The sequence below is a fragment of the Kaistia sp. SLG-1 genome (genome assembly GCF_059699055.1).
The window spans coordinates 5,193,738-5,249,658 of sequence record NZ_AP048544.1; the positions used below are offsets into that span (position 1 = coordinate 5,193,738).

A 55,921-nucleotide genomic window follows, 5' to 3' on the forward strand; every position below is an offset into this window, starting at 1 on the left:
GCAGGTTTACAATTACATGGCCATCGGCCTGATGATCACCGGCGCCGCGGCGCTGGGGATGTTCAAGCTGGCCGTCACGAGTGATCCGTCGCAGGCCGTGGGCCAGATGGCGAACGGCCTGATGCTCACCAGCGTCGGCGCCGCCATCTATTCCGGCCCGCTGATGTGGATCCTCGTCTTCGCGCCCGTCGCGCTCGTGTTCTTCCTGTCGTTCAGCATCCAGCGGATGCAGACCTCGACGGCACAGCTCGTGTTCTGGGGCTATGCGGCGCTGATGGGCGTCTCGCTGTCCTCGATCTTCGCCGTCTACACGGCGCAGTCGATCACGCAGGTGTTCTTCATCACCGCCGCCACCTTCGGCGCGATGAGCCTCTACGGCTACACGACGAAGCGCGACCTGACCGGCATGGGCTCGTTCCTGTTCATGGGCCTGATCGGCATCATCATCGCCTCGATCGTCAACATCTTCGTTGGCTCGTCGGCGATGGGCTTCGCGATCTCGGTCCTCGGCGTGCTGATCTTTACGGGCCTCACCGCCTATGACACGCAGAAGATCAAGGAAATGTACTATGTCGGCGATGACGGTACCGTCGCCGGCCGGAAGGCGATCATGGGCGCGCTGACGCTCTATCTCGACTTCATCAACCTGTTCCTGATGCTGCTGCGCCTGTTCGGCGACCGTCGCTAAGACGGGCATCAACACGGAAACGAAGGGCGCGGCCGAGGCCGCGCCCTTTTTTTGTCGCCCACCCTTTCTATCGACTGGTCCCGACGAGACTGCCGATGCCCGCTGCCGCCGACGACCTCCGGATCCGCCCCGTCGCTCCCGACGATCTCGCCGCCATCACGGCGATCTATCGCCACGCGGTCCTCCACGGCACCGCCAGCTTCGAGATCGAGCCGCCGTCGGAAGCGGAAATGCGCCGCCGGTGCGATGCGCTGCTTGAGGGCGGCCATCCCTATCTGGTCGCAACCGCTGGCGACGAACTGCTCGGCTATGCCTATGCCGGCCCCTATCGCCCCCGCGCCGCCTACCGCTCGACCGTCGAGGATTCGATCTATCTCGCCCCTGGCGCGCAGGGACGCGGCCTTGGCCGCCGCCTGCTGCAGGCGCTGATCGAGGCGGCGACCGAGGCCGGCTTTCGCCAGATGATCGGCGTCATCGGCGATTCCCAGCATCAGGCGTCGATCCGGCTGCACGCCTCGCTCGGCTTCCGCCCGGTCGGCATCTTCGAGAAGGTCGGCTGGAAGCACGGTCGCTGGATCGACAGCGTGCTGATGCAGCGCCCGCTCGGCGACGGCATGAGCACGCCGCCGACGCTGTGAGGGGATTGGTTGTGAGGCTCCGGAGCGGGTTCTGAACCCTCCCCTTGAGGGAGGGTCAAGACCGCCCTTGGCGGTCTTGGGGAGGGGTGCTTCGTCGGACTTGCCGCAAACGGCTGGAAGTCCCCCCTCCCGAAAACGCGAAGGGCGTTTTCGACCTCCCCTCAAGGGGGAGGTTCAAGAAAGGAGGAAGGCCGTCCAACCGACTCCGCCATCCTCCCAAGTATCCTGCCCGATGCGAGCAGGTCCGAAATGCCCTTACTTCACCTCTCCCTGAGGGAGAGGTCGACGCACGCAGTGCGACGGGTGAGGGTTTACGGCCTTACCGGATGGTTCCCTAAACCCTCACCCGGAGCTTCGCTCCGACCTCTCCCTCAGGGAGAGGTAAAGGCAGCAGGCGTATGGCACCCGCCCCGCGCTCAGCCGTGCACGAGCTTGAGCTTGCCGTCGAGCACCGCCATCACCTGGCGCAGGTCATGGCCGCGCTTCATCACATAGCCGCCCGCCGCCACCACCGAATAGGCGCCCTGGCGGTTGCGCAGCTCCGGATCCTTGACGACGCGGAAGAGCGGAATCTCGGAGGAGCGGCGGAAGATGGAAAACACCGCCTTGTCGCGCAGATGGTCGATCGCATAGTCGCGCCACTCGCCGGCGGCCACCATGCGCCCGTACACGCGGAGGATTTCGTTCAGTTCCAGTCGGTTGAAGGCTACGAGGGAGACGGGCTTGGCCGTTTCCGGTGGGGTAAGCGCCAGAAGCGTGGCGCCGCCACCGGACGCCGCCTTATCTTCGCCATCGCTCACGGGCGCCTCCCGTTGCCAGTTGCACCGTCGTCGAAACGTCATGATCGCTCCGTTCCCTTGCGCTGGCAAGCGCACATCAAAGAGGCGATCCCTAGGTTTCGCGCGGTATAATTGCGTGCCGTTCCGGCACCTCACGAATCCGTGAAGTACCTTTCGAAAAATTCACTATTCCGCCCTTTTTCGGCCCGCCACCGGCCGCAAAGGACTGGCAAAAACTTACCATTGCTTCGAACGGTCCGGCTTGGCCCAGACTTCGGAATTTCTCAGCCCCCCAGCCCCCCGGGGTTCTTGGTTGAGCCGGACCACCTTCGACAGCGTGATTTGCATTCCCCTCCCAAAAAGCCCCTGAGGCCGGCATCCCTGCCCGGCCTTTTTCTTTGTCCGCATTTCTTGGCGCAAATGCCAGGCCGCGGGCGATGACTCGCGTCTGCCTTGAATCTCGGGCGCCAACCGGCGATATCACCCCCGCCCCGATGTCCGGGGCCTTGCCAATCACCCTCCCCGGCCCCGCCGGCCGGGACGATGCGTTGCCGGAGTGAAAAGCGTGTCCGAACAGAAGCCCGCCGCCGAGACCCGCTCGTTCGAAGCGGAAGTCTCGCGCCTGCTGCACATGATGGTGCATTCCGTCTATTCCAACCGCGACGTCTTCCTTCGCGAACTGGTCTCCAACGCCGCCGACGCCTGCGAGAAGCTGCGCACGCTGGCGCTCGCCGAGCCGGCGCTGATCGAGGGCGGCGACGCGTTCCAGATCGTCATCGAGGCCGACAAGGACGCGCCAAGCCTCGCCATCGCCGACAACGGCGTCGGCATGGACCGGCAGGAGCTGATCGACAATCTCGGCACCATCGCCCAGTCCGGCACCCGCGCCTTCCTGGAGCAGGCCGGCGACGGCGCCAAGGGCTCGGCGCTGATCGGCCAGTTCGGCGTCGGCTTCTACTCCGCCTTCATGGTCGCCGACAGCGTCACCGTCACCTCGCGCAAGGCGGGCACGGACGAAGCCTGGCGCTGGCATTCCGATGGCAAGGGCGCCTACGAGATCGAGCCGGTCGACTTGGCCGAGGCGCCGGCACGCGGCACCCGCATCGTGCTGCATCTGAACCCCGACAATGCGAGCTATGCCGAGACGGAGACGATCGAGCGCATCGTCACCGCCTACTCCGCCCATGTCCCCGTTCCGATCGTCCTGAAGCTCGCCGACGGCACCGAGGAGCAGCTCGCCGACGGCAGCGCGCTCTGGCGGAAGTCGAAATCCGCCGTGACCGAGGAAGAGTACAAGGAGTTCTACGGCCATGTCGGCGGCCGCTTCGACGAGCCCGCCGTCACCATCCACTATCGCGCCGAGGGGCGGACCGAATACTCGGTGCTGCTGTTCGTGCCGTCGTCGCGGCCGTTCGACCTGTTCGAGCCGGATCGGCGCGGCAAGGTGAAGCTGTACGTCCGCCGCGTCTTCATCACCGACGAGGCCGAGATCCTGCCGCCCTGGCTGCGCTTCGTGCGCGGCGTCATCGATTCGGAAGACCTGCCGCTCAACCTCTCGCGCGAGATGCTGCAGAAGAACCCGGTGATCGAGGCGATCGGCAAGGGCGTCACCAACCGCGTCCTCACCGATCTCGACAAGCTGGCCAATGACGATCCCGCCGCCTTCGCCAAGGTCTGGGAGGCGTTCGGCGCCGTGCTCAAGGAGGGCCTCTACGAGGCGCCCGACCGGCGCGACGCGCTGTTCAAGCTCGCCCGCTTCAAGACGACGACGGGCGGCGACAGCTGGCGCAGCCTCGCCGACGTCGTCGCCGGCTTCCGCCCCAACCAGACGTCGATCTACTACGCGCTCGGCGATGACGCGGCGACGATCGCGGCGAGCCCGCATCTCGAGGGCTATGCCAAGCGCGGCATCGAGGTGCTGGTTCTCGCCGATGCGGTCGACGCCTTCTGGGTGCGCACGGCGCTCGGCTTCGACGGCAAGCCGTTCCAGTCGGTGACGCAGGGCACCTCCAGCCTCGACCTGATCCCGGTGCTGGAAGCCGAGGCGGCGAAGGACGCCGCCAGCGGCGGGAAGCCGGCCTCGGAAGCCGCACTCGCCGCGCTGACCCAGCGGCTGAAGCAGGCGCTTGGCGACAAGGTGGTCGAGGTACGCGGATCGAACCGGCTGGCGACGAGCCCCGCCTGCCTCGTATCGCCGGAGTTCGGTCCCGACCGCCAGCTCGAGAAGATCCTGGCGAGCCGCGACGGCGCCGGCGGACGCTCCGCCTCGATCCTGGAGCTCAACCCCTCGCATCCGCTGATCGCCGGCCTCGCGGCCCAGGCGGCCGCCGGAGGGGCTGCGGAGAAGAAGGTCGACGAGGCGGCGGCGCTGATCTACGGCCTCGCCCGCATCCTCGACGGCGAGGCGCCGGACGAGCCGGCCGCCTTCGCCAAGGCGCTGGCGGGCCTCATGGAGAAGAATCTGGGCTGAATGCCTGGCCTATAGCGGCGGGTTCCAGCGAGCCCCTCACCCAGCCCTCTCCCGCCCGCGGGAGAGGGCTTTTGGACGGCGCCCTGCATCGATCTCGAAGCCGGGACGACAGGCACAGGCGATCTCCCTCGCCCGCTTGCGGGAGATGGTTGGGGTGAGGCTCGTTTTGGGGTCTGGCCCGTAATTCAACGCGAGCCGCGTTGTGCCCGAACCTCTCCCTCAGGAGACCTTCGCGCAACACCATTTTCATCGCGCTGATCGGATCGTGCCACCCTCCGCCGTCATCCCGGCGTAGGTCGGGATCCAGACACTCCGGCCTGTGGCCGATAGGCTGATCCAAGCTTTCCTGGCCAGTGTTCATGGGCCCCGGCCCCCGCCGGGGCGACGGTGCCCTGCCCATCGGCCGTGGGCTGCACGGCGACCATTCGGTGCTGTGCAAAGGTCTCCTCAGGGAGAGGTTAGGGCACAACACGGTTCGAGCGAGGAAATCGGACTCGCGTGCTGAAATACGGGCCAGACACCTAGGATCGGACGCCGAGGACGCTCCGAAGCGGCGCACTCACCATTCCGCGCCCTTTTCGATGAAGGCGGCGCCGAGCATCTCGCCCGGCTCGCCATCCACGGTCTCCGCCTGCAGCAGGATGGCGCAGCCGTCAGCCTCGGCCTGATTGTATTCGCTCATCGGCAGGTCGACCTTGGTCGGATCGCCGCGCCACATGGCGATCGGCCGGAGCTTGGTGACGACGTTGTAGTAGCTGAGCGTGCGGTCCTGGTTCTCGCCCTTGCGGATCGGCACGTCGACATGGCGCTTGTAGAGCGCCAGCCAGATCGTCCCCTTGCGCGATTTCGGCGCCGTCGGGTCGCCATTGCTGCCGATCGAAACCTGGAAGGAGTCGCCGGTGGTGCTGATCCCGATCGGCACGCTCAGCGGCTGCTCGGCCTTGAGCGCGGCCTCGATCGCCGTGCGATCGCTGCCGACGACATGGGTGCGGCCGTTGACGATCAGCTGCGGCGTATAGATCTGGCGATCGCCTCGGGCATTGGCATAGGCCTTCTGCCGCTGCGTGAATTCCTTGCGCGCCAGCGTGTCCTTCCAGCCGAGATAGTCCCAGTAATCGACCGGCAGCGACAGCGCCACGATGTCCGGACGCTTGGCGAAGTCCTCCAACACCTCATCGGCCGGCGGACAGGATGCACATCCCTGGCTGGTGAAGAGCTCAAGGACAGCCGTCACCGGATGCGTCGGAACCGGGACTGAGTCGGCCGAGGCCGAAAGGGCTGTCAGGATGCACGCGCCGATCGCCAGGGCGACCCAGCCGGATTTTCGAACAAACATGCCTTGCAACTTGTCCTGATCATCGCAGCGCCCGCCACTCGCGGCGCGTGTCGACGCAAACCTTAAATCCCAACCCCGTCCCAAGCCATTCAAATCGGGGTGACCTTCCGTGAGAACGGTGCCGTTCCCGCCCGGCGCACACAACAAAAAGCCGCGCCGCTGCTTCGATAAGCAGCGGCGCGGCCGATCACGAAAAAACGATCCAGGGGTGCCTGAAATCGCTTAGGCGACGAGGTTCCGGAGCACGTATTGCAGGATGCCGCCGTTCTTGAAGTAGTCGAGCTCGTCGAGCGTATCGATTCGGCAGAGCAGCGGCACAACCTTCTTCGAGCCATCGGCGAAGGTGATTTCCGCGTCCAGCATCTGGCGCGGCTTCAGATCGCCGGCGATGCCCTTGATCGTCACCGTCTCATCGCCCTTGAGGCCGAGCGTCTGCCAGGAGGTGCCTTCCTCGAAGACCAGCGGCACGACGCCCATGCCGACCAGGTTCGAGCGGTGGATGCGCTCGAAGGACTGGGCGACGACGGCGCGGACGCCGAGCAGGTTGGTGCCCTTGGCGGCCCAGTCGCGCGACGAGCCGGTGCCGTATTCCTTGCCGGCGAAGACGATCAGCGGCGTGCCCTCGGCCTTGTACTTCATGGCCGCGTCGTAGATCGGCATCTCGACGCCGTCCGGCTCGTGCAGCGTGAAGCCGCCTTCCTTGCCGCCCAGCATCTGGTTCTTGATGCGGATGTTGGCGAAGGTGCCGCGCATCATGACTTCATGATTGCCGCGACGCGTGCCGTACTGGTTGAAGTCGACCACGGCGACGCCGTTGTCGGAGAGGTACTTGCCCGCCGGCGAGGCCGGCTTGATCGAACCGGCCGGCGAGATGTGGTCGGTCGTGATCGAATCGAGGAACAGGCCGAGCACGCGGGCGTTCTCGATGTCGGTGATGGCGCGCGGCTTCTGCTGCATGCCGACGAAATAGGGCGGGTTCTGCACGTAGGTGGACTTGTTGTCCCAGGCGTAGGTCTCGCCCTGCGGAACGGCGATCTTCTGCCAGTTCTCGTCGCCCTTGAACACGTCGGCGTACTTCGCCTGGAACATCTTCTTGGTGACGTTCTCGCGGATGAAGGTCGCGATTTCCTGGTTCGAGGGCCAGATGTCCTTCAGGAAGACCGGCTGGCCGTCGGAACCGGTGCCGAGCGGCTCGGTCGCGAGGTCGATCTGCAGCGAGCCGGCGAGCGCATAGGCGACGACCAGCGGCGGCGAGGCGAGGTAGTTCGCCTTGACGTCCGGATTGACGCGGCCTTCGAAGTTGCGGTTGCCCGACAGCACGGCGGCGGCGACCAGGTCGCCCTGGTTGATCGCGGCGGAGATGTTCTCCGGCAGCGGACCGGAATTGCCGATGCAGGTGGTGCAGCCGAAGCCGACCAGGTTGAAGCCGAGCGCGTCGAGGTCCTTCTGCAGGTTGGCGGAGGCGAGATACTCCTCGACCACCTGCGATCCCGGCGCCAGCGACGTCTTCACCCACGGCTTCGACTTCAGGCCCTTGGCGACCGCGTTGCGGGCAAGCAGGCCGGCGGCGATCAGCACGCTCGGGTTCGAGGTGTTGGTGCAGGAGGTGATGGCGGCGATCGTCACGTCGCCATGGCCGACGGTGAAGTCAGAATCGGCGACGGCGACGCGCTTGTCGGCTTCGCCCGGCTTCTTGAACTCGCCCTCGAGCGAGGCGAGGAAGCCGGCCTTGGCGTCGGAAAGCAGCACGCGGTCCTGCGGGCGCTTCGGACCGGCGAGCGACGGCAGCACCGAGGAGATGTCGAGCTCGAGCACGTCGGTGAAGACCGGATCGGCGAGGCCGGGCTCGCGCCACATGCCCTGCGCCTTCGAATAGGCCTCGACCAGCGCGATGCGCTCGGCCTTGCGGCCGGTCTCGTCGAGATAGGCGATCGTCTCGCCGTCGACCGGGAAGAAGCCGCAGGTCGCGCCATATTCCGGCGCCATGTTGCCGATGGTGGCGCGGTCGGCGAGCGAGAGGTGCTCGAGGCCGGGGCCGAAGAACTCGACGAACTTGCCGACGACGCCCTTCTTGCGCAGCATCTGCGTCACGGTCAGCACGAGATCGGTGGCGGTGATGCCCTCGTTCAGCTTGCCGGTGAGCTTGAAGCCGATGACTTCCGGGATCAGCATGGAAACCGGCTGGCCGAGCATCGCGGCTTCGGCCTCGATGCCGCCGACGCCCCAGCCGAGCACGCCGAGGCCGTTCACCATGGTGGTGTGGCTGTCGGTGCCGACGCAGGTGTCGGGGTAAGCGACGGTCTCGCCGTTCTCGGTCTTGGTCCAGACGGTCTGGGCCAGATATTCGAGGTTGACCTGGTGGCAGATGCCGGTGCCGGGCGGCACAACGCGGAAATTGTCGAAGGCCGACTGGCCCCACTTCAGGAAGCGGTAGCGCTCCTGGTTCTGCTTGTACTCTTCCTCGACGTTCTTGCCGAAGGCCTGCGCGTTGCCGAAGAAGTTGACGATGACGGAATGGTCGATGACGAGGTCGACCGGGACCAGCGGGTTGATGCGCTTCGGGTCGCCGCCGAGATTGACCATCGCGTCGCGCATGGCGGCGAGATCGACCACGGCCGGAACGCCGGTGAAGTCCTGCATCAGAACGCGGGCCGGGCGATAGGCGATTTCACGCTCGTCCTTGCCGCGCGAGACCAGCCAGTCCTTGATCGCGACGATGTCGTTCTTGGTGACGGTACGGCCGTCCTCGTTGCGGAGCAGGTTCTCGAGCAGAACCTTCAACGAGAAAGGCAGGCTGGAGATGCCGGGAAGCCCGTTCTGCTCGGCGTCCTTCAAGCTGAAATAGACATAGCTTTCCGCGCCAACCGTCAGGATCTTGCGGGATTTGAAGCTATCGGGATGCTCGTTGCTCACGGTACGGTTCGTCCTCGTTTCAGTCGCGGAAACGCATGGCCGAAGTCGATGCACGAAGCGTGCCCGACGCGGTCAGGCGCACCCAAGGTGGCGGCGGAGTTTGGCTCGGCACGCGGTCCATCCCTGGGGTGGTGACGCAGGTCTTGGCCGCGGCGCGTCCGGCGCGCCGGGTTGCAGGCCTTATAATGAATTTCGTAAGGAGAAGCCAGATCAACGAAAGTCGCCGCGCTTGGAATCTTTCAAAGCTGCTCAACTGCAACCAAACCCGACGTCACCTCCGGGCCGGGGCCGCGCATGAATCCTGCGTCGCGCCAGCTGTCGGCGACCGAAATTGCCGTAAGTCGCGGTGGCCGCAGCATTTTCGCAAATTTGTCCTTCGCCGTGGGACAGAGCGAGCTGCTGGCGGTGACCGGCGCCAACGGGGCGGGCAAATCGACGCTGCTGCGCCTCATCGCCGGCCTCTTGCCGCTCGAGGCCGGATCGCTGCGCTTCGATGACGGTTCGGAAGGCGACCGGACGATCCAGGAGAGCGTCCATTATTTCGGCCATCTCGACGGCCTGAAACCGTCGCTCTCGGTGCGCGACAACCTGGCGCTGTGGACCCGAATCGCCGGCCGGCCCGGGCTGCCGCTGATCGAGGCGCTGGAAGAGGTCGAGCTCGACCATCTCGACGACCTGCCGGCCGGCTATCTCTCCGCCGGCCAGCGCCGGCGCGCCAGCCTGGCGCGGCTCCTCGTCGTCGAGCGCCCGATCTGGCTGCTCGACGAGCCGACCTCGGCGCTCGACGCCCGCTCGGAGGAGACGTTTGGCGCGCTGCTCGCCGCCCATCTCGATGCCGGTGGCCTGGCGATCGCCGCGACGCACCGCCCCCTCCCCGTCGCCGCGACGGCGACGCTCAGGCTCGGTGCGGCATGACGAACTTCTTCCTCGCGCTGATCGGACGGACGGTGCGGCTGTCGCTCGGCGCCGGCGGCGGCGCCTTCGTCGGGCTGATCTTCTTCCTGTCGGTGGTGGCGGTGGTGCCGTTCGGCGTCGGCCCGGACATGAAGCTGCTCGCCCGCATCGGCCCGGCCATGCTGTGGATCGCGGCCCTGCTCGCCACCCTGCTCGGCCTCGACCGCCTGTTCCAGGACGACCGCGACGACGGCAGCCTCGACCAGCTCGTCCTCTCCGGCCTGCCGCTGGAGCTGGTGGTGTTGGCGAAATCGATCGGCCACTGGCTGGCGACCGGCCTGCCGCTGGTGCTGGGCGCGCCGGTGTTCGGACTGATCCTCGGCCTCGACGCCACCGCGATCGGCCTCGTCACGCTGACGCTTCTGATCGGCACGCCGGCGCTGATCTTCATCGGCGCCATCGGCGCGGCGCTGATCACCGCGCTTCGCCGCGGCGGCCTGCTGGTCGCGATCCTGGTGCTGCCGTTCACCATTCCCGTGCTGATCTTCGGCGTCAGCACCATCTCCGCGGTGACGACGACCGGCCTGCCGGTGCTGCCGCCAATGTTGATTCTCACGGCACTGACGCTAGCCAGCGCCGTGATCGGCCCCGTCGCCGGCGCCGCGGCCCTGCGGGCCGGGATGGAGTAGTTCGCGTGGTCCGAGACGCGCCGAGGTGGGTTGAACGCCTGCAACTCCAGATTTGCAGGCGATAAGCGACTCAAGACACTCATTTTGTGCCCTAGATTGGGACACTCCGCCGATACGCTCGGAGCGCATACTCGCGCCGGCCCTGTGGATAAACAATGATACGCCGCGCCGTAACCGATTGATAAATAACGGCTATTCAGTCGACCAAAGATCAAAAGGGGAACAAAGATCGGGGGACGCTTGACTTGGCGGCATGTAGTCGGGCAAAGGCAATTAGGCACCCGAAATAGAAAAGCCATCTCGGTTGCACCCGAGATGGCTCCAAATTTCAGGCCCCGCAATGATTTTGAGCATCAAGCGGCGGGACATGAGCATTTCTAGCGGCTCTTTGTGAGTCAAATTATGCACGTGGTCAAGCTTGATGTCCGCTCGCAAGCGAAAGGACACTTCATGCGAGACCTGTTCGGAGCCCCGTCTCACGAGCTGACTTTCGAAGAAGCAGTAGAAGTACACCTGAAGCTGATGGAAGGCTGGCTGCAAAGCAGGATCGCAGCTTTCTATGATGTAAACGGTGGCCGCATTTCGGAAATCAACACCGGAAAGCGCCACCCGGGCAGTAAGGCAGAGGCGCTGAAACGGCGATGGCGTGCCGCCTGAAACTTGGCAAAAAGCCCAGAGAAGCCGTTAGTTGAGCTACTTCTCTTTAGCGTTGAGACGCGGCCTCCACGGCCGCGTCTCTCACCAAGCGTCCGCTCAGTGGCGGAAGTGGCGCATGCCGGTGAAGACCATGGCGAGGCCGGCTTCGTCGGCGGCGGCGATCACCTCGTCGTCGCGCATCGAGCCGCCCGGCTGGATGATCGCCGTCGCGCCGGCCTCGGCCGCGGCCAGAAGACCGTCGGCGAAGGGGAAGAACGCGTCGGAGGCGACGACAGAACCCTTGGCCAAAGTTTCCGGCAGACCGGCGGTGCGGGCGGCGTCGGCCGCCTTCTTGGCGGCGATGGTCGAGCTATCGACGCGGCTCATCTGGCCGGCGCCGACGCCGACCGTGGCGCCGTCCTTCACATAGACGATGGCGTTCGACTTGACGTGCTTGGCGACGCGGAAGGCGAAGAGGAGATCGTCGAGCTCGGCGTCAGAGGGCGCGCGCTTGGTCACGACCTTCAGATCCGACTTCTGGACGCGGCCGGCGTCGCGGTCCTGCACCAAGAGGCCGCCCGCCACCGTCTTGACCGTCGTGCCCTTCGCCGCCGGATCCGGCAGGCCACCGGTGACGAGCAGGCGGAGGTTCTTCTTGGCGGCGACGATCGCCACTGCCTCGTCCGTCGCATCCGGGGCGATGATCACCTCGGTGAAGATCTCGACGATCTTCTTCGCCGCCTCGGCATCGAGCGTGCGGTTCAGCGCGACGATGCCGCCGAAGGCCGAAACCGGATCGCAGCGCAGCGCCTTGTCATAGGCCTCGGCGAGCGTCGCGCCGGTGGCCACGCCGCAGGGATTGGCGTGCTTGATGATGGCGACGGCCGCCGTCTCGGCCGGATCGAACTCGGCGACCAGCTCGAACGCCGCGTCGGTGTCGTTGATGTTGTTGTAGGAGAGCTGCTTGCCCTGCAGCTGCTTCGCCGTCGAGACGCCGGGGCGGATTTCGCCGGAGGCGTAGAAAGCCGCCTGCTGATGCGGGTTCTCGCCGTAGCGCATGATCTCGCGCAACGAACCGCCGAACGAGCGCCAGGCCGGCGCCGGCTCTTCCAGCACGCGGGCAAACCAGCCGGAAACGGCCGCGTCGTAAGCCGCCGTGCGGGCAAAGGCCTTGGCGGCGAGGCGCTTGCGGAAGGCGAGCGGGGTCGAGCCGGCATTGGCGTCGAGCGTCTCCAGCACCGAGGCGTAGTCGGCCGGGTCGACGACGATCGAGACGAAGCCATGGTTCTTGGCTGCGGCGCGCGTCATGGCCGGGCCGCCAATGTCGATGTTCTCGACGGCGGTGGCGTAGTCCTCGGTCGAAGCGATCGTCTTCTCGAACGGGTAGAGGTTGACGGCGACGAGATCAAAACCCTCGATGCCGTGCTCTTCCATCTCGGCCGCGTGCTGGGGATCGTTGCGGATGCCGAGCAGGCCGCCATGGATCTTCGGATGCAGCGTCTTGACCCGGCCGCCGAGGATCTCCGGGAAGCCGATGACGTCGGCGACGTTGGTCGCGGGCAATCCGGCATCAAGCAGCGCCTTGCAGGTCGATCCGGTGGCGACGAGCGCGACGCCGCGCTCATGCAGCGCCCGGGCGAAGTCGATCAGGCCGGTGGAATCGGAGACCGAAAAGAGCGCGCGCTTCATCGGAACGAGTTCGGGAAGGGCGACCTTTGACGGCGGTACGGCCATGGCATCCTCGCGGGGGTTTGTCGATGAGGCCCGCGCGATAGCACGATTTTCCGCGCGATGCAGCCCGCTTCACGCCCCGAGCGGCAGATCGTCTTCCGGCTCGTCGTGATAGCGCGGATGTCCGCCCGGCTCGACGACGCAATGCAGGTACCAGTGCACCTCGGCCTGGTTCAGGGCACGGCCATAGACGACGATCTGCCCGGTGCGGCGGCTGCCGCGGATGTCGGAGAGGCGTATGCTCTCCTCCCAGACGACCTCCAGCCCCGGCGCGCCGAATTCCCAGGCCGAGCCGTCCGGCAGTCCCAGCAGCACCGCCTCGCCATTGCCGATGCGCTCGGCGCTGATGGCGGGATGCAGGTGGAAGCGGATGGCGAAGGCGTCGCGGCCGCCGCGCGCCACGCTGGTGAACGCATCGACGCCGTCGACGCGATCGCCATAGGGCGACAGCACGATGCGACGCTGATGGCGGATGCCGAAGCGGGAGACGTAGCCGTCATGGGTGGCGGTCACCGTCGTCTGGCCGCGATCTTCCTCGCGGGCGACGTCGACCCGGCCGGGGCCCCAGACGATCGCCTCGCCCAGCCGGTCGGCCAGGAAGCCGCCGGAGAGGAAGCGGCAGGAGGAGGAATCGTTCAGCGTCACGGTCGAATGCGCCGCCGTGGTGCGCGCCATCCGGCGCAGGGCGGCCGCGCCCGGACCCGGCACGCCGCAATTGACGATCAGCGGCTGGCGGCCGACGCTCATTTCGAAGGAGAGGCAGCCGGCATGCGCGTCGAGCGACAGCGCGGGCGGCGGCGGCGCGCCGGTATCCATCAGGATCACCGTGTCGCCGGCCTCGAGGCGCTGATAGCCGACGAAGGGCGCGTTGCGGCCGGCCGAGCCGCGCGCATCGTCATAGGCGAGCACGGTGGCGAGCAGGCCGAGCTGCGTCTCGCCCATGCCGTTGAAGCGGGCGAAGGAGCCGTCGCCGTGCCGGAAGAAGCGCAGCATCGGCATCATCCGGTCGATAGCGCCGAGCAGCACGGCGGACGGCTGCTGGCCGCGCGCAGTATAGGCCTGGCGGAGCGGCAGCAGGTCGACGAGGATTTCCAGCACGGTGCCGGGATTGCGGCCGACATGGCCGCCATCCGGCAGGATCTGCCTCTGCAGCTCCTGATCGAGCCAGCGCGAGACCTGGCGCACCATGCGGGGCTGGTCGGAGAGCGACAGTCCCGCCGCCGCCAGCGCCATCATGACGCGGAGGCGCGGCAGACCCGGCTGGACATCGCGCGCGACGCGCCGGAGATGCCGCACCTGCCGGGTCAGCGAGCGCATGAAGCGGCGATAGAAGCCGTGGTCACAGCCTTCGAGCACCAGCGGCGTCTGCGCCAGCCAGGACAGGATCCGCCGCGCCGTCACGTCCGGATCGCGCGCCGCGCGGTCGTGGTTCTTCTGGAAGCGGATCCATTCGTCGACCAGCGCCCGCGCATTCGAGCGCGACACGGCGAGGTCGGAGGCGCGCAGATGCCGCAGCCAGCCGAAGGAATGCAGCCGCTCGGCCCAGGCGCGCGACGGCGCCTCGATCTCGAACACCGAGAAGCCGGCGACGTCGACCACCTCGCCGGCGAAGACGAAGCGGCCGGCATAGATGTCGTTGGCGATGGTGGGATCGGCGGTGCGGAGATCGGTCGGCGCGATCAGCAGCCGCTCCGGCACCTGGCCGTAATACTTCCAGCGATAGAGCGGGCTCGCATGGAACGCATAGCGCGCGCGTCGCCAGGCGGAGGCGAGTGCGAAGCGGACGAGCCGACCCCGACCGGATCCTGCTCCGAACGCCATACCCTCTCGCTCCTTCATCTGCCGCTGATTGTCTTCTGAGCTGTCGATGCGACGCGGCGAACGAATCAGTCCGCCAGCCTTGCGCCCCATCTAATTGCGCCTTGATTCAAATGGAAACCGTTTCCGGCGGGCTGGACCCCGCTCCATCCCAAGGGAAAAGGGATGGAGCGCTCGGATTTCGCGTGTCGCCGCCATGCCGGCCAACGATAGGTTGCTTCGACGGCCCCGCCTCTAGAACCGCCGGAAGCGCGCGGCGAAGAAGCCGTCGAGGCCGGAGAGGCGCGGCTCCCCGTTCGGCAGGTCGGAGGGCAGCGTCCTCAGGAAGCCGTCGCGGCAGATCGCCTCGAGGCCTCCGACCTCCTCCGGCCGGATCGGCTCCAGCGCCAGCGGCAGGCTCGCCAGGGCGAGCGCCACCTGATCCTCGCCCTCGACCCGCTCCAGCGAGCAGGTGCAGTAGACCAGGATGCCGCCCGAGCGCAGCATGGAGGTTGCCCGCGCCAGCAGCGACATCTGGATATTCGCCAGCGCCTTGATGTCGGCGGGCCGTTTCAGCACGGCGACGTCGGGATGGCGGCGGATCGTGCCGGTCGCCGAACAGGGCGCGTCGAGCAGGATGGCGTCGAAAAGCCGCCCCGGCTGCCAGGTTTCGACATCGGCGGCGATCGTGCCGATCTGCAGCTGCAGCCGCGAGAGATTCTCACGCACCCGCTGCAGGCGCGGCTCGGAGATGTCGACCGCCATCACCTTGGCGCCGGCAAGCGCCAGCTGCGCCGTCTTGCCGCCGGGCGCGGCGCAGAGATCGGCGACGTCGAGGCCGTCGACATTGCCGAGCAGCTTCGCCGGCAGCGCGGCGGCGGCGTCCTGCACCCACCACTGGCCCTCGGCGAAGCCCGGCAAGGCGTCGATCGGCCCATGCGGGATGAGGCGGACGCTGCCGGTCGGAAGAACGATGCCGCCGAGCTTCTCGGCCCAGCCCTCGGGGTCCGACTTGACGGTCAGGTCGAGCGACGGCTCCAGCAGATGGGCCGCGGCGATCTCCGCCGTGGTGGCGGCGCCATAGTCGGCGACCCAACGCTCATACAGCCAGTCCGGCACGTTGAGGCGAACCTCATCCTGCGACGCCAGGATGGCGTCGCGCTGCTCGGTCAGCCGGCGCAGCACCGCGTTGACCAGGCCCTTGAAATGGCGCGCGTCGCGATCGGCCTCTGCGGTCTCAACGGCGATCGAGACGGCGGCATGGTCCGGCACGTCCATGAACAGGATCTGCGCGGCGGCGACATGCAGGATGGCGGGCAGCGGGCCCGACTTGCGCGGCAGCGCCTTGTCGAGGAAGCGGCCGAGCGCGTCGTCGATCTGGCCGCGCCGGCGCAGCGCGATGCCGAGAATGGCGCGCGCCAGCCCGCGCTCGCGCGGGTCCAGCGTCTCAAAGGGGCCGTCGGTCGCGTCGATGGCGCTGTCGAGCGGGCGATGCTCGGCGAGCACGGCCATCAGCGCCGTGGTGGCGGCCATGCGGGCGGCGACACCGGGTGCGAGGCGGGGCGCGCGCGGCGCGTGGCGGGAAGGACGGGCGCCGGACGGCGTTGTCTTCTTGCTCAACCCCACGGCCCCCGGCCGGAGGAACCATTGGAGCCCGAACCACCCCACGGGCCCCGGGGGGCGGCGCCGGCGGAGGGACGCGCCGAACGGAAGCCGCCCGGCAGGCTCACATTGGCCTTGGGCCGGCCCGGGGCCGAACCGCCGCCGCCGCGACGGCCGCCGAATTCGGCCTCCATCGCCATCAGGGCCGCGATCCGGTTCTCGGTGTCCGGATGTGTCGAGAAGAGATTGTCCATACGCTGCCCGGATAGGGGATTGATGATGAAGAGATGGGCGGAGGCCGGATTGGCCTCGGCCGCCTCGTTGGGGATCTCGTGCGCCCCGCGCGCGATCTTGGCAAGGGCGCTCGCCAGAGCGCGCGGCTGGCCGCAGATCTCGGCGCCGAGGCGATCGGCCGAATATTCGCGCGTCCGGCTCACCGCCATCTGCACCAGCATGGCGGCGAGCGGCGCCACGATGGCGGCGGCGATCACGCCGATGATGCCGAGCGGGTTGTTGTTCTCGCGGTTGTGGCTGCCGCCGAAGAAGAAGGCGAAATTCGCCAGCATCGAGATCGCGCCGGCAAGCGTCGCGGTGATCGTCATGGTCAGCGTGTCGTGGTTCTTCACATGCGCCAGCTCATGCGCCATCACGCCGGCGATCTCGTCGCGGGTCAGGGCCTGCAGCAGGCCGGTCGACGCGGCGACGGCGGCGTTCTGCGGATTGCGGCCGGTCGCGAAGGCGTTGGGCTGGGCGGAATCGATGACATAGACCTTCGGCATGGGAAGACCGGCGCGCTGCGCCAAATCGCGGACGATGCCGTAGTACTCCGGCGCGCTGCGTTCGTCGACCTCGTGGGCGCCGTACATCGACAGCACCATCCTGTCGGAGTTCCAGTAGCTGAACACGTTCATGCCGGCGGCGATGACGAAAGCGATCATCATGCCGCTCGAACCGCCGATCAGGTAGCCGACTCCCATGAAGATGGCGGTAAGGGCCGCAATCAGCATGGCAGTACGCATCACGTTCATCGGTCACTCCAGCTCCGGGTGGCGCGCGGCGCCTACATTGCAGCACCGTGCGGGATCGACCTATATGATGGGAAGATGCAGGTCGACCTGCAAGTTGCGGCCCTGTTGCAGCTCCCTTCCGCCGCATGGCCAATCCCGCCGGAATCAGCCCTTTCCGGTACAGCCACCCCGAGGCCCATGACCAACGAAGCACCCGCCCCCGCCCCGCGTCCCCTGAGCGAAGCCGCGCAGCGCGCTCTCGCCGAGGCCGAGGCCCGCCGCGCCGAGATCGACGCCGCGACGAAGCGCCCGCGCGAGATCCTCGGCCGCTCCGGCCCCGAACCAGTCCGCTACGGCGACTGGGAAAACAAGGGCATCGCCAGCGATTTCTGAGGCGGCGACGAGCCCGTCTTCCTGTGCTAGCCTCGCTCGGCAATCGACGTGATCGGGAATGCCATGACGTTGTCAGTCAAGCTGGATCCTGATGTCGAGGCGCGCCTGAAGGCGCTGGCCGAGACGCGTCGTCTCGATCCGGATGTCATGCTGCACGAGGCGATCGAGGAATATCTCGATCGCGAGGAGGCGCGTCAGGCCTTCAAGGCGGAAGCGTTGGCCTCGCTCAGCGCCTTTCGCGAGGACGGGTTGCATTTGACCCTCGACGAGACCGAGGCCTGGCTCGACGGCTGGGGCACGGATGCGGATGCGCCTCCGCCGCCTTGCCACTGAGGCTCCCACACACTCGCCGTCATCCCGGACGCAGCGAAGCGAAGATCCGGGATCCATGCTGCCATGGCCTGAGCCTTTGGCGCGATGACGGGCTTGCAGCGAAGCGATTCCGGGTGAGGCAGCGGATGGATGGATCCCGGGTCAAGCCCGGGATGACGGCGAGGGTGTGGCTCGCGTCGTGCCAGTCCGGATGGGCGACTGTCGAACCTCTGAGGCTTGGCTCGACGGCTGGAGCACGGATGCGGCGACGACCCCGCCGCTTTGCCACTGAGGCTTCCACACACTCGCCATAGGGATCCGCCGGCCCCAGTGGACCGGCGGATGATTTTGGAACTACCGCTTGTTCTGGCGGTTGGCGACGAGGTCGTCGACGACGGCCGGGTCGGCCAGTGTCGAGGTGTCGCCGAGATTGCCGAATTCGCCCTCGGCGATCTTGCGCAGGATACGGCGCATGATCTTGCCGGAGCGCGTCTTCGGCAGGCCCGGCGCGAACTGGATCAGGTCCGGCGAGGCGATCGGGCCGATCTCCATCCGCACCCAGCCGACCAGCGCCTTGCGCAGCTCGTCGCTCGGCTGCACGCCCGCCATCAGCGTGACATAGGCGTAGATGCCCTGCCCCTTGATGTCGTGCGGATAACCGACGACGGCCGCTTCCGAGACATGCTCATGCGCGACCAGCGCGCTCTCGACCTCGGCCGTGCCCATGCGATGGCCGGAGACGTTCAGCACGTCGTCGACGCGGCCGGTGATCCAGTAATAGCCGTCGGCGTCGCGCCGGCAGCCGTCGCCGGTGAAGTAGGCGTTCTTGTAGGTCGAGAAATAGGTCTGCACGAAGCGCTCGTGGTCGCCATAGACGGTGCGCATCTGGCCGGGCCAGGAATCGGTGAGGATCAGATTGCCCTCGGCGACGCCCTCCAGCACCTTGCCTTCGCCGTCGACGATCGCCGGCTGGACGCCGAAGAAGGGCAGCGTCGCCGAGCCCGGCTTCTGCGCGATCGCGCCCGGCAGCGGCGTGATCAGGATGCCGCCGGTCTCGGTCTGCCACCAGGTGTCGACGATCGGGCAGCGATCGTCGCCGACGACGCGGTGATACCACTCCCACGCTTCCGGATTGATCGGCTCGCCGACCGAACCGAGCAGGCGGAGCGAGGCGCGCGAGGTCTTCTTCACCGGCGCGTCGCCGGCCTGCATCAGCGCGCGGATCGCCGTCGGCGCCGTGTAGAAGATGTTGACCTTGTGCTTGTCGATCACCTCCCAGAAGCGGGAATTGGTCGGATAGCTCGGCACGCCTTCGAACATCAGCGTCGTGGCGCCGTTCGAAAGCGGGCCGTAGACGATGTAGGAATGGCCGGTGACCCAGCCGACATCGGCGGTGCACCAGTAGATGTCGCCGTCCTGATAGTCGAACACCTTGCTGTGCGTCAGCGAGGCATAGACCAGGTAGCCGCCGGTGGTGTGCAGCACGCCCTTCGGCTTGCCGGTCGAACCCGACGTGTAGAGGATGAACAGCGGATCCTCGGCGCCCATCGGCTCGGGATCGCAATGCTGCGGCACCGTCTTGGCCAGATCGCTGTAGAAGGCGTCGCGGCCGTTCCGCATCGGGATATCGGCGAAGGTGCGCTGCACGACCAGGGTCTTCACGTCGTCGGCGATCTTGGCGAGCGCGGCGTCGACATTGGCCTTCAGCGGGATCTTCTTGCCGGCGCGCAGGCCCTCGTCGGCGGTGATGACGAGCTTCGAGCCGCAATCCTGGATGCGTCCGGCGAGGCTGTCGGGCGAGAAGCCGCCGAAGACGACCGAATGCACGGCGCCGATGCGCGTGCAGGCGAGCATCGCGAAGGCCGTCTCCGGGATCATCGGCATGTAGATGGTGATCCGGTCGCCCTTCTTGGCGCCCATCTCCTTGAGCACGTTGGCGAAGACGTTCACCTGCTCGGAGAGCTCGCGATAGGTGATCGAGCGGCTCTCCGAGGGATCATCCCCCTCCCAGAGGATCGCCACCTGGTCGGCGCGCTTGGCGAGATGCCGGTCGACACAATTGGCCGAGACGTTGAGAACGCCGTCCTCGAACCACTTTATCGAGACGTTGTCCGGCGCGAACGAGGTGTTCTTCACCTTGGTGAACGGCTTGATCCAGTCGATCCGCCTGGCCTCGTCGGCCCAGAAGCCATCCGGATCCGCGACCGAGCGCTCATACAGGGCGCGATAGGTCGGCTCGTCGATCTGCGCGCGCTTCGCCCAGTCCTCCGAGACCGGATAGATCTTGTCTTCCATAGTCTTCCCTCCCTGGCAGCGCCGCGCGAAGCGGTGCGCCGTGATACCGGCGCGCATTATGCGAATCCCGGGCGGCCGGGCAAGGCAGACTAGAGCGCTTCGCAAAAGCCGAGTTGCAGCACGCTGACCCGCTTCATCGTGGCGTCCTCCAGCGCGGGATGAACCGGCACCTCATATCGGGCGAGATCGCGCCGGCCCGTGGCCGGCGCATAGGCGCGGTCGGGGTCGCCGGCGATGACGGTCATGCCGCCCGCCGCGAGTCTCTCAAGCCATGGCAGCAGCCCGGCGGCGAAACCGCGATCGTAGAAGACGTCGCCGGCCAGGAGCACTTCGCAGTCGTCGAGCGCTGCGCCGATGAGATCGACGCGGCGAGCGGAGACGGCCACGCCGTTCGCCGCCGCGTTCAGGCCGATCGACGCCACCGCGAAGGGATCGATGTCGACGGCCTCGACATCCGCCGCGCCCGCCAGCGCCGCCGCGATCGCCACCAGCCCGGAGCCGGAGGCGAAATCGAGCACGCGCTTGCCGCGCACGGTTTCGGGATGGTCGAGGATGTAGCGCGCCAGCCCCTGCCCGCCGGCCCAGGCGAAGGCCCAGAACGGCGGCGGCAGATCAGCCTGGTCGAGCGTCGCCTCGGTCAGGTGCCAGAGCGCCGTTGCCTCGTCGGCCTGGTGCAGGCGGATTTCCGGCACGAAGGCGACCGGCGAAAGCCGGGTCTGCTCGCGGACGAAACCCGCCGGGTCGGCGATCAAGCCGGGCTCAGATCGCGGCCGGGTCGAGCCCGCCGAGTTCCAGGATGAGCTTCCACTCCCGCTCCGTCACCGGCTGCACGGAGAGGCGCGAATTACCGACCAGCGCCATGCCCTCGAGCCGCGGCTCGGCCTTGGCCGTCTCCAGCGAATAGGGCTTTGGCAGATCGCGGACGGCGCGGAGATCGACGCATTCCCAGCGGCCGCTGTCGTCGGTGGAATCGGGATGGGCCAGCTTCGCCACCTCGACGATCCCGACGATCTCCTTGCCGATGTTGGAATGGTAGAAGAAGCCGCGATCGCCGAGCTGCATGGCGCGCATGTTGTTGCGCGCCTGGTAGTTGCGGACCCCGTCCCATTCCTGGCCTGCGGCTCCCTTCTTCTTCAGATCGTCGAAGGAGAAGACATCGGGTTCGGACTTGAAGAGCCAGTAGGCCATGGGACGCTCCGGGTCGAGATCAGGAAGAGAGGCTGGCGCGGCCGATCAGGCCGGCTTGCCGACGGCCCAGCGCCAGGGGCGAACCACCGTTTCCTTGAACAGGCCGGCCTTGGCATAGGGGTCGGTGGCGAAGACGGCGCGGGCGGCGGCCTCGTCCTCGGCCTCGAGGATCAGCAGCGAACCGCACATGTCGCCGCTCTCGTTCAGGAACGGGCCGGCGATGGCGATGCCGGTTTCCTTCAGCCACTCGATATGGGCGGGGCGGTTCTCGAGACGGACCGGCAGGCCGTCATCCTTGTCGGTGAGAATGGCAACGAAATGCATGAAACCCTCCTGGAGCGTTTTCGGGCGAAGGGAATGGGTTCGCCGAATGAAAACGCGATCGAACAAGAATTGGAACCGTTCAGCGGAGCGGTTCCGGAATAGCGGCGGCACGTTAGGCGGCGCGCCGACGCGCGTAAAGAGCGGCGGCGCGCGCGGAAGGGGAAAGGCGTCGACGCCTTTGGATATAGGCATCGACGCCTCACGGATCAGCCCGCGCCATTGCCGCGAAACAGAGCCGCCTCGCGCTTGAACAGCGCCACCAGCGCGTCGCGGACGAGGCGCACCGGCGCCGGCGTCGCGCTCTCGCGGCGGGCGAGCAGCCAGAGCTCGCGCAGCGGCGGCGTTCCCTCGATATCGACGGGGACCAGCGCCGGATCCGGGCCGGCGAGGAAATGCGGCAGCAGCGCCACGCCGAACCCCGCCCGCGCGGCGCCGGCCTGCGTCAGCTGGCTGTTGGTGCGGAACGCCAGACCGCGACCGGGAAACCGGCGCGACAGCCAGACCGCCTCCGGCAGATGCGCGCTCGCCTCGTCGAAGCCGACCAGATCCGGCTCGGCGCCGGCGGCGATCCGCGCCGCCCATTCGGCGCTGGCATAGAAGCCGAAGCCGAGCGTCGCGACCTGCCGGGCGATCAATTCGCTGTCCGTCGGCCGGCCGAGGCGCAGGGCGAGATCGGCCTCGCGGCGGGCAAGGCTGACCAGGCGGCGATCGGCGATCATCTCGATGTCGATCGCCGGATGCTCGCCGCGGAACAGCGCGAGGCGGGGAAGGAGATAGGCATCGGCGAGGCCCGGCGTCGCCGTGATCCGGACCAGTCCGGCCGGCGCTTCCGCCTCGCCGTGCCGTGCCAGGGAGCGGGCGGCCGTCTCCATCGCGGCGATCGCCTGCAGCGCGTCGCGGCCGGCGGCGGTCAGCTCGTAGCCGGTCGGCCGCCGCTCGATCAGCCGGGCGCCGATCACCTTTTCCAAGCCGGCGACGCGACGGGCGACGGTGGCGTGGTTGACCGCCAGCGCCCGCGCGGCGGCCGACAGGCTGCCATGGCGGGCGAGCGCCGCGAAGTAGCGCGCGTCCTCCCAATCCACCTCTGTGCGAAAACGCTCAGCCATGGCGAAAGATTAGCGAATTTCTCGCAGCGCCACGAGCGCCTATCTCTCTAACGAACGCGGCCCGACCGCGCATTGTCGAATGGAGGCATGGATGAGCACGCCCGAAACCACGCTGACGCTCGTTGGCGGTCCGACCCTGCTGATCGAGACCGGCGGCCTTCGCCTGCTGACCGATCCGACCTTCGACGCGCCCGGCCACTACGCCGGCGCCGTGCATCTCGAAAAGACCAAGGGCCCGGCACTCTCGGCCGAGGCGATCGGCGCGGTCGATGCCGTGCTGCTCAGCCACGACCAGCACTTCGACAATCTCGACCATGCCGGCCGCGCCTTTCTCGGCACCGCCGGCACCACCTTCATCACGAAGGTCGGCGCGGCGCGGCTCGGCGGCAACGCCCAGGGGCTGGAGCCCTTCGAGACGACGACGCTTCAGACCGGGGCCGGTCGCCTGTTCGTCACGGCGGCGCCGGCGCGGCACGGGCCGGCCGGGTTCGAGCCGATCTCGGGCGACGTCATCGGCTTCCTGCTCGGCCGCGACCAGCCCGGCGACGCGATCTACGTCACCGGCGACACGGTCTGGTACGAGGGCGTCGCCGAGGTCGCGCGGCGTTTCGCGCCCAAACTGATCGTCGCCTTCGCCGGCTCGGCCGAGCCGCGCGGCAAGTTCCACGTGACGATGGACAGCAACGACGTGATCGAGACGGCGCATGCCTTTCCGGCGGCGAAGATCGTCGCCGTGCACACGGATGGCTGGGCGCATTTCAAGGAAAACGCCGCCGATCTCGCCCAGGCCTTCCAGGCGCTCGGCATCGCCGATCGTCTCCTCAGCCTAGAACCCGGCAAGCCGCTCCGCCTCGCGCTCTGAGGCGCGTCAGTCGGCCTCGCGCTTCAGCGGGCGCAGCATCAGCGCCTCGGCGGCGGCGTCGATCGACAGCGCGCCGTCGAGGATAGCGGCGACCGCCTCGGTGATCGGCATCGGCACGCCGAGGCGGCGGGCGAGATCGCGCGCCACCGGGGCCGTCACCGCGCCTTCGGCCAAGGCCGGCGGCAGTGCGGCGCCGCTGCCGAGCGCATGGCCATAGGCGAAGTTGCGCGATTGCGTCGACGAGCAGGTGAGCACGAGGTCGCCGAGGCCGGAAAGCCCCATCAGCGTTTCCGGCAGCGCGCCCATCGCCTCGCCGAGACGGCGGAGCTCGGCGAAGCCGCGCGCGACGACGGCGGCGCTGGCGCTGGCGCCGAGTTCGCGGCCGGCGACGATGCCGGCGGCGATCGCCAGCACGTTCTTGAAGGCGCCGCCGATCTCGACGCCGAGCATGTCGGTCTCGGCATAGGGGCGGAAACTGACCGAGCCGAGCGCCTGGCAGAGCGCCATCGCAAGCCGCAGATCGGTCGCGGCGATGGTGACGGCGGTCGGCAGGCCGCGCGCCACATCGACGGCGAAGCTCGGACCGGAGAGGACGGCGGGAGCGGCCGGCGGCAACGCCTCGGCCAATACCTCGGTCATCCGCTTGGCGCTGCCGCGCTCCAGCCCCTTGGCGCAGAGCACGACCGGCGTGTCCTCGCGGATGGCCTCGAGATGGCCGGCAACCTCGCGCACCGTCTGCGCCGGCGTCGCCAGCAGGATGGCGTCGGCGGAAAGCACCGCCTCGATCCGCTCGGTGACGGAGAAGGCCTCGGGCAGATGCACGCCGGGCAGATGGGCGGCATTTTCCCGCGCCGCGGCGATCGCGGCGGCGTTGCGGCCCCAGAGCGTGACCTTGCGGCCGGCCCTATGCGCGGCGAGCGCCAGCGCGGTGCCCCAGGCGCCGGCGCCGACGACGGCGATGTGGTCGATCGTCATGACGCGGTCTCCAGCACGGGCAGGGAATCAAGCATCGCATCCAGTTCGCCGAACAGCGCCTCGCCAATCGGCAGATCGAGCCAATAAAGCGCGAAGCGGATCGGCGGGCCGCCGGCGTCCGGATGCATTTCCATCTGTTCCCAGGTCTCGGCGAACTCGCCCTCGAGCGGCAAATGGAAGAACCAGCGCCGATGCTGCCGCTCCGGGCCACCCGGCGGGACATAGCGATACTCCCGCTCGCCCAACAGCGTCATGACATCAGGCGCCGTCAGCCCGGTCTCTTCCATAAATTCGCGCCGGGCCGCCTCGACCGGCGTCTCGCCCGCTTCCATCGTGCCGCCGGGCACCTGGATGCCGTATTCGGGGAAATCCGGCTCGCGGAAGACGAGCAGCTTTCCGCGCCAGGTCGCGTAGAGCACGACCTTGTTCTTGCGGATGACGCTCACGCCTTCGCTCCCTTGTGGCCGGAGCCGAGCATCGGCGCTGCCAGCTGGTCGAGCGGCCAGCGCGGGCGGGCCGGCGCGGCGAGATCGTCGACGAGGCCGAGCGCCAGCCTCTCGGCGCCGGCCCAGGCGATCATCGCGCCATTGTCGGTGCAGAGCGCCAGCGGCGGCGCGATCAGCCGGAAGCCGCGCGCCACCATTTCGGCGTCGAGCCCGGCGCGCAGCGCCTTGTTGGCGGCAACGCCGCCGGCGACGACCAGAACCGGATCGGCGATTTCAGGGAACTCTTCCCGGAACCGGTCGAGCGCGTGGCCGATGCGATCGCGCACTACCAGCGTCACCGTGCGCTGGAAGGCGGCGCAGAGATCGTCGACATCCGCGTCCGACAGCGGCGCGATCGCCTGCGCCTCGGTCCGGAGCGCCGTCTTCAGGCCGGAGAAGGAGAAATCGGCGCCGGGGCGGCCGAACATCGGCCGCGGCAGCGCGAAGCGGTCGGGATTGCCGCGCGCGGCGGCGCGCTCGACCGCCGGGCCGCCCGGATAGGGCAGACCGAGCAGCTTCGCCGTCTTGTCGAAGGCTTCGCCGAGCGCGTCGTCGATGGTGGTGCCCCAGCGCTCGTACTGGCCGACGCCGCGCACCAGCAGGATCTGGGTGTGGCCGCCGGAGACGAGGAGCAGCAGATAGGGAAAGGCGATGCCGTCGGTGAGCCGCGCCGTCAGCGCATGGCCTTCGAGATGGTTGACGGCGACGAGCGGCTTGCCGGCGGCGAGCGCGAGGGCCTTCGCCGTCGTCAGCCCGACGATGACACCGCCGATCAGGCCGGGACCGGCCGTCGCGGCGACGGCGTCGAGATCGGCGAAGGAGACCCCGGCCTCCTCCATCGCGCCCTCGACGATCCGATCGAGCGCCTCGACATGCGCGCGGGCGGCAATCTCCGGCACCACGCCGCCAAAGGCCGCGTGATCCTCGATCTGCGACAGCACGACATTGGAGAGGATCGTGCCGCGCCCCTCGGCGTCGCGCGAGACGACGGAGGCCGCCGTTTCATCGCAGCTCGTTTCAATGCCGAGAACCAGAACGGAAGAACTCACCACCGGGGCCTTTCGCCGCGCGTTTCGCGGCTTGCTTGCGGATGGGCGCGTCGTGACTAGACTGGCGCCGAATTCAGCCCTGACGGGCATGGACCCGACAGGCCCTAACATCCGGACCCGATCCCGTGCAATCCACCGCTTCGATCCCCCTCCTCCGCATCGGCACGCGCGGCAGCCCGCTGGCGCTCGCCCAAGCGCAGGAGACGCGCGCCCGTCTCGCCATCGCCCATGGCGTCGACGAGGCCACGATGGAGATCGTCGCCATCAAGACCTCGGGTGACCGGATCCAGGATCGCTCGCTGTCGGAAGCCGGCGGCAAGGGCCTGTTCACCAAGGAGCTCGAGGAAGCGCTTTTTCGCGGCGAGATCGACATCGCCGTGCATTCGTCGAAGGACGTGCCGACCTTTCTGCCCGACGGACTGACGCTGATCGCCTTCCTGCCGCGCGAGGACGTCCGCGACGTCTTCCTGTCGCCGGTCGCGGGGTCGATCCGTGACCTGCCACAAGGCGCACTGCTCGGCACCTCGTCGCTGCGCCGTCGCGCCATGGCGCTTCGCCTCCGGCCGGATCTCGTCGTCGTCGAGTTTCGCGGCAATGTGCAGACCCGCCTCGCCAAGCTCGAAAGCGGAGTCGCGCACGGTACGCTGCTGGCGCTGGCCGGCCTTCGCCGCGTCGGCCTCGCCGACCATGCGACGGCGATCCTCGAGCTCGACGATTTCCTGCCGGCCGTCGGCCAGGGCGCTGTCGCCGTCGAGGGCCGCGCCGATGACGAGCGCGTTCGTTCGCTGCTTGCCAAGATCAACGATCCCGCCACCGAGATCGCGCTCCGCGCCGAGCGCGCCTTCCTGACCCGGCTCGATGGCTCCTGCCGCACGCCGATCGGCGGGCTGGCGACGCTCGAGGGCGACGAACTGCTGTTCCGCGGCATCGTGCTGTCGCCGGACGGCCGCCAGGCCGAGGAAACCCGCATGACCGCGCCGGTCGCCGACGCCGAGACACTCGGCACGGCGGCGGCGGACGAGCTGATCGGTCGCGGCGGCAAGACCTTCTTCGCGAGCCCCTGAGGCGCCATGCGGCTGCTCGTCACCCGGCCCGAGCTTGAGGCGACGCGCACCGCCGAACGCCTGCGCGTTCTCGGCCACGAGCCGGTGATCGCGCCGATGCTTCAGACCGTCTTCCTCGACCCGCCGCTGCCGGCGATCGATCCGGCCGCGATCCTGCTGACCAGCCTGAACGGCCTGCGCGCGCTGATGCGCTGGCCGGTGCCCATCGGCTGGTTCGCGCTTCCCGTGCTCGCCGTCGGCGACCGCACGGCGGAAGCGGCGCGCGAGGCGGGGTTCGCCGATGTCCGCTCCGCCGATGGCGACGGCGTCGCGCTGGCCGAGCTGACCATGGCAACGCTGGCGCCCACGGCCGGAACGCTGCTCTATCCGGCGGCCGTCGACCGCGCCGGCAACTGGACGGAGACGCTGACGGAAGCCGGCTACGAACTGGCGCTTGTGGAAGCCTACCGCATGGATCCGGCGGCGAGCCTGCCCGATTCGGTCGCCACATCGCTCCGGGAGGGCCGAATCGACGGCATCCTCCTCTATTCGCCGCGAACGGCGACGGCGCTTGTCCGTTGCCTCGCCGCGCTCGACCCGCCGGCCCGCCTCGACGGACTGACGGTCTATGCGCTGTCGGAGAACGTCGCGGCTGCCCTTCGCGCCGGAAACCTGCGCTTCGGCGCGATCCGCATCGCGGAAAAGCCCACCGACGACGCCCTGCTGGCGCTGCTGCCGGGAAGCGTGGGAACATCCCCTTCAGGCGTCCGTTAACGCAATCGTCTATACTGGTCGCGAACGACCGACGAGATCGAGGTGACATGGCCGAAGACAACACCTTCCATCCGGCAGAAGCAACGTCCGGACAGCGCCGCAAGCGCCCGCCGGTGACGATCGATCTCGAGGCCGAATCGCGCACGCCGCGTCCGGATGCCCTCGCTGCCGAGGCCAGCCCTGAGGCGACAAAGCCCGCTTACGAACCGGAGGCCGGCGTGACCGGAACCGAGACCGCCGACGCGACCCCGCCTTCCAATCCCGCGCTCGCGCGCTTCCTCGTGCCGGCAATCGCCGCGCTCGGCGGCGGCGTCATCGGCGGCCTGCTGGTCGCCCTCCTTTCCAGCTCGACGGGCGGCGACCCGGTCGCCACCGCCAGCCTCGATTCGCGCTTCGCCGCCGTCTCGGCGCGACTGGACCGGATCGAGGCCGTCGACCGCGCGCCCGCCAAGCCCGGCGTCGATCCCGCCCGCCTCGCCGATCTCGAAAAGGAAGTCGCGGCGCTGAAGCAGGCGGCGAGCCAACCGGCCGCGGCCCCCGCCGTCTCTGCGCCGGCGGCTGCCGTCGATCTCTCCCCGCTCGAAAGCCGGCTCGCGGCGCTCGAATCGCGCCCGGCGCCCGCCGAGGCCGCGCCCGTCGATCTGACGCCGCTGCAATCGCGCCTCGACGCGCTGACGACGCGGCTCGACACGGTCGAGCAGCACCCGCCGGCCGATCCCAAGACGGAAGCCGCCGCCCGCGTCATCGCCGTCACGGCGCTGCGCCAGGCGGCGAGCGGCTCCGGCCCCTTCACCGACGAACTCTCCGCCGTCGCGGCGCTTGGCGACAAGAATGCCTCGCTCGACGCGCTGGCGCCGATCGCCGGCGCAGGCACGCCGTCGAAGGCGGAGCTCGCCGCCGCTTTCCCGGCGGTGGCGGAGCAGATCCGCGTCGCCGCCGCCAAGGTCGATCCCGGCGCCAGCCTGATCGACCGGCTCGCCGCCTCGGCCGGCTCGCTCGTCTCGGTCAAGCCGACCGGCCCGATGGCGGGCAACTCGGCGACGGCGATCGTCTCGCGCATGGAAGCCGCCGTGAAAGCAGGCAATCTGGCCGAAACCTTGCGCGAGGGCGAGGCGCTCGACGCGATCGCCCGCGCGCCTCTCTCGGACTGGGCCGACAAGGCCTCCCGCCGCATCACCATCGACACCGCCCTCGCCGGCCTTCCCGCCGCCAGCCCTTCGAACTGACGGAGCGACGATGATCCGCATTCTCGTCTATGTCGCCCTGGTCTTCGCCGCCGCGGCCGGATTCGCCTGGCTTGCCGACCGGCCCGGCGAGATCGCGCTGACCTGGCAGGGCTACGACTACACGACCAGCCTGATGGTCGCCGCCGTCGCGATGGCCGTGCTGTTCATCGTGCTCGCCTTCGTGCTGTGGCTGATCCTCGCCGCCGTGCGCGCGCCGCGCCTGTTCGGCGGCTGGCTCTCGGGCCGCAAGCGCGATCGCGGCTACCGGGCGCTGTCGCGCGGCATGATCGCGATCGGCGCCGGCGACCTGAAGCGCGCCAAGCGCTTCTCGGGCGAGGCGCAGAAGATCCTGCGGGGCGAGCCGCTGACGCTGCTGCTCGCGGCGCAGACGGCGCAGCTCTCCGGCGACAGCGCCGGCGCGCGCAGCGCCTTCGAGACCATGCTGGACGAGCCGGAAACCCGCCTGCTCGGCCTGCGCGGGCTCTATGTCGAGGCGCAGCGGAGCGGCGAGCGCGAGGCGGCGCGCCACTATGCCGAGGAAGCCGCCAAGGCGGCGCCGAGCCTCGGCTGGGCCGGCACGGCCCTGTTCGACGACCAGGCGGCGCATGGCGAATGGTCGGCGGCGCTGACGACGCTCGGCGCCAACCTGCACGCCAAGCTGATCGATCGCGCCACCGCGCACCGGCTGCGCGCCGTGCTTTTGACGGCGCGCGGGCTCGAGCTCGAACTCTCCAATCCGGAGGAATCGCGCGCCGCCGCGCAGGAGGCCGCCAAGCTGCGGCCGGATCTCGTGCCGGCGGCAACGCTCGCGGCGCGGCTCTTCACCCGCCATGGCGACGTCAAGCGCGCCGTCCGCGTCCTTGAGACCTCCTGGAAGCAGGCGCCACATCCCGAGCTCGCCGAAGCCTATGGCAATGTGCGCGCCGGCGATTCGGCGCAGGACCGACTGAAGCGGGCCCAGCGCCTCGCCTCGCTGCGCCCCGGCCATGTCGAGAGCCACCTCGCCGTCGCCCGCGCTAGCATCGACGCGCGCGACTGGGAGCTCGCCCGCCGCGAGCTCGCCGCCATCGACGAGAAGGACCGCACCGAGCGCTTCTGCCTGCTAATGGCCGAGATCGAGGAAGGCCCGGACGGCAATCGCGGCCATGTGCGCGAATGGCTGTCGCGCGCCGTCCGCGCCCCGCGCGATCCGCAATGGACCGCCGACGGCTACGTCTTCCCTGCCTGGGCGCCGGTCTCGCCGATCACCGGCCGGCTCGATGCGTTCGAATGGCGCACCCCGACGGCGGCGCTCGCCGACGACCAGCGCCCGGCGATCGACCTGGTCGTCGCCGAGGAGGAGCCGGAGCCGCTCGTGATCGAGGCGATCGAGCCCACAGCGGCCGGTACGGCAGCGACCCGGACGTCCGTTCCGGACGAGGCGCCGCGCCAGCCCGAGCGGGCAACCCCGGTCGCCGTCGAGCCGCGCCCCGTCTTCTCGGCGCCCGCGCGCAATGGCGGCCCGCAAGCCACGGCCGTCGTGCCGCCGATCCCCGACGATCCCGGCATCGACGACATCGAGGCGGAGCCGGTCGATCGGCTGCGTGTGCAATGAGGCGGTGGAGAAGCGCGACTAAGGCTTGAAACGCTCCGGGAATGTGGCTATGAACCCTCTCGATTTCACCGCAGCCCTTCGGCAGCGCCCCGTGAAATCCTCGAAGTAGGCCGCTTTAGCTCAGCTGGTAGAGCACATCATTCGTAATGATGGGGTCAGGTGTTCGAATCACCTAAGCGGCACCACTTCCCTCCCTGAAATCATGGATGTTTTTCGGTTCGCCGCCCCGGGCGCTTGCGCGGTTTGGTGAACGCATGGCGACCCCGCGCGATCTTTTCGCTCGAGCACGTAAGCGCGAGCGACGAGGCGGGCGCAGATTTTCCATCCTCGCGTCGGCCATGACCGCCCCGGCGGCGATCGGCGCGGTAGGGTGTCGTTCATTGCCCCAGAGGCATTCGCTCATCCCTATGATGACCATCACCCCGCCCAGGTCTGCCGAGCGTTGAATCCATCAGCAAGTAGACTCGACGTAGGGGAATGTTGGTATCAATGTGGCGCAAGAGGCAGTAACGCTTCCAGCCGGCTTGCCTGATTCCGGGAAGCCGCCACGAAGAACTGGGGGACTGGCTGGATGCCAGACGAAACTATTCTGAACGACCGTCTTTCAAGTGAGACGGCGGCGTGAGCCACGTTTCGTTGCTGCAAGAGTCCCGCCGGCAGACACTGCCGGTCGTTCGTCAAGTGACGCTCGCCCTGGTCGTGGCCTGGGTGGCTCTGGTAGCCGGCCTGGGTTGGTGGCTGTCGCAGAGGGCGCTGACCGCGGAATTGGGCAATTTGGCGGCCAGCGCCGAATACGAGGCCACGACCACGGCGCGCGTCGTGGACCGGCTGTTCACCCAGATGGTCAGCGTCGCCAACATGGTGGCGCGGCAAGGACAGGTCATTCAGCTTGCGAGCCGCTACCACACCGATCCGCCCGGCGCCGCCGCGCTCACGCGGGAACAGCGCGCGTCGCAGTTCACGAGCGACCCGCTGGTGCGCAAGGTCGGTGATTACATGGACGCGCTGTCGAGCGACCTGGGCTACGCGCGTATCTATATGAACAATGCCTCGTATGACACCGTGACCGCCAGCAACTGGGCCGAGCCCGACAGTATCGTCGGAATGATCTACGACGGCCGGAGCTACCTGACCGACGCGCTGCGCACCGGCAACGGCCACTTGTTCGGTATTGCCCGCCTGAACAGGACGGCTGCCTATTTCGTCAGTAGTCGGATAGAAGATGCGAACGACGTGGCGCTGGGCGCCGTCACGGTGAAGTTCGACGCGCCGGACATGGCGCTCTATCTGGCAGGGCGGCATATAGCGTTAATCGTGGACGGTCAGGGGCGCGTGACCACCACGTCGTCCGAATCCTTCATGCTCCGCAACGTGGCGGCGCTTCTGCCGCCTGGGACGGTGCAGCCGCCTTCCGGCGACGAAGATCCCGGCAAGCCCATGGATGTGAGCGCCGTGCCCGGGTCCGGCCAATCCGACCAGTGGCTCATCGAAGGCAGGCCCTATCTGCTGCGGCTTCAGCCCTTGCAAGGAACGCAATACCGGCTACTCACGCTGGCCTCGCTCGACCACCTGCCGGCGATGCGCCGCCAGCATGCCTTGATCGCCGGGCTGGTGGCGGCATTCGGCCTGGTCCTCATTTTCCTCTCCAGTCGCGTTGCAGGGCAGGTTGTGTTGCGTCACCAGGATGAACGGTATGCGGCCAATTATGATGTATTGACCGGCCTTCCGAACCGACGCGCGATCCTGGCCGATCTGGATCGGTTGTTTGCGCTCGCGAAGCGGAACAAGGCTTGGGTTTTGGTCGCGTTCATCGACCTCGATGAGTTCAAGACGATCAACGACACCCATGGCCACGAGGTCGGCGACGAATTTCTGGTTGAGGTCGGCCGGCGGATGTCAGCCGGTCTGCGCGCGGGCGACCTGCTGGGCCGGTTCGGCGGCGACGAATTCGTGGTGATCGGGTTGGCGGCCCCGTCCGGGCCAGAAGGCCCGGACCGGATCGCCGAAGCGATGCGCAACCGGCTGATGCCGCTATTGAGGGGCACCTATACGTTCGCCGAGTGCCGTTTCGACTATTCCGGCGGAAGCTTCGGCGCAGTCAGCGTGGACCCTTTCGTCAGCTCGGCGCAAGCGGTGCTCAGGGACGCGGATCGGCTGATGTATGCCGACAAGCTGGCGCGCCGAACAACCGCATAGCCACACGCCGGCCCTCAACTCGGCGAGAATGTCGTGCTCGCTCGCGAACAGCTCAGTGGTACTCGCGATAGATATGGGCAATGTTCTGGCGCACGGTCGCAGCCTCCAGCTCCCACCGGGCGCCCCTCACCATCGCTTCGGGACAAGATCGCCCGATGCCGAGCAGGCGTAGAAGCCTGCCGAAGGGCCGAATGCGTGCATCGTCGCCAGGGCGACCGCCGGGCGGGCCCCCTCCTCGGGCGAATGGCCGGGTCCGTTCCCCGTCATGTCGGTGGAGGTCAGTCCGGGGTCCACCGCATTCACCTTGATCCCCTCGCGGTCCAGTTCCTTGGCGAGCTTTACCGTCAGCATGTTCAGCGCCGTCTTCGAAGCGCAGTATCCGGCAAAGCCGACCGACCAGGTTTCGCTCCGCATGTCCAAGGCATCGCTGAGCGAGCTCAAGCCGCTGCTCATCATGACGATCCGCGCCGCTTCGGACTTGCGCAGCAGCGGCAGGAAAGCCTGCGTCACCCGGAGGACGCCGAACACGTTGGCCTCAAACATCTGCCGGATCTCGTCGATCGATTCCTCGGCGACGGAAGGAGGCGGGCTGAACATGAGGCCGGCGTTGTTGACCAGCACGTCCAGCCTGCCCGCCTCGCGCGCGATGGCCGCGGCGGCCGCGGCCACGCTGGCGTCGTCCGTAACATCCAGCTGTACGACGCGAGCGTCGATGCCGGCATCGCGCAGTTCACGCGCTGCGGCGTCACCACGCTGCAGGTCTCGACATCCCAGCCAGAGCGAGTGGCCGTTGGCGCCGAGCTGGCGCGCAATGGCGAGGCCAATGCCTTTGTTCGCACCGGTGACAAGCGCGATGAGGGGTGTGTTGGCCATGCTGAATTTCCTGATCGTTTCGACAGCATGTCCATACTACGATTTTCGTAATGTTCAACGTTCGTAGTTTGCGATTCTTTCCGTCAGGCGGACAAATTCGGCCCGCTCGGCAGGATCGAGCGATTCCAGCATCGCGCGGCAGGCATCGCGATATCCCGCCATATAGCCTGCGACGGCTTCCTTCCCTTTCGGGGTGATCGTCAGCGCCACGGTCCGTCGATTCGCCTCGTGCCGCTGTCGCTCCATCATCTCCCTGCGGACCAGCCGGTCGGCCGAGGAAGACATCGTCGTCAGCGCGACTTGCAGGTTCCGGGCAACATCCCCCAGGCTGCAATCAGGATGCTCGTTGACGAACAGGAGGGCTTGGACGTCGAGGGCGTTGAGCGCGTTTTCCATCGCCGCCGATGCCTCGGCAACCTTGAAGCGACGGGTGAACCGCTCAAAAGCGAGGCTGAGTTGTCCAATTTGCTCGGGCGTGGGTTCTGACATCCCTCCTTTAAGCAATTCCGCTCGCCAAACGTAAGCCATCACCGGGCGGGCGCCGTCTCCCGCGAAAACCTTTCCCGCCCGGGGCGAAGGGCAGCGCGGTGTTCGGGCGCGGTTCGCGGCGATGCCTTGAATCCTCCTCCAGATTGCGCATTGATGCCTCGCCCATTGGCGACGCTGTCGCGCCCGCGCCTTGCCAGCGGCGGAATGAAACCGAGGAACCAAACCATGTCGTCAGACAGGCCCCGCCGTCCCCAGGACCCCTTCGCGGCCGCGGAGGCGATGTTCGCCAAGAAAAAGCGGGCCCCGGACATCAAGTCGAACGCGCTCCCGAACGCCAAGGAGCTTGTCTCGCTCCGGATTGATCGCGACGTGCTGGAGCATTTCCAGGCCGAAGGTCCGGGCTGGCAGGATCGAATGAACGAGGCATTGCGCGCCGCGGCGATCGCCGACGGCTTGGAAGCGCCATCCACCGACGCCGAGACCTGACCGAAGGCGGGTTGGCGCTCTCGGTGCCTCAGTGGTACTCGCGATAGATATGGGCAATGTTCTGGCGCACGGTCGCGACCTGCATCGCCGCTTCCAGCAGTTCCTTGCGCCCGAGCGAGGCGGCCTCGGGATCGACCGGACCGCCGCTTTCATACTGCAGGAAATCGTACCGATCGCAGATCAGGCGCTCCCGACCCCGGGCCAGCGCCACGGCTGCGCCGTGCCAAGGCCGCCATTCATTCGCGCTGGTGGCGATGGCAATGCGCGCGGCCGGGATCGGTTCGAACAGGCTGCGTCCCGTATAAGCGAGACCGTCCGACAGCGTCGCGCCCAGGAGATGCGCGAGCGTCGGTGCGATATCGACATTGGCGATCAGGCGATCGACATTTCCATGCAACGCCTCGGTCATCGGCGCCGGCAGGTCGCGCGGCGGCTTCAGCAGGAACAGAGGCCGCAAGACCCAGTCGCTGAAATTCTCCTGGCGGGGAATGGTCGCGCGCGGCAGCTCCTGAGAGCCTGGAAGTTCGCCATGATCGCCAACCGACACGATCAGCGCGTCGTCATATCGCCCCGCCCGCTTGAGCGCTTCGAACAGGCGATGATGCGCCCGCTCGGTGATCGCCAGCGCTCGGGAGCGCCTGTCCTTCAGGCCGGCGTCGAGGGGAAACTCGCTGTCGGCCTGGAACGGCACATGCAGCGCGTTCAGGAAGACGACCGCGAAGACGGGACCATCTTCCCGCTCGATCATCTGCTCGAAGCGGCGCACCGTGAAGGCATCATCGATGCCGAGGTCGTTGATGATCGGCTTCCCGCTCAATTCGGCCGAGTAGAGCTCGTCGAGGCGGGCGGCCGAGAAGAAGCGGTCGAGGTTCAGCCATTTCAGGACCGACGACATCAGCAGAGCCGTGCGATAGCCCCGAGATTTAGCCAGATCGAACACGAAGGGCAGCCGATGCAACGTCTCGATGCTCTCATGCGCCCCTGCGCCGGTCAGGATCGAGGGAAAGCTGATCTCGGTGCAACAGGAGTTCGTCACGACATTGCCGGGCGCAACCCATTCGTCCGGGCGGCCGCTGAGGGCCCGAATCCGCTCGGCAAGGGACGTGTCCCCCTCGCTGGACGGGAGGTAATGGCCCGCCGATTCGTTGAGGATCAGAAGGATCGTCTGCGGAAGGGCCGGCGCAGACCGCTCGAGCCTGTAGCCGTTCGAGCGGTCGGCGGCATACAGCGCGTCAGGGGATCGCGCCCCGCCTGATATCTTCGGCTCGTGCAGCAGGAAGGCCAACGCCTCCTGCGGCAGATCCGGCCTCGCCCGCAGCTTTTCGAGCAGGGTCCAGACGAGCAGAGCCGTGAAAAAGAGCGAAGAGGCCGCCCAAAAGGAAGCGCCGGCGGACCCGGCCAGCCCGGACACAAGCGCCCAGGTCGCCACGAACAGAACGGTCGTCGCCAGCACGAAGCCGGCCGGGAGAAAGGCGCGAAGATAGGTGGAGGCGAGGACGGGGACCGAGAAGCCGGCGCTTGCAAACGGGATCTGGCGCCAGACCGTCAGCGGCGCCGCGCCCAGATACCGCCGGCAACAGAGATCAATCGAGACGGCGACGGCGAGCGAAGCGGCACCGAGCGTGACCAGAAGACCCTGTGCCAGCATCGACGGAAGATTGGCCGTGACGCCGAGCCACATGCAGAACAGGCTCGCGACGACCAGCGGCCAGCCGAGCTTTTCAGCGCGCAGGCGAACCCGGCGGTGATACGAACGCAGATAGCGTCGACGGAGACGATACAGGACGGAGGCCAGAGCCAGGACCACGGCTATCGTACTGAACGCGTTACCCATTTCGAAGAAGGTCTCATGGCCGGGTACTCGCGCCCGCGAACGCCCGCAACAGCGTCAGGCTAGTACAACGATGCGCCGACCTAAGCCAACCTGAAAGCAGTACTCCACAGCTTCGCAACCGATGCTATCGCCAGCGGCCGCATTCGTCCGATCGGATGCGAAAAGCGCGGCCAGCCCGGCTAGGCGGCGAACGAAAAGCGCGCGAGTTCGGCCCGTCGCGCAACCTTTCCGCGCCGGCGGATTCCACGGCTAACTTACGGAAATAGCTGGCAATAATCCGTTACAAATTTAACCTGCCAGACATACGATATCGATTGCCGGCAAAGCGTCCTGCTGCAAAATCAGCGCATCGGCGGCGGCTGAAAAGCGAACCAAACCCCGTGGTTCCACCGCTCCGAACTTTGTGTCGATCCCCCCGTATCGACCAGGAGAGAACCCCATGCGCACCCTCATCCTTGCCGCGGTTTCCGTCACCTTCCTCGCCTCCGGCTCGGCCGCCTTCGCGGTCGAGCAGACCGAAGGCAACGTCACCAGCGTCAACGCCACCACCGGCACGCTGACCCTGCAGGGCGGCGCGACCTATCATTTCGCCAATGGCAGGCAGCTTCTCGGCATCGTCCCCGGCGAGCTCGTCGGCGTGGCGCATCAGGGCAATGAAGGCATCGGCGCGTACAATCCCGACCCCGCCGAATGAACCCATCCGATCGGTCATCCGTCAGACCGACCTGTCGACGCCCGTCCCTGCGGGCGTCGTTTTTTTTGAACGGCACCAGCACACGGAACCACATGCGCGGCTCGCCCGTTGTACAACCGGCGGCTCGTCTTGCCCGATCGCCTCGCCCCCGAAACTGAACGGCAGTTCACGCGCTGAGCCAAGCTCGAAGCGCAAATTGAGGCATCCCGAACATGGCCACGACGAGCTCCACTGCGCGGGTGAGCTTCAAACATCCCTTCCAGCTGCCGGGAATGGATCGCCCCTACCCTGCCGGCAGCTATGAGGTTGAGACGGACCTGGAGACCCTGGATACCGTTTCGACGGTCATCCATCACCGCGTCGCGACCCGGATTTTATTGACCAGACCGGGCATCACGGAAGCGCTGACGATCGACCCCAAGGACCTTGAGGCCGCTCTGCTTCAGGACGTGTCCGCCGCGTAATCTGGCGCAAGGCAGTCCGTCGAGCGGGGCACGATTTGCGACAGGGTGGCGCAGGCCATCAACTTAAGTTGGGGAGACATCGCGGCGCCTTGTCCTCATATTCCGCTACGGAAGCAGCGGGCAGAGCCGTTGCAGAACGAAACAAAGTCAGGCGTCCCCCATGTTGATGATGACTGAACTTCTGATCTGCGAGGTGATGATGGCCGTCGAAAACGATGAGCCGGTGAACATCGATGTGGCCGCGCAGCGATGTCGGAGCCATCTGCCCCAGCACCCCGAATCCGATCAAAGATTGAGAGACAGGCTTCGCTATCTGGCGGTCGAATACGGCGCCGACGTCGTGACCATGAGGGCCAGGGCGAACTAATTATCTGCCCTTGCTCTCCAGACCATGCGCTACCTTCGACCGTCGTCCTGGGCGCAGCCCTACTTGGTGATGCGGCGTGGCCGTCCCGGTCTGCGCCGTCAAACAGGGTCGGATAACGGCGAGCCGGATATTCGCAGCGCCCCACCAAAGCCCAATGCGCAAGTCGCAAACCGGACGCTGCCCCCACAGGCGCGGATCCGCCTTTCCCTGCATGACATTTTGAGCTTCGCTTCCTGGCGCCCCGGTGCCGGGTTTCGAGCCTTGCCTGCGCCTCCGTCAACTTCATAGTGTGTTTTGATGGGGCGCCGCGATTCGGTTGTCGACGGTCGATGGCTGTCGATAGGCCGGGCTGTTCGGCGCGACCTCCGGACTGCAAGCCGCGTTTCGTCAGGCGAGAAGAAGAACGATGACCCCTATGGACGTGATGTGGGTGGGACTGGGCGGCGGCGCGGGGTCGCTGCTGCGCTGGTTCATCGGCAAGGTCGTCGGCGAGCGCTATCACGGCAGCTTTCCGCTCGGCACCTTCCTGATCAACATCAGCGGCGCCTTCGTGATCGGCTATCTGTCGATCCTGTTTTCGGTCGATTGGCGCGACCGCTTCGGCAACGGCCTGAACGCCGGAATCCTGACCGGAATCCTCGGCGGCTACACGACCTTCAGCAGCATGCAGCTGGACGCGGCCAAGCTGAGCGGGGCGGGGCGCAGGTTCTATGCCTATGCCTATCTGCTGGGATCCGTCGCGGCTGGCCTGATCGCCGCGGCCGGCGGCGCCGGGCTGGCAAGGCTGCAGGGTTGAGGGGCGCGCCATGATCAACGCAATCGTCCTGGTCTTCGTCGGCGGCGCCCTCGGCGCCATGGTCCGTGAATTCCTGATGCTGGGGGTTCCCGATCTATCCGACGGGTTCCCGACCTCGATCCTCGCGGCCAACGTCGTCGCGGCGTTTCTGCTCGGCCTGGTGACCGGCCTTCACAATCGCAAGTCCGTATCGGACGACGTCAATACGCTGGTTGCCACCGGCATCATGGGCGGATTGTCGACCTTCTCCAGCTTCGTCTATGGCTCCTATGTGCTGATGTCCGAGACGGTTTCGGGCGCGGTCGTCGCCGTTCTCTATCTCGTGGTCAGCTTAGTCGCGGGCTACGCGGCCGTGGAGGCCGGGCTGAAGCTCGGCGGACCGCGCGGCGCGAAGGAAGTCCCCCAGCCGGGACGCGCCGGAGGACAGTAGCCGCCGGCGGCGCGGTCGGAGGACGGCTTCAGAGCTCCGAGGCGATCTTCTCCGGCGGCATATTCTCGCCGGCGATTTCGCTCTGGCTCTTGGGCGGCTGCGGCTGCCGCGACTTCAGGTTTTCGATCGCCTGCTGCCAGTGGCTGGCGGCGCGGCCTTCGGGGCTTCCCTCGGCGAGCCAAAGCCGATGGGCCTCGTCGGCGATTTCCTGTTCGGTGAAGGGATGGGACATGGCGAACTCCGGCTCCTCGGCGCGCCGGACGAGGCGCGCGCTCCCGGAATCAATACCCGAACCCGCCCAAGGTTTCGTGCGAATCCCGCTCGAAAGACGTGACTCCCGAGGCGGATGGCCGCTCCCCCGGCGTAGCTCTGGCCGTTCGACGCGGCTTCGGATAGTTTGCATCCGAGCCGATCTCGGCTCTTAAGACGACGACTGGACCGACCCGTGAACCGCAAGCGCATTCTCACCTTCGGCAGCTCGCTTCTCGTCCTGCCGCTCGCTCTCCTTCTCTACATCTGCATGCTGCTCGTGACGGGCAATTTTCACACGGTCATCGCCGGGACGCTCTATCGCTCCGGCCAGCCCACGCCGCATCGCATCGACGAATATGCCCGCAGCTACGGCATCCGCACGATCATCAACCTGCGCGGCGCCAATGTCGGCGCCAGCTGGTATGACCAGGAGGTCGCCGAAGCCAAGCGGCTGGGCATCGCGCATGTCGATTTCCGCATGTCATCCCGCGCCGAGCTGCCGCAAAGCGACGCCGAGACGCTGGTGCAGATCTTCGAGACGGCCGAGAAGCCGGTGCTGATCCACTGCGCCGATGGCAGCGACCGGACCAGCTTGGCCGCGGCGCTCTATGTGGCGGCCGTCGCCAAGCTCGGCGAGAAGGCGGCCGAGGACCAGATCTCGCTGCGCTACGGCCATTTCGCCATTCCCTACGGACCGACCTGGCCGATTGACCGGACCTTCGAGGATCTGGAACCCTGGCTCGGTTATCATGATTCCTGAGCCCTCGATTCCCGACTTCCCGTCCGCTCCAGCCCTGGCCGGCCGACGTCGTTTCGCCCAACCCGCACTCTGGGCGGCGCTGACGCTTTTCGGCGCCGGCGCGGCGGAAGCGGAGGGATTTCGGCTCGACGCGCCGCCGGTCGACCCTCCGTCCAGGCGCGAGCGGAGCGCGGCGCCGGAGCCCAAGGAGGCAGAGGATTCCAGCTACGCCCGGATCTGCGAAGCCTTCGGCGAAGGATTTACCTATTCGCCGGCAACAGGCGTCTGCATCAAGATCGGCGGCTATGTTAAGTTCGGCACCTCTTTCGGCCGCGGCAGCGGGGCGGGAACGCGACCGGGGACGCAGGCGTTCGAACTCCGGTAAGCGCGATGCCTCCGGCCGGTTGCTGATCCGCGAGCCACGCCGCTCCCCCGACAAACCGACGAACAGGCAGGGCTGATGACGTCCGCGAAACTTCCTCCCGAGCTGCTGAACGGGGATCTGTCGCCCCGCGCGATGGAAAAGGCGATCGACGAGGCGGAGCCGGGCCGGGGAAGGCTTGCCAACACCCCCGCCGACATCCCGGCGCGCGGATGGAAGGACATTCTCTGGCGCGTCTTCGAAAGCTCGCTGGAGGACCGTGTCCTGACGCTCGCCGGCGGCATGGCGTTCTTCTGCCTGCTGGCGCTGTTCCCGGGCCTGAGCGCGATGGTCACGCTCTATGGGCTGATCGCCGACAATACCACCATCAACAGCCATCTCTCCGGCCTCGCCTTCGTGCTGCCCGCCGGAGCGTTCGAGCTGATCGCCGACCAGGTCAATCTGGCCGTCCGGGCTTCGAGCGGCACGCTGAGCTTCAGCTTCGCCCTCTCCTTCCTGTTCGCGATCTGGAGCGCCAATGCCGGCATCAAGGCGACGATCGACGGCCTCAACGTCGCCTATGGCGAACGCGAGCGGCGCAGCGTCATCGCGCTCAACGTCGAAAGCCTGATCTTCACCTTCCTGGCGATCGCCGCCGGCATCGGCGCCATCGTCTTCATCATCGCCGTGCCGATCGCCTTCCGCGTGCTCGAGGTCGGCCGGTCGTCGGAGACCTGGATCACGCTTTTGCGCTGGCCGGTGCTCGGCTTCTTCGTCTGGGCAGCGCTGGCCATCCTCTATCGCTTCGGCCCCTGCCGCGAGCAGCCGAAATGGCGTTGGGTGACATGGGGCAGCACCGTCGCCGCCACGCTCTGGATCATCACCTCGATCAGCTTCTCCTGGTATGTCTCGAGCTTCGGCAGCTACGACCGCACCTATGGCGCGCTCGGCGCCATCATCGGCTTCATGACCTGGATCTGGCTGTCGGCGACGGTGATCCTGATCGGCGCCGAGCTCAATGCCGAGATGGAGCACCAGACGGCGCGCGATTCGACCACGGGCCGGGCCAAGCCGCTCGGCAAGCGCGGCGCGGCGGTGGCCGATTCGATCGGCAAGGCCCAGGACTGAAGTCCCTGAATGCCTGAAGCCCAAGGCCGCTGAAGTCCCGAGGCAACGAAACGGCGGCGACCGCGTTTTCCGGTTCGAAAGCCGCGTGGCCGGGCCCCCGTCGCGCGCGATTGGTTGTTTTTGCCAGTATCCCGAGATGATACGGATGAAAGCGAACCCGCCGATGGCCGAGCCGCTTCGGATCGAGATCCCGACCACCGACACCGAGCCGCTGGAGCCGCCGGAACTCGCCGGCGAGGCCGGGCCGCTGCCGGCGGACCCGAAGCTGGTCATCCAGGCCTGCCTCCTGACCATCACCATCCTGGCCGTCTGCTCCTTCGCCGCCGACATCATCCTGCCGATCGTGCTGGCGATCGTGCTGAAGCTGCTGTTCCAGCCCGGCATGCGGCTGCTCGATCGGCTGCATGTGCCGCGCGTGATCGCGGCGCTGCTGCTGATCCTGGCGGTCTTCGGCGTCATCGTCGGCGTCGGCGCCGCGCTTTCGGGCCCGGCGACGGCCTGGGCGGAGAAGCTGCCGGAAGGCGTGCAGCGGCTGGAGGAGCGGCTCAAATTCCTGAGCCAGCCGATCGGCGCGCTGCAGAAATTCCTGCATCAGTTCGACGGCGCCACGGCCGGCGGCGCCGGGCCGACGCTCTCCGAGACGCTGATGAAGGGCACCCAGCATTTCGCCAGCGGCTTCTTCGAGACGATCCTGGTGCTGTTCTTCCTGCTGGTCTCCGGCGACACCTTCCTGCGCCGGATGGTGGAGATCCTGCCGAGCTTCAGCGACAAGCGCCGCGTCGTCGAGCTGTCGCAGCAGATCGAGGAGAACGTATCGGCCTATCTGGTGACGATCACGCTGATGAACATCGCCGTCGGCGTCGCCACCGGCTTGGCCATGTGGGCCTGCGGTCTCGGCGATCCCATACTCTGGGGCACGCTGGCCTTCCTGCTAAACTACGTGCCGATCATGGGGCCGGTCGCCGGCGTCGGCCTGTTCCTCCTGGCGGGATTGCTGACCATCGACCCGCTCTGGCAGGCGCTGCTGCCGGCCGGGCTCTACCTGCTCATCCACGTGCTCGAGGGCGAGGCGATCACGCCGATGCTCTTGGCGCGGCGCTTCACGCTCAATCCGGTGCTGGTGATCGTCTCGCTGATCTTCTGGTTCTGGATGTGGGGCGTGCCGGGGGCCGTGCTGGCGGTGCCGATGCTCGCCATGGCGAAGATCATCTGCGACGGCGTCCGGCCGCTCAACGCCGTCGGCCACTTCCTCGAAGGATAGCGGCCAGAAAAGCGGCCAAGAAAAAGGCCCGGCGTCCACGCGGACGGCCGGGCCTTCCTTAAAGCAAGAATGCCTGGTGTCAGCGGCTCAGCACTGGGCGTTGATGGTGCCCGCGATGGCGACGCCGCTGGCGAGGCCCGGCGCCTGCAGGATCATGCGCACCGAGGCGCCCTCGACCAGCGTGGCATAGCCGGACGGCATGCCGACCTCGCCCTTGGTGCCGTTGCTGCGGGTGTATTCGAGCACGACGGAGGCCTTGGGCGGAACGCCGCCGACCGAGACGCGCCAGACGCGGTCGACGCCGCCGTCAACGATCGTCTTGGTGCCGGCGCCCTTCAGGTCCCAGCGCGTCTGCTTGCAGGACGGGTCGGCCGCCTTGGCGGGCGCGGCCGCCGCCTTCGTCTTGGCGAAGCTCTCACCGGCGGACAAGGCGCCGACGGCGGAGATGACGGCGAGAGCCAGCGGAATTGCGAAGCGGTTCATTCTGAATCCTCGGCGAAACGATCGCCATAGCTATCAAGACGAGGCGACAGGCTTCAAGCCCGGCTCCAGGTTGCAATCCATTTTGCGCGACGGTGTGGCCCAGCCGCCCGCGATCCGCGCTTCTCAGCGCAAGGCCGGCGGCATTTCCTGATAGCCATCCGTGGCGGCGGCCTCATAGGCTGGGGTCGGCTGACGCGCCGGCGCGACCGACGCCGTCGGCGTCTGGTCGACAAACTCGACGTCGACGCCCACCTTGACCAGCTTCACCAGCTCCTGCGCGTCCCAGTTGGTCAGGCGCAGGCAGCCATGGCTGTTGGTCTTGTCGATCTTGCTCGGTTCCGGCGAGCCGTGAATGCCGTAGGTCGGCTTGTCGAGGCCGATCCAGACGGTGCCGACCGGGTTGTTTGGGCCGCCCGGCAGCCGCAGCGCCTTGGTGTTGTTGCCCTGCTGGAAATTCACCTTCGGGCGGTACCAGTAGTCGGGATTCTCGGCGATCGCCTTGACCATGTGGATGCCCGAGGGCGACGGCAGGTCGGTGCTACCGATGGTGGCCGGATAGGCGACGACGACGTCCCAGTTTTCGTTGTAGCCGATCAGCTGGCGCGTGCTCGCGTCGGCGACCAGATGGGCGACCTTGGCCTTGGCATTGGGGCCGACATCCGCGACCGTGATGATCGTGCCCGCCACGGTGAAATCCGCGTTCGGGTTGAGGCGGCGCAGAAACGTCTCGTCCATGTGGAATTTTTCGGCCAGGAGCTCGACGGGATCGCGGTAGGACAGCGCCGGCAGCAGCGCCATCTCCGCATAATCCTTCGGCATCACCGGCACGAACGGGCCGGCGACGTCCTTGTCGGTGATGGCGTAGTCCATCAGCACCGGGCGACTGTCGGCGGCCTGCAGGATGTCCCAGATATCCGGCCCGAGACGGCCGTCGGCCGGCAGATTGTGCATGCTCTGCAGGGCGGAGATCGCCTTGTTGAGGTTGCCGCCCTTGTGGCCGTCGATGACGCCGGGCGAGACATGCACCCGGTCGAGCAGGATCTGCAGCTTGACCACCAGCGGATCCGGCTTGTCGCTCTTGGCGGCCAGGGCGCCGTCGAGGGGCGTCTGGTTCACCAGCGCGACGAATTCGGGCGGAAGCGGCGATACGGCCGGGCGCCGCGCCGCGGCGACGGGCGCGGGAGCGGCAGGCGCGGGCGGGGCGGCGTATTCCGCCGGATAGCGGTCATAGGCGGGTGGCGCGCGCTCATAGTCGGCCGGCGGCGGCTCGTAGGCCCGCTCATAGGAGCGCTGCTCGTCATAGCGATCGCGCATCGATGGCTCGCCCCACTCCTGCGCGCCGGCCGGCAGGGCAAGGAGCAGCATCGCCAGGGAAGGCAACAGCGTCACGCGGGACAAGGCAACGAACAAGGCAGGCACTCCAGCCAAAATGAACGCGGCAGCATCGGCAGTCTTCCGGCGGAATTTAATAAATCAGGGTTAAAAATTCTTAACCGCGCCGCTATAGGCCTTGTCGCCTGCCCGCCACGACAGGCGACGACCTCCCGACGACCCGGATTTTGCCATGAAGGATTTCTCTCTCCGCCAGAAAGGCCTCGCCTTCGTGCTGGCCGCCATCGCCGGCTATGTCGACGCCATGGGCTTTCGCCATCTCGGCGGCGTCTTCGTCTCCTTCATGAGCGGCAACACCACGCGCTTCGGCGTCGACGTCGCCATGGCCGACTGGATGAAGGCGGCCGAGATCGCCGGCATCATCGCCCTCTTCGTCGCCGGCGCGACCTTGGGCGGGCTGATCGGCCAGGATGGCGAACGCAGCCGGCGGGCGGCGATCCTCTGGACCGAAGCGGCGCTGCTCGCCGTCGCCGCGGCCTCCCACAATCTCGGCATCGCCATCATCGGCACGGTCGCGATGACGCTCGCCATGGGCGTCGAGAACGCCGTCTTCCAGCGCAACGGCGCGCCGGGCATCGGCCTCACCTATGTCACCGGCGCGCTGGTCAAGGTGGGGCAGAGCCTCGCGGCCGCGCTTCGCGGCGGCGATCGCTGGGCGTTCCTGCCGAGTTTGCTGATCTGGGCCTCGCTCTGCCTCGGCGCGGTGCTCGGCGCCGTCGTCTATGGCGTCGTCGGCCTTGCCGGGCTGTGGTTCGCCTGCGCCGTGATCGCCGCGCTGGCGATTTTCGCCCGCTAGCAGGCCGGTTACGTCAACGGCAAGCTCGATTGCTGCACTGCACTATGACGTCCACGTCGAATGTTGCTCTGCATTGAGCGCAGGGCAGGCATGAGTTTTTTCGCAGTGCTCATTTCTGCGACCGCCGACTAAATTCAACTCATCAGAACGGCGACAGAGAGATCGGGCGCCACTGATAGTCCGAATGGCCGGCGTGAAAGGAACAGACGATGGTCAGCCTCGTTGCCTCCTACAAGACCTGGATGAAGTATCGCGAGACCCGCAGCGAGCTTTCGCGGCTCGACAACCGCGAACTGAGCGATCTGGGCATCAATCGCGCCGACATCAAGGCGATTGCCAAGCAGGCCGCCGGATACTGAGAATTTCCCAGTTCGTTGGGGAACGAACCTCCTCCCTCGTTCCCTGCGATTAGGTGCCCCACAAACCTCCTCCCTTGTGTGGCACCATCAACTAAGGCGCCCGTCGACCTCCTCCCCGACGGGCGCTTTTTTTATGCGCGTTTCCAAGCGCACCGCGCCATCGGCGCCGATCCCGAACGATCTCCCCGCCTGCCCCTTGAAATCGATGCCGCCGCACGCCCATCTGCGTTTCCGCAACGCGGACGCGGACGTCCGCGAACCATCGGGGTCAACATGGCGCTATCGATCTACGAAGCTTCGCTTCCGGTCTTCATCCGTTCGTTCGGAAATCTCCAGGCGATCCTCGACAAGGCCGTGGAACAGAGCGTCCGCGACGGCATCGATCCGGCGACGCTGATCGAGGCGCGCCTCGCGCCCGACATGCTGCCGCTCTCGGGCCAGGTGCAGCGCGCCAGCGACACCGCCAAGGGCGCGGCCGCCCGCCTGGCCGGCATCGACAATCCGAGCTTCGCCGATACCGAGACGACGTTTCCCGAACTGAAGGCCCGCATCGAAAAGACCGTCGCCTTCCTGAATTCGGTCAGGCCCGAGCAGCTCGAGGGCAGCGAGACGCGGACGATCTCGATGCGCAACGGCGCGGTCCAGCTCGACGGCCGGACCTATCTATTCACCCACGCGCTGCCGAACTTCTTCTTCCACGTCTCGACCGCCTATGGCGTGCTGCGCCACAAGGGCATCACGATCGGCAAGGCGGATTTCCTCGGCAACCGCTAGCACGCCGCGCTGTTCAACGGGCGAGGGCGGCCCGGCTCCGCGCCGGGTCGCGCCGCCAGCTGCCGCCCTTGTCCGTATCCGCCAGCCAGCCGCCCAGCTCGCGTTCGCTCGGCGTGCAGCGGTCGGATTTCCGGCAATCGGACGCGGCGACAGGCTTCGGCGCCGCCTCCGCCCCGGAGGCAGCGCGAGACGTCGCGCCGGCGCCGAGCAGGAGCGCGACGATCGCGATGGCAAATCCGGTCTCGCGGGGCATGGCGTCCTCCTGTTCGAGGCCGCCAGCATACCGCGTATCGAAACAAGGGGCTGTGACAGCGATCACGCTCGGTTCACGCCAGCCGCGGCTCGCTTTATCGCGTCAGCGTCCGCCGCACGGCATCGCGCCATCCGGCGAGCTTCGCCTCCCGCACCTCCGCCGCCATGGTCGGCACGAATTTCTGGTTGAGGCGCCAGCTCGCGGCGAAACCGGCCTCGGCCGGCCAGACGCCCACCTGGCGTCCGGCGAGCCAGGCCGCGCCGAGCGCCGTCGTCTCCAGCACCACCGGCCGGTCGACCGGCGCATCAAGGATGTCGGCGAGGCTCTGCATGGTCCAGTCGCTCGCCACCATGCCGCCATCGACGCGCAGCACCGTCTCGCCCGCCCGCGCCCAGTCGCGCCGCATGGCGTCGAGCAGGTCGCGCGTCTGGTAGCAAACGGATTCGAGCGCCGCGCGAACAAACTCGTTCGGCCCCGTGCCGCGCGTCAGCCCGAACAGCGCGCCCCGCGCCTCGGCATCCCACCAGGGCGCGCCGAGCCCGGTGAAGGCCGGCACGAGATAGACCTCCTGGTGCGGATCGGCGGCGGCGGCCATCGGCCCCGACTGGTCGGCGCGATCGAGCAGATGCAGCCCGTCGCGCAGCCACTGGATCGCCGCGCCGGCGACGAAGATCGAGCCTTCCAGCGCATAGGTCGTCTTGCCGTCGAGCCGATAGGCGATCGTCGTCAGCAGCCGGTTCTGCGACTGCACGAAATCCGAGCCGGTGTTGAGCAGCGCGAAACAGCCCGTGCCATAGGTCGATTTCAGCATGCCCGGCTGGAAACAGGCCTGGCCGAGCGCCGCCGCGTGCTGGTCGCCGGCAATGCCGGCGATGCGGATCGCCGCGCCGACCACGGCCGGATCGGTGACGCCGAAATCGGCGGCGGAATCCAGCACGTCGGGCAGGATCGCCTTCGGCACGCGCAAAAGCGCCAGCAGCTCGTCGTCCCATTCGCCGGTGCGGATGTTGAAGAGCAGGCTGCGCGAGGCGTTGGTGGCGTCGGTCGCGTGCACACGGCCGCCCGTCAGCCGCCAGAGCAGGAAGCTGTCGACCGTGCCGAAGGCGAGCTCGCCGCGCTCGGCGCGGGCCCGCGCACCCTCCACATGGTCGAGGATCCAGGCGATCTTGGTGCCGGAGAAATAGGGATCGAGCAGCAGGCCGGTCTTCGCGGTCAACTCCGCCTCGGCGCCGGCCGCCTTCAGCTCGGCGCAGATGTCCGACGTCCGCCGATCCTGCCAGACGATGGCGTTGTGGATCGCCTTGCCGGTGGCGCGGTCCCAGACGATCGTCGTCTCGCGCTGGTTGGTGATGCCGATCGCGGCGATGTCGGTCAAAGCCAGCTTGGCGTTGGCAAGCGCGAACCGCACCGTCTCCATCGCCGTCCGCCAGATGTCCTCCGGATCGTGCTCAACCCAGCCGGAGCGGGGGAAATGCTGCGGAAACTCCTGCTGGCCGACGCCGCAGACCTGATAATTGCCGTCGAAGACGATCGCCCGCGTCGAGGTGGTGCCCTGGTCGATCGCCAGGATGAAGCTGCTCATGGGGTCCTCCCGAACCGTATTCGGCCTGGCCGCGACGCCATGCAGCCACCCGTCGCCGGCCGGCCAGTCGCCTGGCAGGCGGCTGACGCCCATGCCGCAGGAGCCCTCCCGGAATCCGTCTCGTCGCCGATGCTAGCGATTCGCCGCCCGATGCGCGAGGGACGCCAACACCTTGACTTGATGTCCTTCTGCAACAGTTTGATCGGGAATAGGCGCGCGGGACGGATGCAGACCGAATGATGCGGAATTTTGACCGGCTGGTTGATATGCTCGACGCTGTCGAAGCCGGATAACCGAGGCGATGACGGAAACACCCGATGACGTGGCCGAACAGGAACCCGAGTTCGGTACGAGGAAATCCTTCGCAGCGCTCGTGCAGGAATTCAGCGCATTCATCTCCGCGCTGTGGAATTCGTCCGGCCGGCGCAACTTCCTGCTCCTGACCATTGCCATCATCGGCGTGATCATCGCCACCTCCGGCATGCAGGTGGTTCTGAACGCGTGGAACAAGCCGTTCTACAACGCGATCGAAACCAAGAACGTCAAATCCTTCCTCTACTATTTGATGGTCTTCGGCGGCATCGCGAGCATCCTGCTCGGCCTGAATGTTGCGCAGACCTGGCTCGCCCAGATGATCACGCAGCAGACGCGCAAGTGGCTGACCCGCGACCTGATCGAGCAATGGCTGGCGCCGCGCCGCCTCGTCGTGCTGGGCGACGCCGGCGATATCGGCATCAACCCCGACCAGCGCGTGCACGAGGACGCCCGGCACCTGGCCGAGCTCTCGACCGGGCTCGGCATCGGCCTGTTCCAGTCGACGCTGCTACTCTTCAGCTTCGTCGGCGTGCTGTGGGTGCTGTCGAGCGGCGTCGTGCTCTCGGTCGCCAGCTACAGTTTCATCATCCCCGGCTACATGGTCTGGTGCGCGCTGATCTTCGCCCTGACCGGATCCTGGGTCAGCTGGCGTGTCGGCCGGCCGCTGATCGGCATCGGCGTCGAGCGCTACGCGCGCGAGGCCGACCTTCGCTTCGCGCTCGTCCAGGTCAACGAAAACGCCAGCGGCATCGTGCTGAACGCCGGCGAGACCGACGAGAAGAAGCGCCTCGACGACGAGTTGGACCGCGTGCTCGACGTCATGCGCCGCCTCGTTAACGCGGTGGCGCGGCTGACCTGGGTGACGGCGGGCTATGGCTGGATCGGCATCGTCGCGCCGATCGTCATCGCGGCACCCGGCTATTTCGGCGGCAAGCTCTCCTTCGGCGAGCTGATGATGGTGGTCGGCGCCTTCAACCAGGTGCAGAACTGCCTGCGCTGGTTCGTCGACAATTTCAGCGCCATCGCCGACTGGCGCGCCACGCTGGCGCGCGTCATGAGCTTCCGCCAGGCGCTCGTCACCCTCGAACAGCCGCGCGACAGCGGCACGCGCATCGAATACGACCTCGATCCGCTCGGCCGGCTCGAGCTCGACAATGTGGCGGTGACGTGGACCGGCGAGCGCGCCGCGCTCGACACGCCGCATGTCGAAGTCGCGCCTGGCGACCACCTGCTGATCGTCGACCGCACCGGCTCGGCGCATCGCGCGCTGTTCTCGGCGCTCGCCGGGCTCTGGCCCTGGGGCTCCGGCAAGATCAGCCTGCCGCCGCGCAGCAAGATGATGTACATGCCGGAACGCCCCTATGTGCCGGACGGATCGCTGCGCGCCGCCCTCACCTATCCGCTGGCGCCCACCAGCTTCAGCGACGAGGACCTCATGGCCGCGCTGAAGCGCGCCGACCTGCCGCGGCTCGGCGCCTCGCTCGACCGCAAGGCGCGCTGGGCCCGGGAGATCTCCTATGACGAGGAAGTGCGGGTAACCCTCGCCCGGCTGCTGCTCCTGAAGCCGGAATGGATCTTCTCCGAGCAGACCATCGACGCCATGGACGAGGGCCAGCGCGCCATCTTCACGTCGATCCTCGGCAAGGAGCTGGCGAAATCCGCCGTCATCACCGTATCGGGCCGGGCCTCGGCGACCGACTTCTACAACCGCACCGTGAACCTGGTCGAGGAAGATTCCGACGCGGACAAGGCGCCGGCGGAGAAGACTGACGCCCCCTCGGTGGCCGACACCAGCGCCCCGGACCCCGCGAAACCCGAACGAGCGACAGCGCATGACGACCAAGAAGACACCCGCGCGGCAGACACCGCCAAGGCGACCTAGGGCGCTCTCCGACGCGGCGCTGCTCGATCGCGTGCAGCGCCAGACGCTCCGCTATTTCTGGGACTTCGCCCATCCGGTGAGCGGCCTCGCCCGCGACCGCACGCTCGGCGACGACGACATCGTCACGATCGGCGGCTCGGGCTTCGGCGTGATGGCGATCGTGGTCGGCGTGGCGCGCGGCTGGCTCGTCCGCGACGAGGCGGTCGAGCGGCTGCACAAGATGATCGGCTTCCTGGAGCGCACGCCGAGCTATCACGGCGCCTTCCCGCATTTCATGCAGGGCGCCACGGGCGCGACGATCCGCTTCAGCCGCAAGGACGACGGCGCCGACCTGATCGAGACGGCGTTCTGGATCCAGGGCCTGATCGCGGCGCAGCACTTCTTCGATCGGCCGGACGGCAAGGAGCCGTGGCTCCGGGGCCGGATCGAGCAGATGCGGCGCGCCGTCGAATGGGACTGGTTCACCCGCGACGGCCGCGAGGTGCTGACCTGGCACTGGAGCCCCAACAACGGCTTCGCGATGAACCTCGAGCTGCGCGGCTGGAACGAATGCCTGATCGCCTATGTGCTGGCGGCGGGCGCCGACGACCACGGCATCCGGCCGGCCGTCTACCACAACGGCTTCGCCCAGAGCCGCAGCTTCCTCAACCGGCGCATCCAGTACGGCATCGAGCTGCCGCTCGGCCCGGATGGCGGCGGCCCGCTCTTCTTCGCGCACTACTCGTTCCTGGGGCTCGACCCGCGCGGCCTCAGCGATCGCTATGCCGACTACTGGGACCAGAACGTCGCCCACACCCTGCTCAACCGGGCACACTGCATCGCCAATCCCGGCGGCTTCGCCGGATACGGCCCGGATAGCTGGGGGCTGACGGCGAGCGACGGGCCGGACGGTTATTCCGCCTATGCGCCGGACAACGACCGCGGCGTGATCGCGCCGACGGCGGCGATCTCCAGCCTGCCCTATGTGCCGGAGCTGGTGATGCCGGTGCTGCGCCATTTCCACGACGATCTCGGCGACCGGCTCTTCGGCGAGTACGGCTTCTACGACGCCTTCAGCGACAGGGCCCACTGGACGGCGAAGACCCATCTCGCCATCGACCAGGGGCCGCAGGTGGTGATGATCGAGAACCACAGGAGCGGCCTGCTCTGGGATCTCGTCATGCGCGACCCCGAGGTGCGCCGCGGCCTCGCACGGCTCGATTTTCGCAGCCCGCATTTTTCCGGCGCGGCGGTGGCGTAGAGCCCGCGTCGTACCTCACACCACCCCCATCATGCTGAGGAGGCCCGAAGGGCCGTCTCGAAGCACGCAGAGCCGTTGAGCAGCGATAGGTTGCACCGCGACCGTGCGTCCTTCGAGGCCCGAGCTGCGCTCGGGCACCTCAGGATGATGAAGATTGAGCGCCGCATGACGGCCGGAAGCGCCGCGTGAATGGCGGAACAGGCGGTATCGACGGATACCCTCAAACCAGCAGCGGCTGCGCCATCAGGTCCTGGTGGCCGAAGACGCGGCGGTAGCGGGCGATCTCGTCCGCCGGGCCGGTCGCCTTGTTGGCGTTGTCGGAGAGCTTGACCGCCGGGCGGCCATTGGCCGAGACGACCTTGCAGACCAGCGAGATCGCCTGCAGCCGGTCGTCCTTGCCGTCCGGGGCGCAGTCGCGAAAATCGTTGGTGACGTTGGTGCCCCAGCCGATCGAGAGATTGACCCGGCCGCGGAAATGGCGCGCCGCCTCCTCGATCGTGTCGATGTCCATGCCGTCCGACAGCACGATCAGTTTTTCGCGCGGGTCTGAGCCATGCAGCTGCCACCAGGCGATCGCCTCCTCGGCGCCCTCGATCGGCGGCTTCGAATCCGGGCGCAGTCCCTTCCAGTTCAGGATCCAGTCCGGCGCATTGCGCAGGAACTGCGTCGTGCCATAGGTATCCGGCAGCATGACGAGCAGATTGCCGTCATACATCTCCTGCCAGTCGCGCAGCACATCGTAGGGCGCATTGCGCAGCGCCTCGTCACTCTCGGCCAGCGCCGCATAGACCATCGGCAGTTCGTGCGCATTGGTGCCGATCGCCTCGAGGCCGGCGGCCATCGCCATCTTGACGTTGGAGGTGCCGACGAAATTGTCGCCGAGCCCCTCCTGCAGCGCCTCGACGCACCATTTCTGCCAGAGATAGCCGTGGCGGCGCCTTGTGCCGAAATCGGAGACCTTGAGCGGCCCTTCCTGCGCCAGCACGCGCAGCCGCTCGATCTTGCCCCAGAGCTTGGCCTTGGCCTTGGCATAGAGGACATCGAGCTCGAACCGGCTCATGCCCTTCATCGCGGCGCGGGCGCGCAGCTCGCTGACGATCGCGAGCGCCGGCACTTCCCAGAGCGTCGTTTCCGACCAGAGCCCCTCGAAGCGCAGCTCGTACTGGCCATCCTCGGTGCGGCGGAGCTCATATTCCGGCAGCTGGAAGCCTTCGAGCCAGTCGAGGAACTCCGGCTTGAAGATCTGCTTCACGCCATAGAACGTATTGCCGGCCAGCCAGATCAGCTCGTTCTTCTGGAAGCGCAGCGTTCGCGCATGGTCGAGCTGGTCGCGCAGCTCCTGCTCGTCGATGACCTCGCCGAGCCGCACCGATTTGGTGCGGTTGATCATGCCGAAGGTCGCCCGCACGTCCGGCGACTTGGCCCGGATCAGCTGCAGCATCAGGAACTTGTAGAAGTCCGTGTCGAGCAGCGTCCGCACGATCGGATCGATGCGGAAGCCGTGATTGTACACGCGGGTAGCGATATCGAGCGACATGAAGCTGTCCGTAACGGGAGGCGACGCCCGGTCTCGGCCCTGTGGCGGGCGATGGAGCAACGGGGCGTTCGAGAGGCGGGCGTTATCCTTGGTAACCTTGCCCACCAGTGAAGCAGCCCCCGCGCCCGCCCGCAAGACGGACCGCGAAGCGAAGCGGCGACAGAACGCCAGTTTACGTCACTTCCCCCCTGTTTTGGGCCGAGTTTTTCGCTGGCACCGCCGCCTCCGGCGCCCGATCGGCCCGCGCGCGCCCCCGATGACGGCGGAAACCGCGCGGCAGTATGGAATTTCTCTGATCTTTCCGCCATATATGCGCCGACACCCACGGGCTGCCGACGCAGCCCGCAGCGTGATGATCGGAACGTCATGAACGCCCCCTTCGCCAAGATGAACGGTATCGGCAACCGGATCACCGTGCTCGACATGCGCGGCGCGGAAACGCGCCTGAACGCTGACCAGGCGCGCGCGATCGCCGCCGATCCGCGCACGGAATTCGACCAGCTGATGGTGATCGAACCGCCGCGAACCGCCGGCACCGACGCCTTCATGACGATCTTCAACACCGACGGCTCGCTTTCCGGCGCCTGCGGCAACGGCACGCGCTGCGTCGCGCTGGTGCTGAACCGCGAGAATGGCCGCGAGGCAGTCAAGCTCGAGACCTCGGCCGGCCTGCTCGACGTCCGCGTCCGAGATGCCGACAGCATCACCGTCGACATGGGCGAACCGCGCTTCGGCTGGGCCGAGATCCCGCTTTCCCGGCCGTTCGAGGATACGACCGCCATCGATCTGAGCTTCGGTCCCGTCGACGCGCCGATCCTGTCGCGGCCGGCGGTGGCGAATATCGGCAATCCGCATGCGATCTACTGGGTCGACGACGTCGCGGCGATCGACCTCGGCCGCATCGGCCCGATCCTCGAGCGCGACCCGATGTTCCCCGAGCGCGCCAACATCTCGATCGCCGAGGTGACGTCGGCGAGCGCGATCACGCTCCGCGTGTGGGAGCGCGGCGCCGGGCTGACGCTTGCCTGCGGCTCCGCCGCCTGCGCCACCGCCGTCTCTGCCGCCCGCCTCGGCAAGACCGGCCGCATCGTCGACGTCCGCCTGCCCGGCGGCGTGCTGAACATCGAATGGCGCGCCGACAACCACATCTGGATGACGGGCGCCGCCGAATTCGAGCATGAGGGCGTCATCGGCCTCGGCGACGAGATCCGCATCGAGGTTGCGCCGGACACGGTCGCCCTCCGCGCATGACGATCGAGACGATCACCTTCGGCTGCCGTCTGAACACGCTCGAAACCGAGGTGATGCGGACCCGGGCCGCGGAAGCGGGCCTTTCCGACGCGGTGATCATCAACACCTGCGCGGTCACCGCCGAGGCGGTGCGCCAGGCGCGGCAGACGATCCGCCGGACCCGCCGCGAGCGGCCGGACGTGAAGATCGTCGTCTCCGGCTGCGCCGCGCAGACGGAACCAGCCACCTTCGCCGCCATGGACGAGGTCGATCTCGTTCTCGGCAATGAGGAAAAGCTGAGCGCCGCCGCCTATCGGCCGCTGGGGCTTCGGATCGCCGACCATGAGCGTGTCAAAGTCGCCGACATCATGGACGTGCGCGAGACGGCGGGGCATCTCGTCGCCGGCATGGACGGGCATACGCGAAGCTTCGTGCAGGTGCAGAACGGCTGCGACCATCGCTGCACCTTCTGCATCATCCCCTATGGCCGCGGCCCCTCGCGCTCGGTGCCGATGGGCGCGATCGTCGAGCAGATCCGCCAGCTCACCGCGACCGGCCATGCCGAGATCGTGCTGACCGGCGTCGACATGACCGCCTATGGCGCGGATCTCCCCGGCAAGCCGACGCTCGGCACGCTGGTCTCGACGATCCTGAAGCTCGTTCCCGAGCTGCCGCGCCTCCGCCTCTCCTCGATCGACACGATCGAGGTCGACGACGCGCTGATGCGGGCGATCGCCGAGGACGAGCGGCTGATGCCGCATCTGCATCTGTCGCTGCAGGCCGGCGACGACATGATTTTGAAGCGCATGAAGCGCCGGCATGGCCGCGCCGACGCCATCCGCTTCTGCGCCGAGGTTCGGCAGCTCCGCCCCGACATCGTCTTCGGCGCCGACATCATCGCC

Annotated in this window: 55 protein-coding genes and 1 tRNA gene (2 of these 56 only partly in view); 32 read left to right on the forward strand and 24 right to left on the reverse strand. The window is 67.4% G+C overall.

The annotated features are described in order from the left end of the window. Positions 1-688, forward strand: partial view of a Bax inhibitor-1/YccA family protein gene (locus AC6HZP_RS24015; RefSeq protein WP_497524868.1) — the 3' portion only. It extends 89 nt beyond the left edge of the window; only the last 688 of its 777 coding nucleotides appear in the window; the start codon falls outside the window, past its left edge; the stop codon is at positions 686-688. Between the two features lie 95 nt (positions 689-783). Further along, on the forward strand, positions 784-1,326 hold the full coding sequence (locus tag AC6HZP_RS24020; RefSeq protein WP_497524869.1) for a GNAT family N-acetyltransferase: 543 nt from the start codon (positions 784-786) through the stop codon (positions 1,324-1,326). A 416-nt stretch (positions 1,327-1,742) separates the two neighbouring features. On the opposite strand, the gene AC6HZP_RS24025 is transcribed toward AC6HZP_RS24020, so the two are convergent. Continuing rightward, positions 1,743-2,126 (reverse strand): DUF2794 domain-containing protein, encoded by a 384-nt coding sequence (locus AC6HZP_RS24025; protein ID WP_371812748.1) that lies wholly within the window; start codon positions 2,124-2,126, stop codon positions 1,743-1,745. Between the two features lie 544 nt (positions 2,127-2,670). Between AC6HZP_RS24025 and htpG the strand changes: the two genes are divergently transcribed. Beyond that, positions 2,671-4,575, forward strand: a complete 1,905-nt coding sequence (htpG, locus tag AC6HZP_RS24030) for a molecular chaperone HtpG (protein ID WP_497524870.1) — start codon at positions 2,671-2,673, stop codon at positions 4,573-4,575. A gap of 559 nt (positions 4,576-5,134) precedes the next feature. On the opposite strand, the gene AC6HZP_RS24035 is transcribed toward htpG, so the two are convergent. Continuing rightward, positions 5,135-5,911, reverse strand: a complete 777-nt coding sequence (locus AC6HZP_RS24035; protein WP_497524871.1) for a DUF1223 domain-containing protein — start codon at positions 5,909-5,911, stop codon at positions 5,135-5,137. A 222-nt stretch (positions 5,912-6,133) separates the two neighbouring features. Continuing rightward, on the reverse strand, positions 6,134-8,824 hold the full coding sequence (gene acnA, locus AC6HZP_RS24040) for an aconitate hydratase AcnA (protein ID WP_497524872.1): 2,691 nt from the start codon (positions 8,822-8,824) through the stop codon (positions 6,134-6,136). Between the two features lie 294 nt (positions 8,825-9,118). Between acnA and ccmA the strand changes: the two genes are divergently transcribed. The 3 genes from ccmA to AC6HZP_RS24055 all read left to right on the forward strand — a co-directional run bounded on the left by ccmA (position 9,119) and on the right by AC6HZP_RS24055 (position 11,064). Then, a complete protein-coding gene (ccmA, locus tag AC6HZP_RS24045) occupies positions 9,119-9,739 on the forward strand; it encodes a heme ABC exporter ATP-binding protein CcmA (protein WP_497524873.1) in 621 nt (206 codons plus the stop codon). Next, positions 9,736-10,407 carry a heme exporter protein CcmB gene (gene ccmB / locus AC6HZP_RS24050; protein WP_201401433.1) on the forward strand — a complete coding sequence of 224 codons (672 nt, stop codon included), beginning with the start codon at positions 9,736-9,738 and terminating at the stop codon, positions 10,405-10,407. Before ccmA ends, ccmB begins: the two co-directional genes overlap by 4 nt. A 402-nt stretch (positions 10,408-10,809) precedes the next feature. After that, positions 10,810-11,064, forward strand: coding sequence for a hypothetical protein (locus AC6HZP_RS24055; RefSeq protein ID WP_497524874.1), 255 nt, complete (start codon positions 10,810-10,812; stop codon positions 11,062-11,064). Between the two features lie 96 nt (positions 11,065-11,160). Here AC6HZP_RS24055 and purH read toward each other — a convergent pair whose 3' ends face one another. From purH to htpX, 4 genes are all read right to left on the reverse strand, one after another. Further along, the gene (gene purH, locus AC6HZP_RS24060) at positions 11,161-12,777 is read right to left on the reverse strand and encodes a bifunctional phosphoribosylaminoimidazolecarboxamide formyltransferase/IMP cyclohydrolase (protein WP_497524875.1); all 1,617 of its coding nucleotides are present in this window, start codon (positions 12,775-12,777) and stop codon (positions 11,161-11,163) included. 69 nt (positions 12,778-12,846) lie between these two features. Continuing rightward, positions 12,847-14,595 carry a heparinase II/III family protein gene (locus AC6HZP_RS24065; protein ID WP_497524876.1) on the reverse strand — a complete coding sequence of 583 codons (1,749 nt, stop codon included), beginning with the start codon at positions 14,593-14,595 and terminating at the stop codon, positions 12,847-12,849. A 231-nt stretch (positions 14,596-14,826) separates the two neighbouring features. Then, positions 14,827-16,104, reverse strand: coding sequence for an RsmB/NOP family class I SAM-dependent RNA methyltransferase (locus tag AC6HZP_RS24070; RefSeq protein ID WP_497526849.1), 1,278 nt, complete (start codon positions 16,102-16,104; stop codon positions 14,827-14,829). An 83-nt stretch (positions 16,105-16,187) separates the two neighbouring features. Then, complete coding sequence (gene htpX / locus AC6HZP_RS24075) at positions 16,188-17,201, reverse strand: zinc metalloprotease HtpX (RefSeq protein ID WP_201401436.1); 1,014 nt, start codon at positions 17,199-17,201, stop codon at positions 16,188-16,190. 177 nt (positions 17,202-17,378) lie between these two features. Here htpX and AC6HZP_RS24080 point away from each other — a divergent pair, with 177 nt between their 5' ends. Continuing rightward, entirely contained in the window at positions 17,379-17,573 is a 195-nt protein-coding gene (locus AC6HZP_RS24080; protein ID WP_497524877.1) for a DUF1674 domain-containing protein, read from the forward strand. A gap of 63 nt (positions 17,574-17,636) precedes the next feature. Then, positions 17,637-17,906 (forward strand): CopG family ribbon-helix-helix protein, encoded by a 270-nt coding sequence (locus AC6HZP_RS24085; protein ID WP_497524878.1) that lies wholly within the window; start codon positions 17,637-17,639, stop codon positions 17,904-17,906. A 333-nt stretch (positions 17,907-18,239) separates the two neighbouring features. Here the strand turns inward: AC6HZP_RS24085 and acs are convergent, their stop codons facing one another. The 5 genes from acs to AC6HZP_RS24110 form a co-directional block, all read right to left on the reverse strand. After that, the gene (acs, locus tag AC6HZP_RS24090; protein ID WP_497524879.1) at positions 18,240-20,180 is read right to left on the reverse strand and encodes an acetate--CoA ligase; all 1,941 of its coding nucleotides are present in this window, start codon (positions 20,178-20,180) and stop codon (positions 18,240-18,242) included. 89 nt (positions 20,181-20,269) lie between these two features. Then, entirely contained in the window at positions 20,270-20,932 is a 663-nt protein-coding gene (locus tag AC6HZP_RS24095) for a class I SAM-dependent methyltransferase (RefSeq protein WP_497524880.1), read from the reverse strand. 7 nt (positions 20,933-20,939) lie between these two features. Further along, positions 20,940-21,368 carry an EVE domain-containing protein gene (locus AC6HZP_RS24100; protein WP_201401441.1) on the reverse strand — a complete coding sequence of 143 codons (429 nt, stop codon included), beginning with the start codon at positions 21,366-21,368 and terminating at the stop codon, positions 20,940-20,942. A gap of 45 nt (positions 21,369-21,413) precedes the next feature. Further along, on the reverse strand, positions 21,414-21,692 hold the full coding sequence (locus tag AC6HZP_RS24105) for a YciI family protein (RefSeq protein WP_201401442.1): 279 nt from the start codon (positions 21,690-21,692) through the stop codon (positions 21,414-21,416). A gap of 206 nt (positions 21,693-21,898) precedes the next feature. After that, complete coding sequence (locus tag AC6HZP_RS24110; RefSeq protein ID WP_497524881.1) at positions 21,899-22,798, reverse strand: LysR family transcriptional regulator; 900 nt, start codon at positions 22,796-22,798, stop codon at positions 21,899-21,901. Between the two features lie 91 nt (positions 22,799-22,889). Here AC6HZP_RS24110 and AC6HZP_RS24115 point away from each other — a divergent pair, with 91 nt between their 5' ends. Next, on the forward strand, positions 22,890-23,660 hold the full coding sequence (locus tag AC6HZP_RS24115) for an MBL fold metallo-hydrolase (protein ID WP_497524882.1): 771 nt from the start codon (positions 22,890-22,892) through the stop codon (positions 23,658-23,660). 6 nt (positions 23,661-23,666) lie between these two features. On the opposite strand, the gene AC6HZP_RS24120 is transcribed toward AC6HZP_RS24115, so the two are convergent. From AC6HZP_RS24120 to tsaD, 3 genes are read right to left on the reverse strand one after another with little or no spacing between them, the layout of a single operon-like run. Then, entirely contained in the window at positions 23,667-24,635 is a 969-nt protein-coding gene (locus tag AC6HZP_RS24120) for an NAD(P)H-dependent glycerol-3-phosphate dehydrogenase (RefSeq protein ID WP_497524883.1), read from the reverse strand. Further along, complete coding sequence (locus tag AC6HZP_RS24125; RefSeq protein WP_497524884.1) at positions 24,632-25,081, reverse strand: NUDIX hydrolase; 450 nt, start codon at positions 25,079-25,081, stop codon at positions 24,632-24,634. The genes AC6HZP_RS24120 and AC6HZP_RS24125 overlap by 4 nt, the downstream gene beginning before the upstream one ends. Continuing rightward, positions 25,078-26,169 carry a tRNA (adenosine(37)-N6)-threonylcarbamoyltransferase complex transferase subunit TsaD gene (gene tsaD / locus AC6HZP_RS24130; protein ID WP_497524885.1) on the reverse strand — a complete coding sequence of 364 codons (1,092 nt, stop codon included), beginning with the start codon at positions 26,167-26,169 and terminating at the stop codon, positions 25,078-25,080. The genes AC6HZP_RS24125 and tsaD overlap by 4 nt, the downstream gene beginning before the upstream one ends. A 125-nt stretch (positions 26,170-26,294) precedes the next feature. Between tsaD and hemC the strand changes: the two genes are divergently transcribed. The 6 genes from hemC to AC6HZP_RS24160 all read left to right on the forward strand — a co-directional run bounded on the left by hemC (position 26,295) and on the right by AC6HZP_RS24160 (position 33,002). Then, a complete protein-coding gene (hemC, locus tag AC6HZP_RS24135; protein ID WP_497524886.1) occupies positions 26,295-27,233 on the forward strand; it encodes a hydroxymethylbilane synthase in 939 nt (312 codons plus the stop codon). Positions 27,234-27,239: 6 nt separating this feature from the next. Further along, positions 27,240-27,986 (forward strand): uroporphyrinogen-III synthase, encoded by a 747-nt coding sequence (locus AC6HZP_RS24140; protein WP_497524887.1) that lies wholly within the window; start codon positions 27,240-27,242, stop codon positions 27,984-27,986. Between the two features lie 47 nt (positions 27,987-28,033). Further along, a complete protein-coding gene (locus AC6HZP_RS24145; RefSeq protein ID WP_497524888.1) occupies positions 28,034-29,212 on the forward strand; it encodes a COG4223 family protein in 1,179 nt (392 codons plus the stop codon). A gap of 10 nt (positions 29,213-29,222) precedes the next feature. Next, positions 29,223-30,806, forward strand: a complete 1,584-nt coding sequence (locus AC6HZP_RS24150) for a heme biosynthesis protein HemY (protein ID WP_497524889.1) — start codon at positions 29,223-29,225, stop codon at positions 30,804-30,806. Positions 30,807-30,915: 109 nt separating this feature from the next. Continuing rightward, positions 30,916-30,991 (forward strand) — tRNA-Thr (locus AC6HZP_RS24155). 436 nt (positions 30,992-31,427) lie between these two features. Then, a complete protein-coding gene (locus tag AC6HZP_RS24160) occupies positions 31,428-33,002 on the forward strand; it encodes a GGDEF domain-containing protein (RefSeq protein WP_497524890.1) in 1,575 nt (524 codons plus the stop codon). Positions 33,003-33,128: 126 nt separating this feature from the next. On the opposite strand, the gene AC6HZP_RS24165 is transcribed toward AC6HZP_RS24160, so the two are convergent. Beyond that, complete coding sequence (locus tag AC6HZP_RS24165; RefSeq protein ID WP_497524891.1) at positions 33,129-33,875, reverse strand: SDR family NAD(P)-dependent oxidoreductase; 747 nt, start codon at positions 33,873-33,875, stop codon at positions 33,129-33,131. Positions 33,876-33,929: 54 nt separating this feature from the next. Then, positions 33,930-34,364: a MarR family winged helix-turn-helix transcriptional regulator gene (locus AC6HZP_RS24170; RefSeq protein WP_497524892.1), complete on the reverse strand. Its 435-nt coding sequence runs from the start codon at positions 34,362-34,364 to the stop codon at positions 33,930-33,932. A 225-nt stretch (positions 34,365-34,589) separates the two neighbouring features. Between AC6HZP_RS24170 and AC6HZP_RS24175 the strand changes: the two genes are divergently transcribed. Beyond that, positions 34,590-34,850, forward strand: coding sequence for a BrnA antitoxin family protein (locus AC6HZP_RS24175; RefSeq protein WP_497526850.1), 261 nt, complete (start codon positions 34,590-34,592; stop codon positions 34,848-34,850). 28 nt (positions 34,851-34,878) lie between these two features. On the opposite strand, the gene AC6HZP_RS24180 is transcribed toward AC6HZP_RS24175, so the two are convergent. Then, positions 34,879-36,657: a sulfatase-like hydrolase/transferase gene (locus AC6HZP_RS24180; RefSeq protein ID WP_497524893.1), complete on the reverse strand. Its 1,779-nt coding sequence runs from the start codon at positions 36,655-36,657 to the stop codon at positions 34,879-34,881. Between the two features lie 466 nt (positions 36,658-37,123). Here AC6HZP_RS24180 and AC6HZP_RS24185 point away from each other — a divergent pair, with 466 nt between their 5' ends. The 5 genes from AC6HZP_RS24185 to AC6HZP_RS24205 all read left to right on the forward strand — a co-directional run bounded on the left by AC6HZP_RS24185 (position 37,124) and on the right by AC6HZP_RS24205 (position 39,435). Next, on the forward strand, positions 37,124-37,378 hold the full coding sequence (locus tag AC6HZP_RS24185) for a DUF1344 domain-containing protein (RefSeq protein ID WP_201401456.1): 255 nt from the start codon (positions 37,124-37,126) through the stop codon (positions 37,376-37,378). Positions 37,379-37,590: 212 nt separating this feature from the next. Then, positions 37,591-37,842, forward strand: coding sequence for a hypothetical protein (locus tag AC6HZP_RS24190; RefSeq protein WP_497524894.1), 252 nt, complete (start codon positions 37,591-37,593; stop codon positions 37,840-37,842). 160 nt (positions 37,843-38,002) lie between these two features. Further along, the gene (locus AC6HZP_RS24195) at positions 38,003-38,209 is read left to right on the forward strand and encodes a hypothetical protein (protein WP_497524895.1); all 207 of its coding nucleotides are present in this window, start codon (positions 38,003-38,005) and stop codon (positions 38,207-38,209) included. A gap of 406 nt (positions 38,210-38,615) precedes the next feature. Further along, the gene (locus tag AC6HZP_RS24200; RefSeq protein ID WP_201401459.1) at positions 38,616-39,005 is read left to right on the forward strand and encodes a fluoride efflux transporter FluC; all 390 of its coding nucleotides are present in this window, start codon (positions 38,616-38,618) and stop codon (positions 39,003-39,005) included. Between the two features lie 10 nt (positions 39,006-39,015). Further along, positions 39,016-39,435, forward strand: a complete 420-nt coding sequence (locus AC6HZP_RS24205; RefSeq protein ID WP_497524896.1) for a CrcB family protein — start codon at positions 39,016-39,018, stop codon at positions 39,433-39,435. Positions 39,436-39,463: 28 nt separating this feature from the next. Here the strand turns inward: AC6HZP_RS24205 and AC6HZP_RS24210 are convergent, their stop codons facing one another. Beyond that, complete coding sequence (locus tag AC6HZP_RS24210) at positions 39,464-39,667, reverse strand: DUF2934 domain-containing protein (RefSeq protein ID WP_201401461.1); 204 nt, start codon at positions 39,665-39,667, stop codon at positions 39,464-39,466. Positions 39,668-39,880: 213 nt separating this feature from the next. On the opposite strand from AC6HZP_RS24210, the gene AC6HZP_RS24215 reads away from it, so the two are divergent. The 4 genes from AC6HZP_RS24215 (at position 39,881) to AC6HZP_RS24230 (ending at position 43,176) form a co-directional block, all read left to right on the forward strand. Beyond that, positions 39,881-40,447 carry a tyrosine-protein phosphatase gene (locus tag AC6HZP_RS24215; RefSeq protein ID WP_497524897.1) on the forward strand — a complete coding sequence of 189 codons (567 nt, stop codon included), beginning with the start codon at positions 39,881-39,883 and terminating at the stop codon, positions 40,445-40,447. Next, entirely contained in the window at positions 40,437-40,811 is a 375-nt protein-coding gene (locus AC6HZP_RS24220; RefSeq protein WP_497524898.1) for a porin, read from the forward strand. The genes AC6HZP_RS24215 and AC6HZP_RS24220 overlap by 11 nt, the downstream gene beginning before the upstream one ends. A 75-nt stretch (positions 40,812-40,886) precedes the next feature. Then, positions 40,887-41,915: a YihY/virulence factor BrkB family protein gene (locus AC6HZP_RS24225; protein ID WP_497524899.1), complete on the forward strand. Its 1,029-nt coding sequence runs from the start codon at positions 40,887-40,889 to the stop codon at positions 41,913-41,915. A gap of 163 nt (positions 41,916-42,078) precedes the next feature. Beyond that, positions 42,079-43,176, forward strand: a complete 1,098-nt coding sequence (locus AC6HZP_RS24230) for an AI-2E family transporter (RefSeq protein WP_201401465.1) — start codon at positions 42,079-42,081, stop codon at positions 43,174-43,176. Between the two features lie 87 nt (positions 43,177-43,263). Here the strand turns inward: AC6HZP_RS24230 and AC6HZP_RS24235 are convergent, their stop codons facing one another. Continuing rightward, a complete protein-coding gene (locus AC6HZP_RS24235; protein ID WP_201401466.1) occupies positions 43,264-43,659 on the reverse strand; it encodes a hypothetical protein in 396 nt (131 codons plus the stop codon). Between the two features lie 123 nt (positions 43,660-43,782). Further along, complete coding sequence (locus AC6HZP_RS24240) at positions 43,783-45,069, reverse strand: L,D-transpeptidase family protein (RefSeq protein ID WP_497524900.1); 1,287 nt, start codon at positions 45,067-45,069, stop codon at positions 43,783-43,785. A gap of 154 nt (positions 45,070-45,223) precedes the next feature. On the opposite strand from AC6HZP_RS24240, the gene AC6HZP_RS24245 reads away from it, so the two are divergent. From AC6HZP_RS24245 to AC6HZP_RS24255, 3 genes are all read left to right on the forward strand, one after another. Beyond that, positions 45,224-45,847: a YoaK family protein gene (locus AC6HZP_RS24245; RefSeq protein WP_497524901.1), complete on the forward strand. Its 624-nt coding sequence runs from the start codon at positions 45,224-45,226 to the stop codon at positions 45,845-45,847. A 209-nt stretch (positions 45,848-46,056) separates the two neighbouring features. Beyond that, positions 46,057-46,206: a DUF1127 domain-containing protein gene (locus AC6HZP_RS24250; protein ID WP_201401469.1), complete on the forward strand. Its 150-nt coding sequence runs from the start codon at positions 46,057-46,059 to the stop codon at positions 46,204-46,206. Between the two features lie 273 nt (positions 46,207-46,479). Beyond that, positions 46,480-46,980, forward strand: coding sequence for a DUF1993 domain-containing protein (locus AC6HZP_RS24255; RefSeq protein WP_497524902.1), 501 nt, complete (start codon positions 46,480-46,482; stop codon positions 46,978-46,980). Positions 46,981-46,993: 13 nt separating this feature from the next. Here AC6HZP_RS24255 and AC6HZP_RS24260 read toward each other — a convergent pair whose 3' ends face one another. Together AC6HZP_RS24260 and glpK are read right to left on the reverse strand one after the other, a co-directional pair. Further along, positions 46,994-47,233 (reverse strand): hypothetical protein, encoded by a 240-nt coding sequence (locus AC6HZP_RS24260; RefSeq protein WP_497524903.1) that lies wholly within the window; start codon positions 47,231-47,233, stop codon positions 46,994-46,996. Between the two features lie 94 nt (positions 47,234-47,327). After that, on the reverse strand, positions 47,328-48,815 hold the full coding sequence (gene glpK, locus AC6HZP_RS24265; RefSeq protein WP_497524904.1) for a glycerol kinase GlpK: 1,488 nt from the start codon (positions 48,813-48,815) through the stop codon (positions 47,328-47,330). Positions 48,816-49,116: 301 nt separating this feature from the next. Here glpK and AC6HZP_RS24270 point away from each other — a divergent pair, with 301 nt between their 5' ends. Continuing rightward, positions 49,117-51,012 carry an ABC transporter ATP-binding protein/permease gene (locus AC6HZP_RS24270; RefSeq protein ID WP_497524905.1) on the forward strand — a complete coding sequence of 632 codons (1,896 nt, stop codon included), beginning with the start codon at positions 49,117-49,119 and terminating at the stop codon, positions 51,010-51,012. Next, a complete protein-coding gene (locus tag AC6HZP_RS24275; RefSeq protein WP_497524906.1) occupies positions 50,963-52,252 on the forward strand; it encodes a glucoamylase family protein in 1,290 nt (429 codons plus the stop codon). Before AC6HZP_RS24270 ends, AC6HZP_RS24275 begins: the two co-directional genes overlap by 50 nt. A gap of 220 nt (positions 52,253-52,472) precedes the next feature. Here AC6HZP_RS24275 and pncB read toward each other — a convergent pair whose 3' ends face one another. Further along, positions 52,473-53,789: a nicotinate phosphoribosyltransferase gene (gene pncB / locus AC6HZP_RS24280; RefSeq protein ID WP_497524907.1), complete on the reverse strand. Its 1,317-nt coding sequence runs from the start codon at positions 53,787-53,789 to the stop codon at positions 52,473-52,475. Positions 53,790-54,155: 366 nt separating this feature from the next. Between pncB and dapF the strand changes: the two genes are divergently transcribed. Then, positions 54,156-55,040 (forward strand): diaminopimelate epimerase, encoded by an 885-nt coding sequence (gene dapF / locus AC6HZP_RS24285; protein WP_497524908.1) that lies wholly within the window; start codon positions 54,156-54,158, stop codon positions 55,038-55,040. Further along, positions 55,037-55,921: the 5' portion of a tRNA (N(6)-L-threonylcarbamoyladenosine(37)-C(2))-methylthiotransferase MtaB gene (gene mtaB, locus AC6HZP_RS24290; protein ID WP_497524909.1), read on the forward strand. It continues 381 nt past the right edge of the window; only the first 885 of its 1,266 coding nucleotides appear in the window; it begins with the start codon at positions 55,037-55,039; its stop codon lies off the right edge, out of view. The genes dapF and mtaB overlap by 4 nt, the downstream gene beginning before the upstream one ends.

Coding starts and splice junctions, on each gene's coding strand:
- purH (WP_497524875.1), bottom strand. CDS start 12,777: ATGGCCGTACCGCCGTCAAAGGTCGCCCTTCCCGAACTCGTTCCGATG.
- ccmB (WP_201401433.1), top strand. CDS start 9,736: ATGACGAACTTCTTCCTCGCGCTGATCGGACGGACGGTGCGGCTGTCG.
- AC6HZP_RS24250 (WP_201401469.1), top strand. CDS start 46,057: ATGGTCAGCCTCGTTGCCTCCTACAAGACCTGGATGAAGTATCGCGAG.
- AC6HZP_RS24165 (WP_497524891.1), bottom strand. CDS start 33,875: ATGGCCAACACACCCCTCATCGCGCTTGTCACCGGTGCGAACAAAGGC.
- AC6HZP_RS24070 (WP_497526849.1), bottom strand. CDS start 16,104: ATGGCCGCCACCACGGCGCTGATGGCCGTGCTCGCCGAGCATCGCCCG.
- AC6HZP_RS24220 (WP_497524898.1), top strand. CDS start 40,437: ATGATTCCTGAGCCCTCGATTCCCGACTTCCCGTCCGCTCCAGCCCTG.
- AC6HZP_RS24105 (WP_201401442.1), bottom strand. CDS start 21,692: ATGCATTTCGTTGCCATTCTCACCGACAAGGATGACGGCCTGCCGGTC.
- glpK (WP_497524904.1), bottom strand. CDS start 48,815: ATGAGCAGCTTCATCCTGGCGATCGACCAGGGCACCACCTCGACGCGG.
- AC6HZP_RS24185 (WP_201401456.1), top strand. CDS start 37,124: ATGCGCACCCTCATCCTTGCCGCGGTTTCCGTCACCTTCCTCGCCTCC.
- AC6HZP_RS24120 (WP_497524883.1), bottom strand. CDS start 24,635: ATGACGATCGACCACATCGCCGTCGTCGGCGCCGGCGCCTGGGGCACC.
- AC6HZP_RS24275 (WP_497524906.1), top strand. CDS start 50,963: ATGACGACCAAGAAGACACCCGCGCGGCAGACACCGCCAAGGCGACCT.
- AC6HZP_RS24190 (WP_497524894.1), top strand. CDS start 37,591: ATGGCCACGACGAGCTCCACTGCGCGGGTGAGCTTCAAACATCCCTTC.
- AC6HZP_RS24170 (WP_497524892.1), bottom strand. CDS start 34,364: ATGTCAGAACCCACGCCCGAGCAAATTGGACAACTCAGCCTCGCTTTT.
- AC6HZP_RS24245 (WP_497524901.1), top strand. CDS start 45,224: ATGAAGGATTTCTCTCTCCGCCAGAAAGGCCTCGCCTTCGTGCTGGCC.
- AC6HZP_RS24150 (WP_497524889.1), top strand. CDS start 29,223: ATGATCCGCATTCTCGTCTATGTCGCCCTGGTCTTCGCCGCCGCGGCC.
- AC6HZP_RS24255 (WP_497524902.1), top strand. CDS start 46,480: ATGGCGCTATCGATCTACGAAGCTTCGCTTCCGGTCTTCATCCGTTCG.
- ccmA (WP_497524873.1), top strand. CDS start 9,119: ATGAATCCTGCGTCGCGCCAGCTGTCGGCGACCGAAATTGCCGTAAGT.
- AC6HZP_RS24270 (WP_497524905.1), top strand. CDS start 49,117: ATGACGGAAACACCCGATGACGTGGCCGAACAGGAACCCGAGTTCGGT.
- AC6HZP_RS24110 (WP_497524881.1), bottom strand. CDS start 22,798: ATGGCTGAGCGTTTTCGCACAGAGGTGGATTGGGAGGACGCGCGCTAC.
- AC6HZP_RS24200 (WP_201401459.1), top strand. CDS start 38,616: ATGACCCCTATGGACGTGATGTGGGTGGGACTGGGCGGCGGCGCGGGG.
- AC6HZP_RS24225 (WP_497524899.1), top strand. CDS start 40,887: ATGACGTCCGCGAAACTTCCTCCCGAGCTGCTGAACGGGGATCTGTCG.
- acs (WP_497524879.1), bottom strand. CDS start 20,180: ATGGAAGACAAGATCTATCCGGTCTCGGAGGACTGGGCGAAGCGCGCG.
- AC6HZP_RS24100 (WP_201401441.1), bottom strand. CDS start 21,368: ATGGCCTACTGGCTCTTCAAGTCCGAACCCGATGTCTTCTCCTTCGAC.
- AC6HZP_RS24085 (WP_497524878.1), top strand. CDS start 17,637: ATGACGTTGTCAGTCAAGCTGGATCCTGATGTCGAGGCGCGCCTGAAG.
- AC6HZP_RS24065 (WP_497524876.1), bottom strand. CDS start 14,595: ATGGCGTTCGGAGCAGGATCCGGTCGGGGTCGGCTCGTCCGCTTCGCA.
- AC6HZP_RS24055 (WP_497524874.1), top strand. CDS start 10,810: ATGCACGTGGTCAAGCTTGATGTCCGCTCGCAAGCGAAAGGACACTTC.
- pncB (WP_497524907.1), bottom strand. CDS start 53,789: ATGTCGCTCGATATCGCTACCCGCGTGTACAATCACGGCTTCCGCATC.
- AC6HZP_RS24175 (WP_497526850.1), top strand. CDS start 34,590: ATGTCGTCAGACAGGCCCCGCCGTCCCCAGGACCCCTTCGCGGCCGCG.
- AC6HZP_RS24235 (WP_201401466.1), bottom strand. CDS start 43,659: ATGAACCGCTTCGCAATTCCGCTGGCTCTCGCCGTCATCTCCGCCGTC.
- AC6HZP_RS24080 (WP_497524877.1), top strand. CDS start 17,379: ATGACCAACGAAGCACCCGCCCCCGCCCCGCGTCCCCTGAGCGAAGCC.
- AC6HZP_RS24035 (WP_497524871.1), bottom strand. CDS start 5,911: ATGTTTGTTCGAAAATCCGGCTGGGTCGCCCTGGCGATCGGCGCGTGC.
- AC6HZP_RS24140 (WP_497524887.1), top strand. CDS start 27,240: ATGCGGCTGCTCGTCACCCGGCCCGAGCTTGAGGCGACGCGCACCGCC.
- htpX (WP_201401436.1), bottom strand. CDS start 17,201: ATGAACGTGATGCGTACTGCCATGCTGATTGCGGCCCTTACCGCCATC.
- AC6HZP_RS24115 (WP_497524882.1), top strand. CDS start 22,890: ATGAGCACGCCCGAAACCACGCTGACGCTCGTTGGCGGTCCGACCCTG.
- AC6HZP_RS24020 (WP_497524869.1), top strand. CDS start 784: ATGCCCGCTGCCGCCGACGACCTCCGGATCCGCCCCGTCGCTCCCGAC.
- AC6HZP_RS24230 (WP_201401465.1), top strand. CDS start 42,079: ATGGCCGAGCCGCTTCGGATCGAGATCCCGACCACCGACACCGAGCCG.
- AC6HZP_RS24210 (WP_201401461.1), bottom strand. CDS start 39,667: ATGTCCCATCCCTTCACCGAACAGGAAATCGCCGACGAGGCCCATCGG.
- AC6HZP_RS24195 (WP_497524895.1), top strand. CDS start 38,003: ATGTTGATGATGACTGAACTTCTGATCTGCGAGGTGATGATGGCCGTC.
- AC6HZP_RS24260 (WP_497524903.1), bottom strand. CDS start 47,233: ATGCCCCGCGAGACCGGATTTGCCATCGCGATCGTCGCGCTCCTGCTC.
- AC6HZP_RS24145 (WP_497524888.1), top strand. CDS start 28,034: ATGGCCGAAGACAACACCTTCCATCCGGCAGAAGCAACGTCCGGACAG.
- AC6HZP_RS24205 (WP_497524896.1), top strand. CDS start 39,016: ATGATCAACGCAATCGTCCTGGTCTTCGTCGGCGGCGCCCTCGGCGCC.
- dapF (WP_497524908.1), top strand. CDS start 54,156: ATGAACGCCCCCTTCGCCAAGATGAACGGTATCGGCAACCGGATCACC.